The sequence below is a fragment of the Streptomyces sp. NPDC096013 genome, assembly GCF_044763565.1.
Lineage (GTDB): Bacteria > Actinomycetota > Actinomycetes > Streptomycetales > Streptomycetaceae > Streptomyces.
The window spans coordinates 228,444-285,121 of the sequence record NZ_JBIWGK010000011.1; the positions used below are offsets into that span (position 1 = coordinate 228,444).

52 protein-coding genes (2 of these 52 cut by a window edge) are annotated in these 56,678 nt (G+C 70.5%); 26 read left to right on the top strand and 26 right to left on the bottom strand.

The features are described 5' to 3' along the window. From ACIRB1_RS32520 to ACIRB1_RS32535, 4 genes are all read right to left on the bottom strand, one after another. Positions 1 to 285: the 5' portion of an AIPR family protein gene (locus tag ACIRB1_RS32520; protein WP_403467902.1), read on the bottom strand. Its footprint begins 1,725 nt before the window's first position; the window shows 285 of its 2,010 coding nt (coding positions 1-285); it begins with the start codon at positions 283 to 285; its stop codon lies beyond the left edge, outside the window. Then, a complete protein-coding gene (locus ACIRB1_RS32525) occupies positions 278 to 1,288 on the bottom strand; it encodes a PD-(D/E)XK motif protein (protein ID WP_403467903.1) in 1,011 nt (336 codons plus the stop codon). The genes ACIRB1_RS32520 and ACIRB1_RS32525 overlap by 8 nt, the downstream gene beginning before the upstream one ends. Next, positions 1,285 to 4,059, bottom strand: a complete 2,775-nt coding sequence (locus tag ACIRB1_RS32530; RefSeq protein WP_403467904.1) for a Z1 domain-containing protein — start codon at positions 4,057 to 4,059, stop codon at positions 1,285 to 1,287. The genes ACIRB1_RS32525 and ACIRB1_RS32530 overlap by 4 nt, the downstream gene beginning before the upstream one ends. 63 nt (positions 4,060 to 4,122) lie before the next feature. Continuing rightward, entirely contained in the window at positions 4,123 to 5,610 is a 1,488-nt protein-coding gene (locus ACIRB1_RS32535; RefSeq protein ID WP_403467905.1) for an ATP-binding protein, read from the bottom strand. Positions 5,611 to 6,529: 919 nt separating this feature from the next. Here ACIRB1_RS32535 and ACIRB1_RS32540 point away from each other — a divergent pair. The 3 genes from ACIRB1_RS32540 to ACIRB1_RS32550 all read left to right on the top strand — a co-directional run bounded on the left by ACIRB1_RS32540 (position 6,530) and on the right by ACIRB1_RS32550 (position 12,680). After that, positions 6,530 to 6,976: a DUF3052 domain-containing protein gene (locus tag ACIRB1_RS32540; protein WP_403467906.1), complete on the top strand. Its 447-nt coding sequence runs from the start codon at positions 6,530 to 6,532 to the stop codon at positions 6,974 to 6,976. Positions 6,977 to 7,082: 106 nt separating this feature from the next. Next, positions 7,083 to 7,976, top strand: coding sequence for a glycosyltransferase (locus ACIRB1_RS32545; RefSeq protein WP_352184012.1), 894 nt, complete (start codon positions 7,083 to 7,085; stop codon positions 7,974 to 7,976). 540 nt (positions 7,977 to 8,516) lie between these two features. Further along, positions 8,517 to 12,680, top strand: a complete 4,164-nt coding sequence (locus ACIRB1_RS32550; protein ID WP_403467907.1) for a BTAD domain-containing putative transcriptional regulator — start codon at positions 8,517 to 8,519, stop codon at positions 12,678 to 12,680. A gap of 4 nt (positions 12,681 to 12,684) precedes the next feature. Here ACIRB1_RS32550 and ACIRB1_RS32555 read toward each other — a convergent pair whose 3' ends face one another. Next, on the bottom strand, positions 12,685 to 14,373 hold the full coding sequence (locus tag ACIRB1_RS32555) for a bifunctional 3'-5' exonuclease/DNA polymerase (protein WP_403467908.1): 1,689 nt from the start codon (positions 14,371 to 14,373) through the stop codon (positions 12,685 to 12,687). Between the two features lie 394 nt (positions 14,374 to 14,767). Between ACIRB1_RS32555 and ACIRB1_RS32560 the strand changes: the two genes are divergently transcribed. Then, complete coding sequence (locus ACIRB1_RS32560; protein WP_403467909.1) at positions 14,768 to 15,892, top strand: DUF2786 domain-containing protein; 1,125 nt, start codon at positions 14,768 to 14,770, stop codon at positions 15,890 to 15,892. 46 nt (positions 15,893 to 15,938) lie between these two features. Here ACIRB1_RS32560 and ACIRB1_RS32565 read toward each other — a convergent pair whose 3' ends face one another. The 4 genes from ACIRB1_RS32565 to rpmB form a co-directional block, all read right to left on the bottom strand. Beyond that, positions 15,939 to 16,457: a DUF4232 domain-containing protein gene (locus tag ACIRB1_RS32565; RefSeq protein ID WP_352184016.1), complete on the bottom strand. Its 519-nt coding sequence runs from the start codon at positions 16,455 to 16,457 to the stop codon at positions 15,939 to 15,941. An 81-nt stretch (positions 16,458 to 16,538) separates the two neighbouring features. Next, entirely contained in the window at positions 16,539 to 17,045 is a 507-nt protein-coding gene (locus ACIRB1_RS32570; RefSeq protein ID WP_403467910.1) for a hypothetical protein, read from the bottom strand. 75 nt (positions 17,046 to 17,120) lie between these two features. Continuing rightward, a complete protein-coding gene (gene rpsN, locus ACIRB1_RS32575; protein WP_403467911.1) occupies positions 17,121 to 17,426 on the bottom strand; it encodes a 30S ribosomal protein S14 in 306 nt (101 codons plus the stop codon). Further along, on the bottom strand, positions 17,426 to 17,662 hold the full coding sequence (rpmB, locus tag ACIRB1_RS32580; protein WP_403467912.1) for a 50S ribosomal protein L28: 237 nt from the start codon (positions 17,660 to 17,662) through the stop codon (positions 17,426 to 17,428). The genes rpsN and rpmB overlap by 1 nt, the downstream gene beginning before the upstream one ends. Before the next feature lie 75 nt (positions 17,663 to 17,737). Between rpmB and rpmG the strand changes: the two genes are divergently transcribed. From rpmG to ACIRB1_RS32605, 5 genes are all read left to right on the top strand, one after another. Further along, positions 17,738 to 17,902 carry a 50S ribosomal protein L33 gene (gene rpmG / locus ACIRB1_RS32585; protein WP_403467913.1) on the top strand — a complete coding sequence of 55 codons (165 nt, stop codon included), beginning with the start codon at positions 17,738 to 17,740 and terminating at the stop codon, positions 17,900 to 17,902. A 5-nt stretch (positions 17,903 to 17,907) separates the two neighbouring features. Continuing rightward, on the top strand, positions 17,908 to 18,156 hold the full coding sequence (locus tag ACIRB1_RS32590) for a type B 50S ribosomal protein L31 (RefSeq protein ID WP_403467914.1): 249 nt from the start codon (positions 17,908 to 17,910) through the stop codon (positions 18,154 to 18,156). 2 nt (positions 18,157 to 18,158) lie between these two features. Then, complete coding sequence (locus ACIRB1_RS32595) at positions 18,159 to 19,481, top strand: GTP-binding protein (RefSeq protein WP_403467915.1); 1,323 nt, start codon at positions 18,159 to 18,161, stop codon at positions 19,479 to 19,481. A gap of 2 nt (positions 19,482 to 19,483) precedes the next feature. After that, entirely contained in the window at positions 19,484 to 19,717 is a 234-nt protein-coding gene (rpsR, locus tag ACIRB1_RS32600; protein ID WP_329554331.1) for a 30S ribosomal protein S18, read from the top strand. Positions 19,718 to 20,004: 287 nt separating this feature from the next. After that, the gene (locus tag ACIRB1_RS32605) at positions 20,005 to 20,223 is read left to right on the top strand and encodes a DUF397 domain-containing protein (protein ID WP_051105974.1); all 219 of its coding nucleotides are present in this window, start codon (positions 20,005 to 20,007) and stop codon (positions 20,221 to 20,223) included. A 66-nt stretch (positions 20,224 to 20,289) separates the two neighbouring features. Here ACIRB1_RS32605 and ACIRB1_RS32610 read toward each other — a convergent pair whose 3' ends face one another. Further along, the gene (locus ACIRB1_RS32610; protein WP_352184023.1) at positions 20,290 to 20,781 is read right to left on the bottom strand and encodes an ATP-binding protein; all 492 of its coding nucleotides are present in this window, start codon (positions 20,779 to 20,781) and stop codon (positions 20,290 to 20,292) included. A 374-nt stretch (positions 20,782 to 21,155) separates the two neighbouring features. On the opposite strand from ACIRB1_RS32610, the gene ACIRB1_RS32615 reads away from it, so the two are divergent. The 3 genes from ACIRB1_RS32615 to ACIRB1_RS32625 all read left to right on the top strand — a co-directional run bounded on the left by ACIRB1_RS32615 (position 21,156) and on the right by ACIRB1_RS32625 (position 24,292). After that, entirely contained in the window at positions 21,156 to 21,980 is an 825-nt protein-coding gene (locus tag ACIRB1_RS32615) for a helix-turn-helix transcriptional regulator (protein WP_352184089.1), read from the top strand. A 118-nt stretch (positions 21,981 to 22,098) separates the two neighbouring features. Further along, positions 22,099 to 23,559, top strand: coding sequence for an aldehyde dehydrogenase family protein (locus ACIRB1_RS32620; protein ID WP_403467916.1), 1,461 nt, complete (start codon positions 22,099 to 22,101; stop codon positions 23,557 to 23,559). 184 nt (positions 23,560 to 23,743) lie between these two features. After that, entirely contained in the window at positions 23,744 to 24,292 is a 549-nt protein-coding gene (locus ACIRB1_RS32625) for a DinB family protein (RefSeq protein ID WP_403467917.1), read from the top strand. Positions 24,293 to 24,599: 307 nt separating this feature from the next. Here ACIRB1_RS32625 and ACIRB1_RS32630 read toward each other — a convergent pair whose 3' ends face one another. Then, positions 24,600 to 26,006 (bottom strand): glutamate decarboxylase, encoded by a 1,407-nt coding sequence (locus tag ACIRB1_RS32630; RefSeq protein WP_403467918.1) that lies wholly within the window; start codon positions 26,004 to 26,006, stop codon positions 24,600 to 24,602. Between the two features lie 39 nt (positions 26,007 to 26,045). Next, on the bottom strand, positions 26,046 to 27,329 hold the full coding sequence (locus tag ACIRB1_RS32635; protein ID WP_403467919.1) for an ion channel protein: 1,284 nt from the start codon (positions 27,327 to 27,329) through the stop codon (positions 26,046 to 26,048). Between the two features lie 145 nt (positions 27,330 to 27,474). On the opposite strand from ACIRB1_RS32635, the gene ACIRB1_RS32640 reads away from it, so the two are divergent. Further along, a complete protein-coding gene (locus ACIRB1_RS32640) occupies positions 27,475 to 28,236 on the top strand; it encodes a MerR family transcriptional regulator (protein WP_352184028.1) in 762 nt (253 codons plus the stop codon). Between the two features lie 23 nt (positions 28,237 to 28,259). Here the strand turns inward: ACIRB1_RS32640 and ACIRB1_RS32645 are convergent, their stop codons facing one another. Further along, positions 28,260 to 28,625 carry a YbjQ family protein gene (locus ACIRB1_RS32645; protein WP_033286147.1) on the bottom strand — a complete coding sequence of 122 codons (366 nt, stop codon included), beginning with the start codon at positions 28,623 to 28,625 and terminating at the stop codon, positions 28,260 to 28,262. Between the two features lie 146 nt (positions 28,626 to 28,771). Between ACIRB1_RS32645 and ACIRB1_RS32650 the strand changes: the two genes are divergently transcribed. After that, on the top strand, positions 28,772 to 29,725 hold the full coding sequence (locus ACIRB1_RS32650; protein WP_403467950.1) for a DedA family protein: 954 nt from the start codon (positions 28,772 to 28,774) through the stop codon (positions 29,723 to 29,725). A gap of 93 nt (positions 29,726 to 29,818) precedes the next feature. Here ACIRB1_RS32650 and ACIRB1_RS32655 read toward each other — a convergent pair whose 3' ends face one another. Together ACIRB1_RS32655 and ACIRB1_RS32660 are read right to left on the bottom strand one after the other, a co-directional pair. Next, on the bottom strand, positions 29,819 to 31,471 hold the full coding sequence (locus ACIRB1_RS32655) for a threonine/serine exporter family protein (protein WP_352184030.1): 1,653 nt from the start codon (positions 31,469 to 31,471) through the stop codon (positions 29,819 to 29,821). Positions 31,472 to 31,574: 103 nt separating this feature from the next. Then, positions 31,575 to 32,066, bottom strand: coding sequence for an inorganic diphosphatase (locus ACIRB1_RS32660; RefSeq protein ID WP_019070224.1), 492 nt, complete (start codon positions 32,064 to 32,066; stop codon positions 31,575 to 31,577). A 79-nt stretch (positions 32,067 to 32,145) separates the two neighbouring features. Between ACIRB1_RS32660 and dacB the strand changes: the two genes are divergently transcribed. The 6 genes from dacB (at position 32,146) to folE (ending at position 39,914) form a co-directional block, all read left to right on the top strand. Beyond that, entirely contained in the window at positions 32,146 to 33,807 is a 1,662-nt protein-coding gene (gene dacB / locus ACIRB1_RS32665) for a D-alanyl-D-alanine carboxypeptidase/D-alanyl-D-alanine-endopeptidase (RefSeq protein WP_352184031.1), read from the top strand. A gap of 164 nt (positions 33,808 to 33,971) precedes the next feature. Beyond that, positions 33,972 to 35,096, top strand: a complete 1,125-nt coding sequence (locus ACIRB1_RS32670; RefSeq protein ID WP_352184032.1) for a zinc-dependent metalloprotease — start codon at positions 33,972 to 33,974, stop codon at positions 35,094 to 35,096. Between the two features lie 193 nt (positions 35,097 to 35,289). Continuing rightward, on the top strand, positions 35,290 to 36,330 hold the full coding sequence (tilS, locus tag ACIRB1_RS32675) for a tRNA lysidine(34) synthetase TilS (protein WP_352184033.1): 1,041 nt from the start codon (positions 35,290 to 35,292) through the stop codon (positions 36,328 to 36,330). A 65-nt stretch (positions 36,331 to 36,395) separates the two neighbouring features. Continuing rightward, positions 36,396 to 36,956, top strand: coding sequence for a hypoxanthine phosphoribosyltransferase (gene hpt, locus ACIRB1_RS32680; RefSeq protein WP_019064278.1), 561 nt, complete (start codon positions 36,396 to 36,398; stop codon positions 36,954 to 36,956). A gap of 186 nt (positions 36,957 to 37,142) precedes the next feature. Further along, a complete protein-coding gene (gene ftsH / locus ACIRB1_RS32685) occupies positions 37,143 to 39,176 on the top strand; it encodes an ATP-dependent zinc metalloprotease FtsH (protein ID WP_352184034.1) in 2,034 nt (677 codons plus the stop codon). A gap of 132 nt (positions 39,177 to 39,308) precedes the next feature. Further along, a complete protein-coding gene (folE, locus tag ACIRB1_RS32690; protein ID WP_352184035.1) occupies positions 39,309 to 39,914 on the top strand; it encodes a GTP cyclohydrolase I FolE in 606 nt (201 codons plus the stop codon). 118 nt (positions 39,915 to 40,032) lie between these two features. Here the strand turns inward: folE and ACIRB1_RS32695 are convergent, their stop codons facing one another. The 6 genes from ACIRB1_RS32695 to ACIRB1_RS32720 form a co-directional block, all read right to left on the bottom strand. Then, positions 40,033 to 40,521 (bottom strand): DUF3180 domain-containing protein, encoded by a 489-nt coding sequence (locus ACIRB1_RS32695; protein ID WP_352113363.1) that lies wholly within the window; start codon positions 40,519 to 40,521, stop codon positions 40,033 to 40,035. Between the two features lie 59 nt (positions 40,522 to 40,580). Beyond that, entirely contained in the window at positions 40,581 to 41,192 is a 612-nt protein-coding gene (gene folK / locus ACIRB1_RS32700) for a 2-amino-4-hydroxy-6-hydroxymethyldihydropteridine diphosphokinase (RefSeq protein WP_403467920.1), read from the bottom strand. Further along, positions 41,189 to 41,548, bottom strand: coding sequence for a dihydroneopterin aldolase (folB, locus tag ACIRB1_RS32705; RefSeq protein WP_033286136.1), 360 nt, complete (start codon positions 41,546 to 41,548; stop codon positions 41,189 to 41,191). Before folB ends, folK begins: the two co-directional genes overlap by 4 nt. 301 nt (positions 41,549 to 41,849) lie before the next feature. Further along, a complete protein-coding gene (locus tag ACIRB1_RS32710; protein WP_352184037.1) occupies positions 41,850 to 42,353 on the bottom strand; it encodes a nuclear transport factor 2 family protein in 504 nt (167 codons plus the stop codon). Further along, a complete protein-coding gene (gene folP / locus ACIRB1_RS32715; protein ID WP_352184038.1) occupies positions 42,350 to 43,258 on the bottom strand; it encodes a dihydropteroate synthase in 909 nt (302 codons plus the stop codon). The genes ACIRB1_RS32710 and folP overlap by 4 nt, the downstream gene beginning before the upstream one ends. A 150-nt stretch (positions 43,259 to 43,408) precedes the next feature. Beyond that, positions 43,409 to 45,220, bottom strand: a complete 1,812-nt coding sequence (locus tag ACIRB1_RS32720; protein ID WP_352184039.1) for a phosphatidylglycerol lysyltransferase domain-containing protein — start codon at positions 45,218 to 45,220, stop codon at positions 43,409 to 43,411. A 226-nt stretch (positions 45,221 to 45,446) separates the two neighbouring features. Here ACIRB1_RS32720 and ACIRB1_RS32725 point away from each other — a divergent pair, with 226 nt between their 5' ends. Next, positions 45,447 to 46,583 (top strand): alpha/beta hydrolase, encoded by a 1,137-nt coding sequence (locus tag ACIRB1_RS32725; RefSeq protein WP_403467921.1) that lies wholly within the window; start codon positions 45,447 to 45,449, stop codon positions 46,581 to 46,583. 88 nt (positions 46,584 to 46,671) lie between these two features. Continuing rightward, positions 46,672 to 48,081 carry a hypothetical protein gene (locus ACIRB1_RS32730; RefSeq protein WP_403467922.1) on the top strand — a complete coding sequence of 470 codons (1,410 nt, stop codon included), beginning with the start codon at positions 46,672 to 46,674 and terminating at the stop codon, positions 48,079 to 48,081. Between the two features lie 7 nt (positions 48,082 to 48,088). Here the strand turns inward: ACIRB1_RS32730 and ACIRB1_RS32735 are convergent, their stop codons facing one another. Continuing rightward, complete coding sequence (locus ACIRB1_RS32735; protein WP_403467923.1) at positions 48,089 to 49,444, bottom strand: PH domain-containing protein; 1,356 nt, start codon at positions 49,442 to 49,444, stop codon at positions 48,089 to 48,091. Then, positions 49,441 to 49,941, bottom strand: a complete 501-nt coding sequence (locus tag ACIRB1_RS32740) for a PH domain-containing protein (RefSeq protein ID WP_403467924.1) — start codon at positions 49,939 to 49,941, stop codon at positions 49,441 to 49,443. Before ACIRB1_RS32740 ends, ACIRB1_RS32735 begins: the two co-directional genes overlap by 4 nt. 31 nt (positions 49,942 to 49,972) lie before the next feature. On the opposite strand from ACIRB1_RS32740, the gene ACIRB1_RS32745 reads away from it, so the two are divergent. Next, the gene (locus ACIRB1_RS32745; protein WP_352184043.1) at positions 49,973 to 51,124 is read left to right on the top strand and encodes an NADH-quinone oxidoreductase subunit D; all 1,152 of its coding nucleotides are present in this window, start codon (positions 49,973 to 49,975) and stop codon (positions 51,122 to 51,124) included. Between the two features lie 7 nt (positions 51,125 to 51,131). Here the strand turns inward: ACIRB1_RS32745 and ACIRB1_RS32750 are convergent, their stop codons facing one another. Continuing rightward, complete coding sequence (locus ACIRB1_RS32750) at positions 51,132 to 52,157, bottom strand: SAM-dependent methyltransferase (RefSeq protein WP_403467925.1); 1,026 nt, start codon at positions 52,155 to 52,157, stop codon at positions 51,132 to 51,134. A gap of 118 nt (positions 52,158 to 52,275) precedes the next feature. Here ACIRB1_RS32750 and ACIRB1_RS32755 point away from each other — a divergent pair, with 118 nt between their 5' ends. Continuing rightward, entirely contained in the window at positions 52,276 to 53,481 is a 1,206-nt protein-coding gene (locus tag ACIRB1_RS32755; RefSeq protein WP_403467926.1) for a sensor histidine kinase, read from the top strand. Between the two features lie 135 nt (positions 53,482 to 53,616). Further along, the gene (locus ACIRB1_RS32760) at positions 53,617 to 54,288 is read left to right on the top strand and encodes a response regulator transcription factor (protein ID WP_328830739.1); all 672 of its coding nucleotides are present in this window, start codon (positions 53,617 to 53,619) and stop codon (positions 54,286 to 54,288) included. Positions 54,289 to 54,359: 71 nt separating this feature from the next. On the opposite strand, the gene ACIRB1_RS32765 is transcribed toward ACIRB1_RS32760, so the two are convergent. Continuing rightward, a complete protein-coding gene (locus tag ACIRB1_RS32765) occupies positions 54,360 to 55,472 on the bottom strand; it encodes a DUF5937 family protein (RefSeq protein ID WP_403467927.1) in 1,113 nt (370 codons plus the stop codon). Positions 55,473 to 55,570: 98 nt separating this feature from the next. Between ACIRB1_RS32765 and ACIRB1_RS32770 the strand changes: the two genes are divergently transcribed. After that, complete coding sequence (locus tag ACIRB1_RS32770; RefSeq protein ID WP_403467928.1) at positions 55,571 to 55,786, top strand: hypothetical protein; 216 nt, start codon at positions 55,571 to 55,573, stop codon at positions 55,784 to 55,786. Between the two features lie 140 nt (positions 55,787 to 55,926). On the opposite strand, the gene ACIRB1_RS32775 is transcribed toward ACIRB1_RS32770, so the two are convergent. Further along, on the bottom strand, positions 55,927 to 56,678 hold the 3' portion of the coding sequence (locus tag ACIRB1_RS32775; RefSeq protein ID WP_403467929.1) for a threonine aldolase family protein. The gene runs 457 nt beyond the window's last position; only the last 752 of its 1,209 coding nucleotides appear in the window; the start codon falls outside the window, past its right edge — the gene reads right to left on this strand; its stop codon occupies positions 55,927 to 55,929.

Genomic DNA, 56,678 nt, shown 5'->3' on the forward strand with positions numbered 1-56,678 from the left:
CTCCGTCTGCCCCTTGGTGAGTTTGGTATCCAGCGGAGTGAGCTGGAAGTCAGTCACGAACAGGTCCAGGGACTCGCCCGACTCACCGATGCCGTAGCCGTGCACTTCGTGACCATGTGCCTTGTGGAAGGCGGTGAAGGTGTTGGACACCACGCCTGCCTGCTCCAAGTCCTCGAAGACGCGCCGTGTGAACGTCTCCGGGGTGGTCGTCCCCTCGGCGTCGGCCGTCGCCTGGACGTCGGCCACCAGGCTTCTGGAGAACTCCGTGAGTTCGAGCTCAGCCATTTGATCCCCCGATCAGTTCCTTCACTTCGTCGACTTCGGCGCGGTACGCCCCCAGCGCCGACACATCCAGGTGGTACGAGCAGTCGCCGACCCCGTCGGGGAGGTCGGACTCGACCAGCCTCGGGAACTCGTCCCGCACGTGCCAGAACCTCAGGTCGCGAAGGGTGTAACGGGGTTCGTCGTACAGGTCTTGGTGCCCGGGCAGGTACCCAGCCTGGATCAGCAGGCCGTCGAACCGGGCACGCGCTGTGGGGTCGGTGAGCTGCTGACGCACGTGTTCCACCCGTCGGTTCAGGCTCTCGCCCGTGCCACCGCGCCGCTCGTCGAGCTGGACGAGGGTGAGCAGCAGTGCGGACGTGCCGGTTCCGTCGAGCTGTCGCTCGCTGGCGATCCGGATGCTCCGGGGGCGCTTCGCCGTGCTGGCCTTCGTCTCTATGGCCACGTCGGGGAGCTCGAAGTCCTGGTTGGTTCCCGTGGGGCCGGTCCACGCCTCGACGGCCTCGGGCTGGGACAGCTCGGCGAACAGGACGTCGCCCAGCATCAACAGCTCTCCGTAGAGGCCACGACGTGCCTCGACGCTCAGCCCGTCCCTGCTGACTGCACGGAGGAGGTCCTGCCACCTGCCGAACCGTTCCACGGCTGCGGACAGGGCCTCGGTGGCGTCAGGGGCAGCCTTTGCGACATCGGCGACGTCAGCGACGAGCGGGTTGAACACCTCGCTGAGGTCGTTGGCGGTCAGGATCACCTGGAGTTCGTATTCAAGGCGCGACACGGCACTCAGGTTCATCTCGATCCCGGCAGCCCTGGGCAGACGCCCGACGGAGCGCACGATCGGGTCCGCGGAGCGCGCATCAGCCCGAAGGACCAGCATGCGTTGCCGAGCGGGGTGGGAGACGGCGAGGAAGATGTCGAGCTGCGACTCCGGGTGCAAGCGGAGGCTGGACCGCCCTGGGACACCCTGCGGGCTCTCCAGCTTGTGCCACTCGTCCTCGGTGACGGTCACGCGTCGTCCTCCTCCTCGTCGATCGTGTAGATGTCCTCCTGGAACCAGACGGAGTTGGCGACGTACTCGGTCTTGGTCTGGTAGTCGGAGTGCGGGAAGCTCAGCTGGAAACCGACGAGGGGCGCCTTCGTACCTGCCTTGTCGGCGTCAGGGACCGCGAGGGGATAGATCAGCAGCAGTCCCTGGTCGGTGCGGCGCTGCCGCCGGATGTGAGGACCGGCCGGCGTCTTCGGCACAGACTGCTTGTCCTGGAGTTCCGCTGCCCGTGCTGCAGCCCTGTTCGCTGCCTTCAGTTGGTTGTCGTCGAGGCCGATCAGCTCGTCCGGCGGGCTGAGCACGCGCCGGATCGTGTACCGCCCCTCGTTCCTGAAGCGCTCGTTGAGAGCCTTGCGCTTCACCAGACCGACGGTGTGATCTCCGATCTTCTCCGGCTTCGTCGACGTCGTGCTGCCGACCAAGACGACCGTCCAGTTGCCGAGTTCGTCGACCTTTGCGCACTGCTCGATGTACTTGGCGATGAGCCGAGGACGTACACGCTGCGCCATGCGGTCGGCCTCGTAGGAGTTCAGGAACTCGGTCACCGCGTCAGCGGGCACGCTGTCCCATCGGACGTTGCCGTTCTCGATGGGCTGGGTAGCGTCGCTGCTCTCCTTTGCACGGCGGACAAGGGTTTCAAGTGCCCCGAAGTTGTGCTCAACGGCTTTGTCGGCGAGCTTGAAGATCACGGTCTCCGGCCCTTCACCGGAGTAGCTGAGCAGGATCTTCGTGCCCTGACGCATCTTGTTCGCCGCAGTCACGGTGAGACCCAGCGATGACGCCCGGACCTTCAGGCCGAACTCCGTCGGGGTGAGCCCGCGTGTGGCCATCTCCTCCACCTCCCGGCGTAGCTCGTCCGTGGCGGCGGTGACCTCCACGTACGCGTCCTCAAGGGCAGAGGTGGTGTACAGGCGGCACAGGTCCTCGTAACGGGGGCGGTAGCCGAACCACCGGCCCATCTGCAGGAGGGTGTCGTACGTCTTCGAGGTCCGCAGGTAGTAGCTGACCGTCAGTCCTTCGAGCGTGAGGCCGCGGGAGAGCTTCTGCCCGCCGATGGCGATCACGGAGAGCCCGTTCCTCCGGTTCTCGTAGTAGTCGAGGGCGTCCTTCGAGGTGCCGTTGACGGTCTTGACCTGGATCTTCCTGAGGGCGGGCAGGAGCTGCTCCGAGACCTGCTCCCAGGTCAGACGCTCGGCCTGGTCAGGAGTGAAACAGTCCGTGGTCGGCTCGAAGTCCCTTTCCCAGAGGGCCCGGAACTCCGCCCGCAGCTCGGGTGCCTTCCCGTACCGGTCCCGGATCATGTCGACGGCGAGTCGCAGATGGTCGTCGACCTGGTCGCGGACGAGGGTCTGAACCGAGGTGAAGCGGGTGACGTGTACCAACATCGAGTTGTGGACCTTCGTCTGTCCGCGGGCACGTCGAGCCGCACAGGAGAGCACGAACGAGAAGATCGCCTCGCGCAGAGACCCAGGGAGGGTGTTCGCTGGAACGTCGCTGGCCTTGTGCTTGGCAGGCAGCCAGGCATCTGCGTCGCTCACGTGCCGGACGAGAGGCAGGGGCTCCACATCGGCCTCGTCCTCGTCGTCCACCCGGAGCCCGAAGACCCTCTCAGGACCGAGGTAGTTCGTGGGCGAGGGAAGGCTGCGGATGAAGCTGGCGGGGAACAGGTCCTCGCCAGCTTCGGTGTGCTCGGCATCGGGGTCGATGTAGATGTTGGCAAAGGGAGTTGCCGTGTAACCGACGTAAGCGGACTTGTCGAAGCTCTTCATGAGCTTGCGGATCGCCGCGTTCGTCTTGGTCGGGTCCGCCTCGGGATCGCGAACCGTGTTGATCGAGGCGTTGTCGGCCTCGTCGTCGATGACGAACAGGGGAAGATCTTTGACGATCTTCTCGCCGTTCTCGTCCTCGGTCCCGTGGACGTCCAGCACCCACTTCCGGACGTACTCAAGGATCTTGTAGTGCTTCTTGACCACAAGGACGACGGGGAAACTGCCCAGGGGGAAATTGATCGCCTTGGCCGTGGCGAGCCCGAAGTCACCCTTTTCGCCGCTGTTGGTCGGTGAGGCGATCTTCAGCTTCTTGGCCAGTGGCATCTTGCCCACGCCTATGGCCCGGGAACGTCCGTCCTCGTCCGAGCGGCTCTGGTTCTGGGTGTCGAAACCCAGGAGTCCCTCGTCGATCCGGAGCTGCGTCTGGCTGCGAAGGTCGTTGTGGATACCTGCGAGAACCACGACGAACCGGTAGCCGGCGTCGACCGCCTTGGCGGCTAGGCCGATGTACTGGCCCGTCTTCCCGGACTGCACCTGACCGATCACAAGGCCCTTACGACGCCAGGGGCCGGACCGTCGAGGATCCTCCAGCTGGCTCAGCACGTCGTCCGAGGTCTGGTCCAGGCGACGCACCACCCACGGCGGCAGGCTCACCACGTCCTCGAGATACCTGCGGTACCGCTCCCAGAACTCCCAGTCGCGGTCGATCTTCGCCTCTGGAAGCCACGGCTCGTGTCCCTTGGCATCCGTGAGCGCGAGAGATCGCTCCTGGAAGACCGCAGTCATCGCCTCGATCTCCTTGACCAGCAGCTCACGGTCGAGGTCTTCGCCCTGCCCGGCCAGCAGACCGAAGATGGCGTTGACCGCGGTCTGGACCTCTTCCGCCTTCGGCTGCCGATCCTGTGGCAGGAAGCCGAGAACAAGACGCTTGGCCTTGGCCATCGAGTCGTCGGAAACGTCACTCACAGGAGACCTCCAGCTGGACACGGTCGGTTTGCGTGGAGCCTAGAGGTGACCACTGACGAGGGGTCACCTGCTCCAGAAACCCTGGAGCTGATCGAAGGGAGACATGGTTCGGAGGCGATCTCGGGCGGACGCCGGTGAACGTCCTCCTGAGACGAGCGACTCGAAGATTCGCTGTGCGACCTCGACCGCTGCGCTGTCGGCGACGCCCGGACCGCCGAACGGCTCGGGATCGTCGCTGCTGTCCGTCTCGTGCATCACTCGGAGGGCGGTGACCGGGATGGTCTCCTCAAGGAGAAGCAGCAGGGCGCGCACGTCCGCGGCGCTGTTTCCTCCGGGACGCAGTGCTGCCTGCACCAGCGGATGACTTCGGTTGATCTTGCAGACGACCCTGTCGTCGGGCCGACGTACGAGCCATGCGTACGCCAGTGGGTCGCCGTGGGTACGTGCGGCGATCTGGCCCCGGCGTTTAAGGACCTCCGCGGCGGTGGCCCGCGCATTGCGTGCGTGGCGGTTGAGGTGCGAGCGGAGGCTGACCGGAGGGACGACGCTCGACTTCCTCACGTCGACACCCCACTCGGCGTCCGTCTCGGTGGGGATGTCGATGGCGATGCGCGCCAGGTTGTACTTCTCCTCGCGCCGCATGCCACGTTGTCCGAGCCAGTCACCTGCGAGGATCAGCCGGTTGCGGCGGTAGACGTAGAAACCCTGCTGGTCGAGCCAGCCCTCCGGACCGGCGGCCTGGTCGTACTCCTCGGGAGTCAGCCTCTGGGCGCTGGGGAGGACGAACGCCTCGACCTTCACGAAGCTGCCGTTAAGGGGGAGTTCCTCGGAGGGCAGGCGCTGTACTGAGGGGTGGTTGCTCATGAACGGGTCCCAAGGCTCCACCAGGGTTCCCCGGACCTGCAGGTTGCGGCGGCGGGTTCCGGTGAGGAAGCGGGCGAAGACCATGCCGAGGTGCGATTCCGTGCGGGTTGCCTCGGCGTAGAACTGCTTCTGCGTGCCTTCGTCGTCCAGGCTGGCGCTGTCCGTGCGATAGCCGTTGAGTCGTCTCCAGAGCACGATGGTGCCGTGATCGGAAGAACCTCGGAGTCTGGCGAGCACGTCCATCGTGTCGTCATCGGCCCCGTGAAGCAGCCGCCACTGGCCGGAGCCCTCGACGACGTCGAGATCCCACGTCCGGGTGTGCCACTCGCCGTCCTTGGCCGTCGTGACCGTGAGCTGTCTGGCCTGGGAGAACGAGGCGGACTTGAGTCCGACACCGAAACGGCCCAGGTCGGTGGAGGAGCGTGCGGTCGCAGGTCCTCGGGCTGCCACGGTCATGGCCGTGACGAGCTCCTCGGCCGTCATGCCCCAGCCGTCGTCCACGACGGCGATCCACGAGTCGGCTCCAGCCCAGGTGAACTCGACATCGATGTTTTTGGCCTCGACGGAGATGCTGTTGTCCACGAGGTCTGCGACGGCCGCGGGGAGCGAGTAGCCAAGGGAGCTGAGCGAGGCCACCATGCCTGCCGGCTCGGGAGCTGCGATGTCGTATGCGATGGGTGTTTCCACTGCTTCCCCGTTACGGCCGCTTCTCGAAGTGGAGGCTGTCCCGGAGACGCACTGGAACGAAGCGGGCGAGCACCTCTCAACAGGGGGCAGCTCTCCGCAGATGTGAGTTCCCGCCCCAAAAACTGATGGTACGTGAGCGTTACCTGTTCGGACCGGCGTTCTGGGACTTTTCACGTGCAGTGGGCAATGAACTTCGGACCCGTTCGCGGAGTCGAGGGCCACTACGCTGATCCCCGGGCTCGCCGAAGTGGCCCTTGGCTCTGGTCGTCTTCATGGGGTGTTGCTTCCCGGCTGCACGTGACCATGCCAGCCGTGGCCTCGGCCTCCTTGCCGGTCGAGGTCTACCTCGGTCGGGTCTGAGCTTCGAACCACCGAGCGGGGTGCCGATGTGCGTGAGCGCTGCGTGAGCGGACTGGGCGGCACGAGGGCGGATCAGCAGTCACGCCGGTCGTGGTCACAAGTCCATGACCAGCTGAAACGTCATCCAGCGTCACGCCCCGGCACCACCCGTCACGATCATGCAGGCCCTCGTAATGCGTAGGTCTCGGGTTCGAATCCCGAAGGCGGCTCTGCCGAAGCCTCAGGACTCACTCGCCGTGACCTGGGGCTTTTGCTTTGCTCGGGGTCAGTCGGGGCGGGGGCCCGTACCCCGGGCCACCTTCCACCCGAGGTCGCCGACCGCGAGCGCGACGGGCCTCCGCGATGTCGACTCCGTCACCTGCAAGGCCGGCTCGGACGACTTCTCGTGCTGCACCTGCACCTGCACGCTCAAGGTCGCCCAGGTCGGGAGACGGGCGCCCGGGCTCTCCGTTACCGTCACCCCGGACGGACGGACGGAGGGCGGACGGCCGGTCGGACGGACGACAGGCCTGCCGTGGTAGGCCGTCGCGTTCCTGGCGCCTGACCGGAGGTCCACGGCATGGTCAACTCTCCTACGGCAGCCGGTGGTTACTCCGGCACCCCGCTCGCGAAGAAGATCGGCGTCAAGCCCGGTCACCGGGTGGGGCTGCGGCACGCCCCCGAGGGCTGGGCCATCCCCGGGCTTCCCGGCGGCTGTGAGGTCAGCGCCGGTGGGCCGCGTGGCGCGGATGTGACCGTGGCCTTCTACCGCGAACGGCGGCAACTCGACGCGGAGGGGCCGGAGCTGGTCCGCGAGCTCGCCGACACCGCCATGCTGTGGATCGCCTGGCCGCGCAAGGCCGCCGGGCATACGAGCGACCTCACCGAGAATCATCTGCGGGACCTCTTCCTCCCACTCGGTGTCGTCGACGTGAAGGTCGCCTCCCTGGGGGACGACTGGTCGGGGCTGAAGTTCGTGCGACGGAGGGAAAACCGGCAAAGCGACAACAAAGGTCCCGCAAAATGAACTTGAGTCGGAGCAACCGGTCGACCTGAGGCAACATCTTGGTGAACGGCGAGTGCTGCGCGGTCAGGGCGCGGGCATCGCCGGATGGCCGGATGGAGTGAGAGACGTGGTCGAGCCGAGGATCGCCGTCGCCGTGGTGACCATGGGAAACCGGCCCGCAGAGGTCGACGCGCTCCTCGAGTCCGTGGCCAAGCAGGACCTCCCGCCCACCCGCATCGTGATCGTCGGAAACGGCTGCCGGCTCCCCGAGTTCGCCGCCCGGCTCTCCCTGCCCGGCGAGGTCACCACCATCGACGTCGACGAGAACCTCGGCTGCCCCGGCGGCCGCAACGTGGCCCTGGCCCGGCTCCGCGCGTTCGGTGACGTGGACGTCGTAGTGGAACTCGACGACGACGGCCTCCTCGTCGACGCGGACGTGCTGCGCCGGGTGCGCGATCTGTACGCGGCCGAACCCCGCCTGGGCATCGTCGGGTTCAGGATCGCCGACGAGTACGGGGAGACCCAGCGGCGCCATGTGCCGCGGGTCGGCGCGGGCGATCCCATGCAGGGCGGCTACGTCACCGGGTTCCTCGGCGGTGGCCACGCGCTCAGCATGGCGATGCTCGCCGAGACGGGGGACTGGCCGGCCGAGTTCTTCTTCGCGCACGAGGAGACCGACCTCGCCTGGCGGGCCGCCGACGCCGGCTGGAGCATCCTCTACGCCCCCGAGCTGCTCCTCCAGCACCCCAAGACCTCACCTGCCCGGCACGCCATCTACTACCGGGTCACCGCCCGCAACCGCGTCTGGCTGGTCCGCCGCCGCCTCCCGCTCGCGCTGATCCCGGTCCACCTGGGCATCTGGATGCTGCTCACGCTCGTACGGACACGATCGGCCGCCGGGCTGCGGGCGTGGTTCGGCGGTTTTGTGGAGGGCGTGCGGGAAGGGGCGGGGGAGCGGCGGCCGATGCGGTGGCGGACGGTGTGGCGGCTGACGCGGCTGGGGCGACCGCCTGTTGTCTGACCCGAGCGGGCAGTAGTGCCCGTCGTGCGTCGGGGGCGCCCGGCCACCCCGCAACACCCTCACTAACCGCAACAACTGCACTGACCGCAACGACCGTAGAACCTCCGCACCTCAATACCCGTGGTGCTTCAGTGCTTCAGTGCCTCGAAGGTAAGGGACGAGGGCCCCGGTCGTTCACCTCCGACGACCGGGGCCCTCTCGCGTCCCCCGGACCCGGCCGCGACGGCGACACTCCCCCGAGCTGCGCGTCGTACGCGCGCGCCCTCGGGCCAGATCCGATGAAGTGATCACATCAGGTCGCACCAACGGATCGCTAACATGTGGCCAACGGTGCGCGGGATGCTCGCAAGCCGTGTGGCCTGAAGTCGCCTCACGGTCACGGGAGACGGCGGGTACGGTAGCGGATTCCGGCCTCCGGCGGCCGGTGCAAGGTGGCGGGAAACCGCTGTGGACGGGGCGGTTATCCGCCAGCGACGGCGGAACCTCCGCCGCGGAGCACGGCCGTGCGAGGCCGCGCGGAAAGGTGACGGGTTCGGTGTGATGCGGTGCGAGCTGCGGTTCGGACTGCTCGGCACGCCTGTCCTTTTCGACCCGGTCGACCACGGCCACGGCCATGACCGCGACGACGCCGTGCACCCCGTGGGCAGCCCCAAGGTGCGGACCCTGCTGGCCGCGCTGCTCCTCGAACCCGGCCGGGTGGTCTCCGTCGACGCCCTCAAGGACGCACTGTGGGGCGGTGCACCGCCGGCGTCCGCGCACGCGTCCCTCCACAACCACGTGACCCGCCTGCGCCGACTCCTCGACGACCCGGAACGGTTGCGCGCGGTACCGCCCGGCTACGTCCTCCGCGTCGACGACGGTGAACTGGACGTCCACGTCTTCGAGACCCACGTCGCTACGGCCCGTTCGGCGCACGCGGCGGGGGACTGGCCCGGCACTGTCCGCGCCTGCACGGCGGCCCTCGCCCTCTGGCGCGGCACCCCGCTCAGCGGCCTCCCCGCCGAACTCGGCGGCTACGCCCTCGCCCAACGCCTCACCGAGGCGCGACTCCTCGTCCTCGAATGGCGCTACGACGCGGAGTTGGCCCTCGGCGGCGAACGACTCGGCGTGCTCGTACCGGAGTTGGCCGCGCTGGTCGCCGACCATCCGCTCCGCGAGTCCTTCCACCGCCAACTGATGCTCGCCCTCCACCACACCGGCCGCCAGGCGGAGGCCCTCGCCGTCCACCGGGATCTGCGCAACCGGCTGCTTGACGAGCTGGGGATTGAGCCGGGGGCGGGGGTTCGGGGGGCGCACGCGGAGGTTCTGCGGGGGGAGGACCCGCGTGGGGCGGGTGTGCGGGATGCGCGCGCGGTGATGCCGCGGGGTACGGAGGGTGCGGGAGACGCGGGAGGCGTGGGAGGCGTGGGATCTCCCGCGCGGGGTGGCAGGGGAGCGGGGGCGGAAGGGGTGTTGGGCGCGGGGGGCGCCGGGCGAGCTGAGGACGCCGATCGTGCCGGGGGCGTCGAGGATGCCGAGGGCGGCGGGCGCGTCGAGGGTGCCGGGCGCGTCGAAGACGCTGAGGGTTCCGAGGGTGCTGAAGACATCGGGGGTGCTGGGGACGCCGGTCGCACTGGGCGCGCCGGGGCTTCGAGGCAGGGTCACACTGGTGCGGCTGGTGCGGCTGGTGCGGCTGGTGCGGCTGGTGCGGCTGGTGCGGCTGGAGCCGCCGGTGACGTCGCTGCGGACGAGCTGGTGGACGGGGCTCACTCGCCCGCGTCCGATTCCCCCGCGCCGCTCGCCCCCGGCGCCCGCGCCTACGCGCTCGACTCCTACCCGCGTGCGGTTGGCGCCCCGGATGTCCCCGCGCCCGACGCCCTCGTCCCGCACGCCTCCGCCACCCCCGCGCCCGGCTCCCACTCACCCAAGCCCAACGCCCCTGTCCCACCCGCCTCGGATGCCACCACCCCCAACACCCCCGTCCCCCCACTCACCCCCCACCCGCCGACACCCACCTCCTACATCCCCGCCACCCCCAACTCCCCCTCCCACAAACCCAGTTCCAACCCCACTGCCTCCGACCCCGACCTCGCCCCCGCCCCGCAGGACCACCCGACCCCCCACACCCCACCCCGCCTAGCCCAACTCCCACCCCCACCAGCCCACTTCACCGGCCGGGACGACACCCACCGCGCCCTGTACGAAACCCTCGCGCCCCGCTCGACCGACCCCCACTCCCACCCCCTCGCCGTAGTCACCGGCATGGCCGGCGTAGGCAAGAGCGCCCTCGCGTTGTACACGGCGCACGCGGTGAAGGATCGTTTCCCCAACGGGCAGTTGTATGTGAACCTGCACGGCGCGACCCCCGGAATGACCCCCCTCACCTCCGGCCAGGCACTCCACGCCCTGCTCCGTGACCTCGGTGTCGAACCCCGTCACATCCCCGAACACCCGGACGCGGCAACCGCGTTGCTCCGTTCGCTGCTCGCCCCGACCCGCACGCTGATGGTGTTGGACGACGCCGAGAACGCCGCTCAGGTACGCCCGTTGCTGCCGGCCGGCACCGGTTGCGCGGTGATCGTCACCAGCCGTTCGCCGCTGACCACGCTCGACGGTGCCCGCCGCTTCCCGCTGACACCCCTGTCCGGCGAGGACAGCGCGGCGCTGCTGCGTGCCGTATCCGGCCGGGACGGTCTCGACGCGGCCCACCCGCTCGTCGAACTCACCGGCCGTCTCCCGCTCGCCCTGCGTGTCGTCGCCGCCAGGCTCGCCGCCCGCCGGGCCCTCACCCCGGATTTCCTGGCCGGTCAACTGGCCGCCACGGAAAGCCGGTTGCACCATCTGGAGTACGACGACCTCAGCGTCCGCCGTTCGCTGGCCGTGGCCCACGACGCCCTCGCCGCCTCGCAGCGCCGGACCGACCGCGACGCGGCCCTCGCCCTGCGCCACATCGGCACCCTCGACCTCCCGTCGTACGGCGCCCCCCTGCTCGCCCGCCTCGCCGGCACCGATGAACGCCGTACCGAATCCGCCCTCGACCGCCTCGTGGACGTAGCCCTCCTGGAGGAGACGGCGTACGGCCGGTACACCCCCCACGACCTGGTCCGGGACTTCGCCCGCGAACTGGCCGCCACCGCCGGGCAGCGCAACACCGTCACGGACACCGGTCCGCCCATTCCCGCCGCAGACGCCGACCCAGGTATCCCAGGTACTCCGACCCGGGCGACGACACCACACAGCCCGTCCGCGAGCGCCGAACCCCGCACCCTCCCCGCGACAGCCACCCCGCACAGCCCACCCGCCAACGCCGACCCCCGCACCCCCGCCCCCGCCGCGACAGCCACCCCGCACAGCCCACCCGCCAACGCCGACCCCCGCACCCCCACCCCGGCAGCCAACCCGCACAGCACCCCCGCGAGAACCGAGCCGCCCCCTCCCTCCACCCCCGACCCCACCGACACCGCCCTGGCCTGGTACGCGGCCCGCGCCGAACACACCCTCACCGCGATCGTCGAACCCGGTCTCGATCGGGACGACCGGCGTCGGCCGACCGCCGCTCAACTGGCTGGGCATATCGACGAAGTTGCCGCCACCGACTCCTTCCCCCGTCCCGAAGACGCCTTCGCCTGGGGTGACTTGGAGCTGGAGAACGTCGTCGCGCTCGTGACCCGGTACCGCGACACCCCCGACCCCCGCCGTGCCGCCCACGTCTCGACCCTCGTCCGGCTGCTCTTCCCCTACGTCCTGCGCAGCGGCCGCGTCGCCGAGATGGAGGTGCTCGGCCGGGCCGCCCTCGACGCGGCGCGGCGGCTCGGGGACGCGGCGGCGGAGGCGTACGCGCTCGGAGACCTCGCCGGACTGCACTTCCTGACCGGTCGGCAGAGCGAGGCGCTCGGTCTCAACGACCAGGCCCTCGCGATCTGGTGGCGTCTGGACGCCCTCTCCTGGATCCGCCGCTGCCTCAACAATCGCGGCCTGCTCCTCGAAGGCCTGGGCCGTTACGCCGAGTCGGGCGTCGCCCTGCGCCAAAGCCTCGCCTACTCACGGCAGTTGAACGACCCGTACGGCGAGGCCGTGACCCACAGCCACCTCGGCAACCTGTACGAACACACCGACCCCCGCGCCGCCATCGAGCAGCACCGCCGTTCTCTCGCGATCGGCAACGAGATCGGCGCCGTCATCGTGCAGCACTCCGCGCACTGCAACATCGGCTACGCCCACCTCACCCTCGGCGAACCGGCCGCCGCCGTACCGCACTTCGAGGAGAGCCTCCGCATTCTCGGCGGCCACGGGGACTGGCACGGCGAGTCCCAGACCCGTCTCGGCCTGGTCCGCGCCCTCCGCCTCCTCGGTCACACCGACACCGACACCGACACCGACACCGACACCGAGCGCTCGTTCGCCGAAGGCTCCTACGCCGAACGCGCCGCCGCCGAAGACGCCCCCGTCACCTCCCTCAACACCACCCGCGCCCACACCACCCGCGCCCACACCGAATGCACCGAGCTCCTCCGCCGGGCCGACGCCCGCGCCGACCGCTACATGGGCGGCCTCGCCCGCCACCAACTCGGCCTGCTGCTGAGGGAACTGGGCCGCGAGAAGGAGGCCCACGACCAATGGCGCATCGCCCTCGACGCCCTCGACGGCACGGACGAGAAGGCCGTCGTCCAGGAACTCGGCGAGCTGTTGTCGCAGGGTGACGCGCGTCGACCGTCCCGGTCGTAGGGCCCTATTTCGCGTCGGCGTAGCACTGGACGACCGCCACCGTGAAGGGGAATCGGACCGGTGTCTCGCCGAACGTGAGCCGGCCGGCGAGGTCGGCCGCCTCGCGTATCGCGGTGGCCACCGTCTCGGCCTCCGCCTCGGGGCAGTGCACGATCACCTCGTCGTGCTGGAAGAAGACCAGCTCGGCCGCCAGCTCCGCGCAGGACCGGCGGAGCGCGGCGAGCATCAGCAGGGCCCAGTCGGCCGCGCTGCCCTGGACGACGAAGTTGCGGGCGAAACGGCCGCGGGCGCGGGAGTTGGTGGACGCGTAACCCGGCACCCAGCCCTGGTCGGCGGGGGCCGTGACCGGATCGTCCTGGGGGATGCCCGCCTCCTCCGCCGCGTCCTCGCCCCCGGCGACCGGCGGGCAGGTCCGCCCGAGCCAGGTCCGGACGAGCCGCCCCTCCTCGCCGGCCCGCGCGGCGTCGTCGACGTAGGCCACCGCCTTGGGGAAGCGGCGTCTGAGCGCGGCGAGGTTCTTGAGGCCGTCGCCGGAGGTCTGGCCGTAGACCGCGCCGAGCACGGCGATCTTGGCCTGGTCGCGGTCGCCGGAGAAGGCGCGCTCGGACACGGACTGGTAGAGGTCGGTCGCGCGGCCGGCGACCTCCATCAGCCCGGGGTCGCGGGAGATCGCGGCGAGGACGCGCGGCTCCATCTGGTCGGCGTCGGCGACGACGAGCCGCCAGCCGGGGTCGGCCACCACGGCACGCCGGATGACCTTGGGGATCTGGAGGCCGCCTCCGCCGTTGGTGACCCAGCGCCCGGTGACCGTCCCGCCCGCGAGGAACTCCGGCCGGAACCGCCCGTCCCGCACCCAGTCCTGGAGCCAGGACCAGCCGTGGGCGACCCAGATGCGGTACAGCTTCTTGTACTCCAGCAGCGGCTTCACTGCCGGGTGGTCGAGAGACTGGATCTCCCAGCGGCGGGTCGATCTGACCTTGATCCCGGCCTCGGCGAAGGCCTTGACCACATCGGCGGGCAGATCCGGCCGCACCCGTCTCCCGAAGGCGACGGACACCTCGTCGGCCAACTCGGCCAGCCGCCGTGGCTCACCGCCGCCCGCGTACCGGTCGCCCAGCAGTTCGTGCAGCATCTCCCGGTGCACCTCGGCGCTCCACGGCAGCCCCGCCCGGTTCATCTCGGCGGCGACCAGCATCCCCGCCGACTCGGACGCGGTGAGCAGGCGCATGCGGTCGGGGTAGGTGGTGGCGTCATGGCGGCGCTGCTGCTCGGCGTAGACCGTGAGCAGGTCGGTGAGGGGGAGGTGGACGCTCTGCGGTTCGAACAGGGAGGACTGCGCGCCCGGTTCGGCGGCGCGCTGCGGCGGGTCCGGCGGCACCGGCCCGCCCCGCGAACGGGCCAGCGCCGCGGCGGCCGACCGGGGTTCGCCGTGCCGCCCCTCGTGGCCCAGGAGGAGGGTCTCGGCGTCCTCCACGTCGTAGCACCGCTCCACCCGCACCCCCGCGGCGAGCAGTGACGGATACACCTCCGCCGTGGAGCGCCACACCCATCGGCTGACGTCCGGCCGCGCGCGCACGGCCTCGACCAGGTCCGGCTCGCGCAGCACCGGCCCCGCGGGCAGCCCGTCCGGACCGAGGGCGGCGACCTCCGCACCGCCACCCTCGGCCGGGGCGAGCGCCCAGCGATCGGTCATGTCAGCGAGTGTGGCACGCAGGTCTGACAACGCCCCCGACCTGCACGAACGGGCTCGCGGACGGAGTCGTTCACCGGGCACCCGAGCGAGGAAGCATCAGGCGCCCACACGGCCACCCGCAGCACCTCGCCCTCTGCCCAACGGCCGTAAATCCGCGAGGAGTTGCTTATCCACAGGGTGTGGACGACCCGCACCCACGACGGACGAGAACGACCACAGAGTCCCCGCTCCCCCTGAACCCACGCCCCCGATGCCCACCCAGGGGCGCGGGGAACTGCGCGACCAGCCCCCACGAACCACAACCCACGCCCGAACACCCCCCGCCCCAGAAACCCCCGAGCCCACCCCACCCCACCGCAACCCACCCCACTCCACCCCATGGCACGATCACCAGATGACCGGCACCACCCCCACCCCCATCGAGCGCGCCTTCGAAGCCGCCCTCTACAACGACACCCATGAAGCCCTGGACGCGGGCGCCTCGATCCTCGCCGCCGATCCCGCGTCGGACGCCGAACTCGCGCGCCGAGGGCGGGAGTTCGTCGCGGCGGCCTGGCGGCGTGGGTGGCAGCCCGCGGATGTCGTGCGGCTGGTGCGGCGGGAGTTGGAGGACGTCCACGTACGGCTCGTCTCGGCGCTGATCCGAGCCCAGGCGCCGGACGACCGGGCACGCGGCCCCCGCTGGGCGGCGCAGCTCGACGAACTGACCGCCGACGAACCGCCCCGCACGGACCGTTTCACGCACGCCACCACCGTGCTGGAGCTCTACCGCCTGCTGCTGCGCCTGCCGAGCCTCGAACCCCTGGAGGAACAGCGACCGCGGGAGAACCGCCGGCCCGCCTCCCGCATGCTCACCCGTATCCGCGCCCTGCTCGCGAAGGCGGAGGCGACCGGGTTCCCGGAGGAGGCGGAGGCGCTCAGTGCCAAGGCGCAGGAGCTGATGGCGCGGCACAGTATCGACGAGGCGCTGCTCGACGCGCAGGCCCCGGCGAAGGACGCGCCCGGCGCGTGCCGGATCGGGGTCGAGGCGCCGTACGAGCAGGCGAAGGCCGTGCTGCTGGACGCGGTCGCCGGCGCGAACCACTGCCGGGCCGTGTGGAACGAGGCCTTCGGGTTCTCGACCGTCGTCGGTTTCGAGGGCGACCTGGAGGTCGTCGAACTCCTCTACACGTCGCTGCTCGTGCAGGCCACCTCCGCGATGACCCGGGCAGAGGCGGCCCAGCGCGCGGGTGGCAGCCGACGGACGAAGACCTTCCGGCAGTCCTTCCTCGCCGCCTACGCCCACCGCATCGGCACCCGGCTGGCCGAGGCCGCCGAGACGCAGGTCACCGACGACCTCCTCCCCGTCCTGGCCACCCGCGAGGTCGCCGTCACCGACCGCGTCGACGCGATGTTCCCGGAGACGACCACGACCCGCCTGCGCGGGGTCACCGACGAGGCGGGCTGGACGGAGGGCGCCGAGGCGGCGGACCGGGCCCAGGTCAGGTCCCGGCCCCGACTCGGGGACCAGGGGCACTAGGGGTATTAGGGGTCCTAGGGGTACCGGTGGTTCCTGGGGGACGTCGTCAGTCGCCGGCCTGGGTGAAGGCGCTCACCGAGGCCTCCGCGTCGCTCACGTCGCCCTTGCCCTGGACGGGCCCGTACGACCACTTGTAGTCGGCGCTGTCGCTGCTGCCCGGCAGGGTGACGACGAGCTTCGTCGCGGCCAGGCTCAGCTTGTCGCCCGCCTTGCCGCGGACGTAGGTGATGGTGAAGGAGGCCGCGTCGCCCTTGGCGAGCCGCAGCTTCTGCGCCGTGGCGCCCTTCAGCGTGGGCAGGGCGACCTTGGTGCCGCCGGCCTCCAAGGTGGCGCCCGGGAAGCCGTTCAGGTCGCACGGCTTGCTCTGGTTGGTGAGCGAGACGGGCACCTCGCCCGTGTCACCGGCTGCCGGAGCGGTACTGGCGGGACCGACCTGGACGGAGACCCCGTCGAACGAGCAGGCCGAGCCGTTCTTGCCGTCGGACGAGCTGCCGCCGCCACTGTCGCAGGCGGTCAGGAGCAGAGCCGAGGCGAGTGCGGCGACGGCGAGGGGAATGGTGCGCATGAGGGGATCATCCCGCACCCGTCGCCCCTCCGCCGCCCGCCCCACCCCCGGGAGCCATGACGGGCCGACGCCCCCCGTCCCCTACGACCCCAGACTCGCCGTGGGCAGCCCGGACGGAAACTTCCCGCCCTCCGCCCGCGTGTACGCCTCCTTGCCGAGACTCCCCGACCAGGTGACCGCGAGCGCCGACTTGCTGACGGAGTCGACCATTCCGGTGGCGCGGGTCTTCGTGCCGTCCGTGCACTTGAGGTGGATCATCCGCATGCCCGCCTCCTCACCGGCCGTCCCGCTGCACACGCTGCCGCCGGTGGTGAACAGCGCGGCCTGCTTGCCGGTGATCACCAGGGCGACGGCCTTGCCGCCGGTCGTGGCGAGCCAGCTGCCCTGAAGCCCGTCGGACGCGGCCGACGGGCTGCTGCCGGAGCCACCGGAGTCCGCCGTCGCGGTGGACGTCGGGGACGCGCTCGGCGTGGACGACGAGTCGTCCGAGGAGCCACCGCTGCACCCGGTCAGGACGAGCGCGCCCACCAGTCCCGCGGCAGCCGCCGCTGTCCGTACCGTCGACACCGTCGAAATCGCCGTAGTCACTGGTAGCTCCCAAGCTGTAGCCGGACGGCCGCCCGGTCGGCCTTGGCCGGAACGACCGCAGCAAGTTACCAGGGGTCACCAGGAGGACTTGCGGACGCCGGGCAGGTATCCGCTGTGAGCTTGGCCGCGCAGGTTCACCCGGGACAGTCCGAAGGCGCGGAAGTAGCCGCGGGGCCGCCCGTCGATCTGGTCGCGGTTGCGCACACGCGTGGCGCTCGCATCCCTCGGCTGGCGCCCCAACTCCCGCTGCGCGGCGGCCCGTTCAGTTGCCGTCGAACCGGGCCGCCGGACGATCTCCTTCAGTTCGGCCCGCCGTGCCGCGTACCGCGCGACGGTCTCCCGCCGCCGCTCGTTCGCCGCGATCCTGCTCTTCTTTGCCATCAGATCCTCACCCCGCGCTCGCGGATCCGGGCCACGGCCGCCTCGACGCCGATCGCGTCGACGGTCTTGATCCCCTTCGCGCTCAGCCGCAGCCGTACGTACCGGCCCTCGCCGGGCAGCCAGTAGCGCTTGGACTGGATGTTCGGGTCGAAACGGCGCGAGGTGCGCCGGTGGGAGTGGGAGATGCGGTTGCCGAAGCTGGGCCGGGCGCCGGTCAGCATGCAGTGGGCCGACATGAGTGACGTACCTCTCCTCGATCGGGGTCGTAGCCAGTGATGCTAATGGAATTCATTTTCAGTAAGGTATCAGCCATGGCTCGCAACGAACTCCGCCCGGTCGTCAAGCTCCGGTCCACGGCCGGCACCGGCTACACCTACGTGACCCGCAAGAACCGCAGGAACGACCCCGACCGCCTGGTCCTGCGCAAGTACGACCCGGCCGCCGGCCGCCACGTCGACTTCCGAGAGGAGCGCTGACCCCGATGCGCGCGAACACCCACCCGCCCTACGGCCCCGTCGTCTTCCGGGACCGGGCCGCGGGTCACGCTTTCCTCACCCGCTCGACGATGACGAGCACGCGGACGATCGAGTGGGAGGACGCCCACACCTACCCCGTCGTGGACGTCGAGATCTCCAACGTCAGCCACCCCTTCTACACCGGCACGGCCCGCGTCCTGGACACGGCCGGCCGGGTGGAGCGCTTCGAGCGCCGGTACGGGAAGCAGGCCTGACGGTGTCCGACCTCTCCGTCGTGATCGTCGCCGGCCTGCACGCCGAGGCCCGCGGAGCGACCGTCGCCCGCCTCCTCCACGACGTCCCCGGCAGCGTCGTACTCCACCACGACCTCGCCACGGCGACCGCCGGCACGGTCGTCCGCACGGTCAGGGACGCCACCGGCATCCTCGACGCCGGTGAGACGCCCCTCGTCAACGACTGCGCGTGCTGCGCGCTCCGCGAGGACCTGGTGCCGGAACTGCGCCGACTGGCCGGGGCCGGTCAAGTCAGGCTCGCTGTCGTTGAGTTGTGGGACTCCGTCGAGCCCAAGGCGATGGCCGAGGTGATCACCTCCGGCGGCCTCACGATCACCGGCGTCATCACCGCCGTGGACCCGGCACTCCTCCTCCCGTACCTCGGCAACGGCGACGACCTCGCCACGGCCGGGCTCGCGGCGGCGGCCACGGACGAACGCACCATCGCGGACACCTTCGCCCGCCAACTGGAGTACGCCCCGATCCTCGCGGTCCTCGACTCGGACGAGACCGACGACGAAGACCGCGAGTTGCTGACGCAATTGCACCCGACGGCCCGCCAAGTCCCGCTGAGGGCGGACGACTTGAAGAGGAGCAACGACACCCCGGGCGACCACGAAGCCCCGACCCGCATTCCCACCCCGCCCACCCCCAACCCCTCAGGGGCGCGGGGAACTGCGCGACCAGCCACATCGCACCCGCACTCCGCACACAACCCCAACCACCCACCCCCGCACGACGCATCGACCTACCCAACCTCACTCCCACGCAGCGCCCTCGCCCACGCAGCCCTCGCCGGCTTCGACGTGGACGCCGCGGCCGCAGCCCAACACCCCGCCAGCGCCCTGCTCCCCGTGGACGCCGACGCCCACGGCGTGGCCACCCTCGTCTGGCACCGCCGCCGCCCCTTCCACCCGGAGCGCCTGTACGCCGCACTCGAGGACATCACCTGCGCCGCCGCCCGCAGCCGGGGCCGGTTTTGGCTCGCCGACAAGCCCGACTCGCTACTGCACTGGGACGCGGCCGGCGGCGCCCTGTGCGTGGAGAGCGCGGGCCCGTGGCTGGCCTCCTTGCCGGACGCGGCCTGGGAGTTGGTGCCGCCGGTGCGCCGCGCCGCCGCCGCGCTCGACTGGCACCCGGAGCACGGCGACTGCTGCCAGCACCTCGTCTTCACGTCCCCGGGGCTCGACCGCGACGGACTCGAACGGCTCCTGGAGTCCTGCCTGTTGACCGACGCCGAGTACGCCGCGGGCCGCGCCGCCTGGAAACGCCTCCCGCCCGCCTTCGACACCCTTCTGGAGATCTGACCGTGCCCCGCAAGCCCGAGCGCCGCCCCGCCAAGTCCCGCCGCAATCCCCTGGACGCGGCCGGCGTGACGTACATCGACTACAAGGACACCGCCCTGCTGCGGGCGTTCGTCTCCGACCGCGGCAAGATCCGCAGCCGTCGGGTCACCGGCGTATCCGCCCGGCAGCAGCGACAGTTGGCAATTGCGATCAAGAACGCGCGGGAGATGGCATTGTTGCCGTACTCGATCCGATAGGCGTTCGGAGGGAACACGAAGGCCCCCGTACGCGTCTTCCCCCGTACATGCCCTGCCCACTCCTGGGCAGACGCTGGAACGGCAACGGTAAAGCGGTCGTCAAAGCTGTAACCGGAGGACCACCCCGCGTGCACGTGCATCTGCCCATGCATCTGCACATGAACAGGGCTATGATCCGGAACAGTTGACCACTGCATCAATGGCCACACCAGCCAGTGCACAACCGGGAGCGACCTGTGGACCACCGCGTTGACAGCGTGTACTTGGGGTTCGACGTGTACAACGGCATGGCTGCCACGCAGCTGGACGGAGTGGCCTGGCAGAAGAGCCGGCACAGCAACTCGCAGGGTTCCTGCGTGGAGTTCGCGCGACTGCCCGGCGGCGACGTCGCGGTGCGCAACTCGCGCTTCCCCGACGGCCCGGCGCTCGTCTACACCCGTGCCGAGATCGAGGCGATGCTGCTCGGCATCAAGGACGGCGAGTTCGACCACCTGATCGCGGGATAGCGCGCCGACCCGCCAAGACCACGGCAACGCGCGTAGAACCGCGACCCCAAAAAGAGCCGCGGTTCCTCACGCGTTGTTCTGGGCCGGCTCGGCCTGGAGCCGGAACAGCGCCCAGACCACCTTGCCGCTGAGCGTGCCCGCCAGCGGGTGCCAGCCCCAGCCGTCGGCGAACGAGTCGACGAGGAACAGACCGCGGCCCGACTCCGCCGAGAAGTCGTCCGAGTCGCGGGCGACGGGACTGTCGTGACTGGGGTCGCGCACGGCGCACACGAGCCGCTCGGTCCACCGCATCAGGTGCAGCCGCACGGGCGGGTTCTGCTCCGGGACGCGCGGGGTGTTGGCGGGCAGCGCATGCCGCAGGGCGTTGGTGACCAACTCGGAGACGACCAGACAGACGTCGTCGAAGCGGTCGCCGATGTCCCACTGGTCGAGGGTGCGGCGGGTGAACTGCCGTGCCTCGCGCACCGCTTCGTAGCGGGCGGGCAGAGCACACGACGCGGCACTGGACACGGCCGAGGGGTCCAGCGGCGGAAGGCCCTGCCGTAACGGCTCGAGCATGGTCGATCCATTCGTCCCCATGCGAGGCACTCCCGGAATTCGCGGTCGTTGCGATGCAGCGGTGGCGCGAGACCATGGTTTCGGATGCGTACAGCAGATGCAAGGGCAGATGCACGTGCAGCTGACCGAATTGGACCCTCCCGTACCGCTTGTTGGCCATTTTTTCCGCCAACTTCACGCCGTTCTCGGGCTCCTGGCTTGCTTCTTCCTGACAACTTGCTGACGACTTCCTGTGGACAGCCGCCTCTTCTTTCCATATCTGTAATCGAACGAGTACTGCTCGAAGTGTTTTAGTGGCAGACTGCGGCCCCTGAAGACGGTTGGGGAGGCTGGCGAACGTGAGCGCGGGAGAGCCCGGATCGGTGGTGCGGCGGATGCTGCTCGGCTCGCAACTCAGGCGACTGCGGGAAGCACGTGGGATCACTCGCGAGGCCGCGGGGTACTCGATCCGCGCTTCCGAATCCAAGATCAGTCGCATGGAGCTGGGGCGAGTGAGCTTCAAGACGCGGGATGTCGAGGACCTGTTGACGTTGTACGGCATCACGGACGAGGCGGAGCGCATCTCACTCCTCTCCCTCGCGAAGGAGGCCAACGTAGCGGGCTGGTGGCACAGCTACTCCGACGTCCTGCCCAGTTGGTTCCCCACCTATGTGGGCCTGGAAGGCGCCGCCTCCCTCATCCGCGTCTACGAGGTCCAGTTCGTGCACGGGCTGCTACAGACGGAGGAGTACGCCCGCGCGGTCGTCCGGCGCGGCATGAAGGGCGCCAGCGAGGCCGACGTGGAGCGGCGGGTGGCGCTGCGCCTCGAGCGGCAGAAGTACCTGGTGAACGAGAACGCCCCGGACTTCCACATCGTCCTGGACGAGGCCGCCCTGCGCCGCCCCTACGGCGATCGCGAGGTGATGCGCGGGCAGTTGCAGCATCTGATCGAGGTCTCCGAGCACGCGAACGTCCGCCTTCAGGTGATGCCGTTCGGCTTCGGTGGCCACGCCGGTGAGTCCGGCGCCTTCACGATCCTGTCGTTCCCCGAGTCGGACCTCTCCGACGTCGTGTATCTGGAGCAGCTCACCAGTGCGCTGTACCTCGACAAGGCCGAGGACGTCTCCCAGTACGAGAAGGCGCTGAAGGAGCTCCAGCAGGACAGTCCGGGCCCGGACGAGAGCCGGGATCTTCTCCGGGGACTGCTCCAACTCTCTTGAAACACAAGTACGATGACGTGTGATCAGACCGTGATGATCGTGGGGGATAGCCCGGTCTGCTGTTGATCGTGTCTGCAACTGATCGTGTCTGCTGACGATTGAGCGATTGAGGGATCACATGTCGTCCTACTTCACCGACCTGGCTCAGCAGTACATCGACGGTGAGTGGCGCCCGGGCACCGGCTCCTGGGACATCATCGACTTCAACCCGTACGACGGCGAGAAGCTCGCGTCGATCACGATAGCCACGGTCGACGAGGTCGACGAGGCATACCGTGCCGCCGCCCGCGCGCAGAAGACGTGGGGCGCGACCAACCCCTATGCCCGGCGTGCCGTGTTCGAGAAGGCCCTGCGGCTCATCGAGGAGCGCGAGCAGGAGATCGCCGAGGTGATCATCGCCGAACTCGGCGGCACGCACCTGAAGGCCGGCTTCGAACTGCACCTCGCCAAGGAGTTCCTGCGCGAGGCGATCCACCTCGCGCTGCGCCCCCAGGGCCGGATCATCCCCTCGCCGGTCGACGGCAAGGAGAACCGCGTCTACAGCGTCCCGGTGGGCGTCGTCGGCGTGATCAGCCCCTTCAACTTCCCCTTCCTCCTCTCCCTCAAGTCGGTTGCCCCCGCACTGGCGTTGGGCAACGGCGTGGTCCTCAAGCCGCACCAGAACACCCCGATCGTCGGCGGTTCCCTGGTCGCGAAGATCTTCGAGGACGCGGGCCTGCCGGGCGGCCTCCTGAACGTCGTCATCACCGACATCGCGGAGATCGGCGACGCGTTCATCGAGCACCCGATCCCGAAGGTCATCTCCTTCACCGGCTCCGACAAGGTCGGCCGCCACGTCGCGACCGTCTGCGCCGCGCAGTTCAAGCGCACGGTGCTCGAACTCGGCGGCAACAGCGCCATCGTGGTCCTCGACGACGCCGACATCGACTACGCCGTCGACGCGGCGGTCTTCAGCCGCTACGTCCACCAGGGCCAGGTCTGCATGGCCGCGAACCGTGTCCTCGTCGACCGGTCGATCCGGGACGAGTTCACCGAGAAGTTCGTCGCCAAGGTCAAGTCCCTCAAGGTCGGCGACCCGAGCGACCCGCAGACGGTGATCGGACCGGTCATCAACTCCTCGCAGGCGGACGCCCTTTCGGGGGTCGTCGAGCAGGCGATCGCGGAGGGCGCGACGGCCCTGGTGCACGGCACGACCACCGACAACCTGGTCGCCCCCTCGGTCCTCACCGACGTCCCGGCCGGCTCGGACCTGCTCCGCCAGGAGGTCTTCGGCCCGGTCGCCTTCCTCATCCCGTTCGACGGCGAGGAGGAGGCGGTGGCCATCGTCAACGACACGCCGTACGGCCTGAGCGGTGCGGTCCACACCGGTGACATCGAGCGCGGTGTGAACTTCGCCAAGCAGATCGACACGGGCATGTTCCACGTCAACGACGGCACCGTCCACGACGAGCCGATCGTTCCCTTCGGCGGCGAGAAGGCCTCCGGCGTGGGGCGCCTCAACGGCGAGTCGATGCTGGAGGCCTTCACCAGCCTGAAGTGGATCTCCGTGCAGCACGGTCGGAGCGGGTTCCCGTTCTGATCGCGCGAGCGATGATCCCCTGAGCGTTGATCCCCTGAGCGGTCGGTCTTTCTGGACAGCCGATCTCTTTACGACGCCGTAGCCCGGGCCATTGAGGACAGAAACTGACCTCGATGGCCCGTAGCTTCATCGGTGTCGGGCAGGGTGACAGGCTTCCTGCCGGCACCGGCGAAAGGTGAAGGCCATGGTCACGCACGTACCCGCGGACGCACAGGGCGACGAGCGCGGGTCGCTGCTCACGTTCATCGAGGACCAGCGGGGCGGTATCCGCAGGGCGTTGCTCGGGCTGACCGAGGAACAGGCCGCGAGCACGCCGAGCGCGAGCGGGCTCTCCCTCTCCGGGTTGCTCAAGCATGTCGCCGACGTCGAGCAGGGCTGGATCGCGCGGGCGAAGCAGGAGCCGCCGGCGGTCCAGCGCGACCAGAGCAACTGGCACGAGTCGTTCCGGCTGGTCGACGGCGAGACCGTCGAGGGCCGGCTCGCGTACTGGGACAAGGTCGTCGCCGAGACCGAGGCCTACGTCCGCTCGGTGCCCAGCCTCGACGACACCTTCCCGGTTCCGAGCGAACCCTGGTTTCCGCCGGAGGGGCGGGTCTCCGTGCGCTGGCTCTGTCTGCACCTGATCCGCGAGACCGCCCGGCACGCCGGTCATGCCGACATCATCCGTGAGTCCATCGACGGCGCCACCGCCTATGAGCTGGTCATGAAGGAGCGGGGCGCGACCGGGGGCTGACCTCGCGGGTCGGGGTCGACCAGTGGGGGCCTCGGTTCTCGTTGTGGTTTGCCCGCGGTGCGTTGTGGGTTGCCTGCGGTGCGTTGTGGGTCGGCGCCGCGCCGGGGGGTCTCCGTCCTCGGGTCGGCGCGGGGGCGTTTCTTGAGAGTGCGGCTGTGTGAGCGCCGACCGCTGCGGGCGGACACCCCCCGACACGTCGCCTTCTCGCCGTGCGCGGGCCGCGGGTCGTACCTGCCGTTCGTGGGATGGGGATACGACCCACTGGGCTCCCTTGGGGAGGGGGTACGACCCGCTTGGCCGCTGTGAGTTAGTGGTGGAAGCCTGTTGCTGCTTGCTCGTCCTGGGTGAAGGGGTGGGGTTGGCTGCGTAGTTCGGGGAGGAGGCGGGTCAGGTCGTCCAGGAAGAGTTCGGCCAGGTCTGCTGAGAAGCCGTTGCGGCAGACGATGCGGAGGACGGAGAGGTCTTCGCGGTTGGCCGGGAAGGTGTAGGCGGGGACCAGCCAGCCGTGTTCTCTGAGGCGGCGGGAGATGTCGAAGGCGTTGTAGTTCTCCACGCCGGGGGCCGTGGTGAAGGCGAAGACCGGCAACTCGTCGCCCCGGGTGAGGAGGGTGAAGTCGCCGAGGGCCTCGATGCGGTCTGCCAGGCCGCGGGCCACGTCCCGGGTGGACTGCTGGACCGCGCGGTAGCCCTCTCGGCCCAGGCGGAGGAACGTGTAGTACTGGGCCACTACTTGGGCGCCGGGGCGGGAGAAGTTGAGGGCGAACGTGGGCATGTCGCCGCCCAAGTAGTTGACGCGGAAGACGAGTTCCTCGGGGAGGGCCTCCTTGTCGCGCCACAGGGCCCAGCCGACGCCTGGGTAGACCAGGCCGTACTTGTGGCCCGAGGTGTTGATCGAGGCCACGCGCGGGAGGCGGAAGTCCCAGATGAGGTCCGGGTCCAGGAAGGGGGCGACCATGGCGCCGGACGCGCCGTCCACGTGGACCGGGATGTCGAGGCCCGTGCGCTCCTGGAGGGCGTCCAGGGCGGCGCACAGGTCGGCGATCGGTTCGTAGGAGCCGTCGAAGGTGGAGCCCAGGATGCCGACGACGCCGATCGTGTTCTCGTCGCACAGCTCGGCTGCGGCCTGGGGGTCGAGGTGGAAGCGGTCGCCCTCCATGGGGACCTGGCGTGCCTCGACCTCCCAGAAGTTGCAGAACTTCTCCCAGCAGACCTGGACGTTGACCCCCATCACCAGGTTCGGGCGGGCGGCTGGATAGCGGTCCTTGTTGCGCTGCGTCCAGCGGCGCTTCAGGGCCATGCCGGCGAGCATGCAGGCCTCGCTGGAGCCCGTGGTCGAACACCCCACGGCCGATGAGGGGTCCGGTGCGTTCCACAAGTCCGCGAGCATGGCCACGCAGCGTCTTTCCAGCTCGGCCGTGCGGGGGTACTCGTCCTTGTCGATCATGTTCTTGTCGCGGCACTCCGCCATCAGGACGCCGGCTTCCGGCTCCATCCAGGTGGTGACGAAAGTCGCCAGGTTCAGGCGGGAGTTGCCGTCCAGCATCAGCTCGTCCTGCACGAGCTGGGCCGCCGTCATCGGGGGCAGCGGGGCGTCCGCAAGCCGGTGCTTGGGCGGGGCCTCGGACATGCCGCCGACCGGATTGGCCTCTCCGTAGAAGGGGTTCACGGAAAGGGGGCGCTCGGTGGACGGGTCGGGACCTTCGTGCAACGGCATGGGCTTGCCTCCGATAAGGATCAAAAGAACCAACGGGTACTAGCGAACCGGAGTTCCGTCCGCGCGCAACTGCATCTGCGGTCTCCCGGTCACCAGGAGCCAGGCCGGCAGCGAGGCGATGCACAGCAGGGCGAGGATCGCGGGGGAGGCGACCAGGATCGCGGCCGTGAAGAGGCTCACCCAGCCCTGGCGGGTGATCGCGAGGAGCACGCCCAGGACGCCCGCCGCGACCCCGAGCGCCGGATGGACCGCGGGCACGACCGCGTGGGCGAACAGGCCGAACGCGACGCCGATGAAGACGGAGGGGAAGATCCGGCCGCCCCGGAAGCCGCAGGACGCGGCGACCAGCATCGCCGCCAGTTTCACGACGGTCATCGTCGCGAACTGGCCCGCCGACCAGCCCTCGGGATCGGCCGCGAGCTCCCCGACCTCGTCCAGCCCCTTGAAGAGCGTCAGATGGCCGCCCAGCGCCGCCAGAAGGCCCAGGACCAGTCCACCGATCGGAAGCGTCAGCATGGGGTGCTTGAGCCGTGAGAAGGCGCCGTGGACGTACGGGAAGAGGTAGACGGCCGCCATGCCGAGCGCGGCTGCCAGCGGCGCCAGCACCAGGACCGTCAGGAGGTCGCCCCAGCCGGGCCTGCCGAACGCGGGCAGATGCAGGTCGAAGGTCGGATGGGCCACCAGGGTGGTCGTCAACGCGCCGGCCGCGGCGGCGGCGAGCGGTGCGAACACGTTGTCCCACAGCGCGCCCCTGGTCTGCCGCGCGGCCAGCGCCTCCGAGATGAGCAGCGCCGCCGCGACCGGCGTCCCGAACAGCGCCCCGATCGTCGCCGACTCGGCCAGCACCCCCCACACCCCGCCCGGCAGCCGCGGTGCCAGCCTGCGCCCCAGCCACAGCGCGAGAGCCACGTTCACGGCGATGATCGGGTTCTCCGGGCCGAGGCTCGGGCCGCCCGCGAGCATCAGCGCGGTCGCCAGGACGAGTCCCGGCAGCACTCCCGGGGGCAGCGCCACAGGCTCCAGGCCGGTGGTCGCCGGGTCGGGGCCGGCGTGCCCGGGCACTTTCCACACCACCAGCCCGACCGCGATGCCGGTGGCCGTCAGCATGATGAGCATCCACAGGACGGAGTAGCGGCCGATGCCCAGGGCATCGGGCAGGTTCTTCCAGAGGACGTGCTGGAGCTGCTCGGCCGCCTCGCTCACCCCGATGAAGAGCAGACTCGCGCCCACGCCCACGACGAGTGCGGGGATGATCATCGGCAGCAGAGTGCGCGCCGGGGTCGTCGGGGCTGCGGGTGCCTCTTGCGCGCTGTGCTGGGCCACGCGCTCACCATAAGCGGGCAAAACGGACCCAACATCTTGAAGAACATCCTGAAGGAGGCAGTTCCGTGCGCCGCGAGGCTTATGGGCTTGCACCTCACGTGGCGTGAGGTCCCACCGTGGAGCGCGGACAGAGGAAGGAGCGGAAGTGAGCTACTCCGTAGGACAGGTCGCCGGATTCGCCGGGGTCACCGTGCGCACGCTGCACCACTACGACGACATCGGCCTGCTCGTCCCGAGCGAGCGCAGCCACGCGGGTCACCGGCGCTACACCGACGTCGACCTCGACCGGTTGCAGCAGATCCTGTTCTACCGGGAGCTCGGCTTCCCGCTCGACGAGGTCGCGGCCCTGCTCGACGACCCGGAGACGGACCCGCGCGCTCACCTGCGCCGCCAGCACGAGCTGCTGACCGCCCGGATCGAGAAGCTCCAGAAGATGGCCGAGGCCGTGGAACACGCCATGGAGGCACGCACGATGGGCATCAACCTCACCCCCGAGGAACGCTTCGAGGTCTTCGGCGACAAGGACCCCGAACAGTACGCCGAAGAGGCCGAACAGCGCTGGGGCGGCACCGAGGCCTACGCCGAGTCCCAGCGCCGGGCCGCCCGCTACACGAAGGCCGACTGGAAACGCCTCCAGGCCGAGGTCGACGCCTGGAGCGAGCGCTACGCCACCCTGGTGACCGCGGGCGAACCCCCCACCGCCGACGCGGCGATGGACCTCGCCGAGGAACACCGCCTGCACATCGACCGCTGGTTCTATCCGTGTTCTTACGAGATGCACACCTGCCTCGCCGGGATGTACGTCTCCGACGAGCGCTTCAAGGCGTTCTACGACGCGATGGCCCCGGACCTGGCCGAGCACCTGAAGGACGCGATCCTGGCGAACGCGTCCCGGCACACCTCCTAGAGGCCCGGCCCGGGGGTACGCCCTTACTCCCGGGCCAGGACCACTGCCGTCCCGTAGGCGCACACCTCGGTGCCCACGTCCGCGGCCTCGGTCACGTCGAAGCGGAACGCCAGGACGCCGTTGGCGCCACGCGCGCGTGCCTGCTCGATCAGCCGCTCCATGGCCTGGTTGCGGGTCTGCACGAGGGTCTTGGTGAGCCCCTTCAGCTCACCGCCGACCATCGACTTCAGACCGGCGCCGATCTGGCTCCCGAGGTGCCGTGAACGGACGGTCAGCCCGAACACCTCACCGATCACCTGCTCGACCCGGTACCCCGGGACGTCGTTCGTCGTCACGACCAGCACATCGGCCTGCGGCCCCTGGCCGCCGCCGTACTCTTCGATACCCATGGCTCACAGCTTTGTCCTACGGGATGCACAGTGCATCCTGGAGTCACCGGTGGAACCTGGGACGGACACATCGCGTTGATAGCTTTGTGCGGCTGCACCTGGACGCCGACGCACCTCCCTCCACCCCTCAGGAGCCCGGAACCGTGATGACGCTCGCCCTCGGCCCGAGCTGGCTCGACCCGAACACCATGCTCGACCGGTTCGGGATCTGGGGCCTCCTGCTCGTGGTCTTCGCGGAGTCCGGCCTGCTCATCGGGTTCTTCCTGCCGGGTGACTCCCTGCTGTTCACCTGCGGCCTGCTGATCACCGCGGGCACCCTCGACTTCCCGCTGTGGGCGGCCATCGCGCTGATCTGCGTCGCCGCGGTCCTCGGCGACCAGGCGGGCTACCTCTTCGGCAAGAAGGTCGGCCCCTCGCTCTTCAGCCGCCCGGACTCACGCCTCTTCAAGCAGGAGAACGTGGTCAAGGCGCACGAGTTCTTCGAGAAGTACGGCCCCAAGTCCCTGGTCCTGGCCCGCTTCGTGCCGATCGTGCGCACCTTCACGCCGATCATCGCCGGCGTCAGCGGCATGAAGTACCGCTCCTTCATCACGTACAACGTCATCGGCGGCGTCCTGTGGGGCGCGGGCGTCACGCTGCTCGGCTCCTGGCTCGGCAACATCGACTTCGTCCACAAGAACATCGAAGCGATCCTGATCCTGATCGTCCTGGTCTCCGTGGTCCCGATCATCATCGAGTTCCTCCGCGCCCGCTCCAAGGCCAGGAAGAACCCCGTGGCCCCCCAGGAGCACCCCGGCGACCCGGCGGCGACCCAGCCCTTCCCCGTGATCATGGACGACTCGACGACCCAGCTCCGCCGCGTGGACAGGCCGCAGCAGCAGCCCCAGCCTCAGCAGCAGCCCCAGCCCCAGCACAACAACGGCTACGACCAGAACAGCGGCTACGACCAGTACTACGCCCAGCCCCAGCAACAGCCGTACCAGCAACAGCCCTACGGCAACGAGCAGTACGGCAACCAGCAGTACGGCAACCAGCAGTACCCCCCGTACGACAACCAGGGCCAGGGCTACTCCCAGAACGGCGGCTATCCCCAGTCCTAGCAGCGCGCCCCCAAGGGGCGCGGGGAACTGCGCGACACGCCACCACGGACCTGCACCCGCCCCGAAAAGCCAAGCCCCCGAGCCGCCGAGCGCTCAGAAACCCCGGGTCCGCTTGGCCGCCCGCCGGGCCCCGCTGGAAGCGCCCGGCAGCCGTAGGAACAACCGCGAGATCTCCGACCCCAGGTTGACCCCGATGGCGATGGCCATGGCAAGAGAAGCCGCCGTGGCCAGTGACACCAACCCCCGGTCGACCTCGTTCTGCGCGGTCGCCAACAGCCCGAAGTACGTGGCGGAGCCAGGGAGCAGAGGCCCGATCGCCGCGGTCGTGTAGGGCAACGCCGACGCGAACCGGTACCGCGACAGCAACTGCCCGAACAGCCCGACCAGCCCCGCCGCGACGGCCGTGGAGGCGACCGGCGAGATCTTGGCGACGTAGTGCATCGCCCCGTACACGGACCAGGCGACGCCTCCGTTGAGGGACACCAGGAGCACGGTGGATCGTTCCTGCTGGAGCAGTACGGCGAAGGTCAGCGACAGCAGCACGGACGCGGCGATCTGCCACAGGGGGCGGTGGGAGTTGCCGAGGGCCGCGTCCGGGTTGAGCTGCGCGCCGAGCTTCACGCCGAAGTACAGGACGATCAGGACGCCGGCCACGATGCCGACGAAGAAGTACATGACCTCCAGGAGCCGCGCCGCCGCGGTGATGTAAAAACCCGTCAGGCCGTCCTGCACGCCCGCCACCAGCGCCCGCCCGGGCAGCAGGGCGAACAGCCCACCGGTGATGACCGCGGAGGCCTTCACATCGACCTCCGCGACCGTCAGCGCGACCCCTATCGCGGCGGGCGGCATCGCGGCGACCGTGAACTGGTAGAACTCCGGCAGCCCGCGCCCCGCGCACAGCCATGCCAGCCGGTCTCCCAGCATCGCGCCGAGCGCGGCGGCGAAGAACACGATGATGTCACCGCCGACGAGCACGGAGGCGGCACCGGCGAGCAGCCCGCTGGCGGAGGTCAGCACCCAGCCGGGGTACGGGTGCCGGTTGCGCCGCATCTCCGCGAGCCGCCGGTAGGCGTCCTCCAAGGAGAGTGCCGTTTCCGGATCGCTGAGGTCCTGGACCAGCCGGAACACGGCCGCGAGCCGTGTGTAGTCGGTGCCCCGGCGGCGCACGGTCCGGGACGCGGTCACCGGATCGTCCACCAGGGAGGGCTGATAGGAGATCGACAACAAGGTGAACGTGACGGTCGGCTCGCAGCGGTCGAGGCCGTAGGAGCGGCAAACCGCGAACATCGCCGCCTCGACGTCCTCGGCGCCCTCGCCGCCCGCGAGCAGCAACTCCCCGATGCGGAGCGTCAGATCGAGCACACGGGGCACGGCGGGGCCGCTGTCGTCCGGCTTCTGCACCGGCTCCGGCGCGGGCCGCTCGGCCACCGGCATGCGCAGCATCGTGCGCATCCGGTCCTGCCAGGGCACGTCCTTGGTGAGGCTGACGGCGGGAATCCCGGTCGGGGGAGTGAAGGCGGGCGGCGCCTTGCGCGCGCTGTAGAGACTGGGCGGGCTGAACGCCGAGCCCTCGGAGTCCTCGACGGCCGGCGCGGGCGTCACGCCGAGCCCGCTCGGCACGGCGAACTCGGACGTCGTAGAAGACTCGCCGTCGATCGACACGGGTGCCGCCTCGACGCCCGCCGGAGCGGTGAAGGCGCTCCTGGCCTCGTCGGACTGCGGCTTTCGGTCCTCGGCTTCCGTCACTCCGCGGCACTCCCTGTACGACACTTCGGTGATCTTCAGTATGCGCACAGGCATGGAAACGGGCCGCACGCGTGCGCGTGCGGCCCGTCAGTGCGCAGGGGGCTCAGTGGCCGCCCTGCTCCTTGAGTCGCTTGTAGGAGCGCTCGATCTCCGCCTCGGCGTCCGTACGGCCCACCCAGTTGGCGCCCTCGACCGACTTGCCGGGCTCCAGGTCCTTGTAGACCTCGAAGAAGTGCTGGATCTCCAGGCGGTCGAACTCCGACACGTGGTGGATGTCACGCAGGTGCTCCACACGCGGGTCGGACGCCGGGACGCACAGCAGCTTGTCGTCGCCGCCGGCCTCGTCGGTCATCCGGAACATGCCGATCGCACGGCACTTGATGAGGCAGCCGGGGAAAGTCGGCTCCTCCAGGATGACCAGCGCGTCCAGCGGGTCACCGTCCTCGCCGAGCGTGTTCTCGACAAAGCCGTAGTCGGCCGGGTAACTGGTCGAGGTGAAGAGTCGACGGTCCAGGCGGATCCGACCGGTCTCGTGGTCCACCTCGTACTTGTTCCGCGAACCCTTCGGGATCTCGATCGTGACGTCGAACTCCACCGGTGGCTCCTCCATGATCAGCACATAGTTCTGGTGGTTAAGTGTCCCTCACGCAGGTGTGTGATCGCGAAAGGGGCTGGTGGTCGTGCCGGAGCTGAGGCCTTGGCGGGCCGCGAGACCGCAGGCGGCGCGGATCGCGAGAGCCGTCCGGCCCCGTCTGGAACGGGCCGCGAAGTCCGTGAAACCGCAGGTCACACGGCTCGATCAAGCCGTACGACCGCGGGTCGCGCGGCTCACTCAAGCCGTGTCGCCGAAGGTCGCCCGACTCGTCGCATCCATGTCACCGCAGGTCGCTAAGGTGCCGCGGCCCGACAGGACCTGGCAGTTCACCGCCGTCGCCGCCACCGCCGGAATGGCGCTGACGGCGGTCGTGGTGACCGCCGCGGGTCCCTGGGACTCCTCGGGTCAGCGTACGGCCGAGCGGGACCGCGCCGTCGCACTCGAACAGTCAGGTGGCGTAGATCACGGCCGTAATTCCGATACGTCCGCCAAGGCGCCCCGCCCCGCCCCGAGCGCGGCGTCCGTCCTGGTCGGCCTCGGCGGTTCCGCGAACGCCGTGAAGTCGGCCCCGACCGGCACGGCCCTCTCGGACGTCCTCACGCCCCTCCTGGGCGACGCGGCGCTCGGCACCCGCCACACGGCCGCCGTGGTGGACGTCTCCACCGGAAAGCGCCTCTACGGTGTCGGCGCCGACGACGCGTTGACCCCGGCCTCGACGACGAAGATCGCCACCGCGGTGGCCGCCCTCTCCGCGATGGGCCCCGACCACCGCCTCACCACCCGCGCCGCCCTGGAACCCGACACCAAGGAACTCGTCCTGGTCGGCGGCGGCGACCCGACCCTGACGGCCCACCAGGACGCCGAAGGCTGGGCCAGCCTGCGCACCCTCGCCGACAAGACGGCGGCGGCCCTGAAGAAGCGCGGCATGACCGACGTGACGCTGTCGTACGACACGACCCTGTACGCCGGGCCCGAACTCCACCCGATCGGGGTCAACGACAACCTCGCCCCGGTCAGCGCCCTGATGGCCGACGAGGGCCGCACGGACGACTCGTCCAGCGGGCAGGTGCTGCGCGTGCCGGACCCGGCGGCGGACGCGGCCGGGACATTCGCGGGCTTCCTGAAGAAGCACGGCATCACGACGACGTCCCCGGGTCCCTCCAAGGCGACCGGACGCGCCGACACCCTCGCCACGGTCACCTCGCCGCCGCTCTCCGACATCGTCGAGCGGATGCTGACCAACAGCGACAACGACATCGCGGAGGCCCTGGCCCGCCAGACCGCCGTGGCCACGGGCAAGCAGGCCGACTTCCACGGCGGTGCCGCCGCGATCGCCGCCCAGCTGACGAAACTTCACCTCCCGCTCAAGGGCGCCGCGTTCAACGACGGCAGCGGCCTCAACCGCGACGACCGCCTCACCGCCGACCTCCTGACCGCCCTCCTGGTCAAGGCCGGCGACCCGGCCCACCCGGAACTCCGCCCGGTCCTCACCGGACTCCCCGTCGCGGCCTTCACCGGCACCCTGACGACCCGCTACACCGACGCCACGGGCGCCGCGGGCGTGGTCCGCGCCAAGACCGGCACCCTCACGGGCGTCAACACCCTGGCGGGCACGGTCGTCGACAAGGACGGCCAACTCCTCGCCTTCGCCTTCATGGCCTCCGACACCACGAACACCCTGGAGGCCCAGGCGGCCCTGGACCACACGGCAACCGCACTGGCGGCCTGCGGCTGCAGTTAGACCCCGGACGGCCCACAACTGCCGTACGAACCGCTGTGGGCAGGCGTTCCGCGAGGTGGAACGGGTGGGCACGGCCGCCGACGCCGGGCGCCGCCGCGGCCGACGCTCACCTGACCGACGCTCGCGGCCTGCCCCAAGCGGGAGCGACCACGTACGGTTGACGCATGACGAGCATCGGTGGTGCCGAGATGGTCGACTGGAATCTCGCGGTGGCGACCGCGACCCGACTCGTGCGGCCGGGCCCCGAGGTGAGCCGCGACGAGGCCCGGGCCGTCGTCGCGGAGCTGCGCCGGCATGCGAAGGCCTCGGAGCAGCACGTCCGGGGCTTCACCCGGATGGGCACGGACGACATCCATGACACCCCGATCCTGGTCGTCGACCGCCCCGGCTGGGTGCGGGCGAACGTCGCCGGGTTCCGGGAGGTCCTCAAGCCGCTCCTCGACAAGATGCAGGAGCGGCGCGGCAACACCCCCGGGGGCGCCGTCTTCGGCGCGGTCGGCGGCAAGGTGACCGGCGTGGAGCTGGGCATGCTGCTGTCGTTCCTGTCCTCGCGCGTGCTCGGGCAGTACGAGACGTTCGCCCCGGCCTCCCGCGAGCTGCCGGCGGGGGCGAAGGGCGGCCGGCTGCTGCTGGTCGCGCCGAACATCGTGCACGTGGAGCGCGAACTCGACGTACAGCCCCACGACTTCCGCCTGTGGGTGTGTCTGCACGAGGAGACGCACCGCACGCAGTTCACGGCGGTGCCCTGGTTGCGTGACCACCTGGAGGGCGAGATCCAGTCGTTCTTGGGGGAGACCGAGGTCGACCCCATGACGGTCCTGGAGCGCATCCGGGAGGCCGCCCAGTCGCTGGCCGGGGGCCGGCCCGAGGGCGAGGAGGACGACAGCGATGGCCGCTCCCTGGTGGAGATCGTGCAGACGCCCGCGCAGCGGGAGATCCTCGGCCGCCTCACCGCCGTGATGTCCCTCCTGGAGGGGCATGCCGACTTCGTGATGGACGGCGTCGGTCCCGACGTCGTGCCGAGCGTCGCGGAGATCCGCGAGAAGTTCCAGCAGCGTCGCGCGAAGGGCGCCTCGCGACTGGACTCGGCGCTGCGCAAGCTGCTGGGCCTCGACGCCAAGCTGCGGCAGTACCGGGACGGCGAGCGGTTCGTCCGCGCGGTCGTCGACCAGGTCGGCATGGACGGCTTCAACCGTGTGTGGACCTCCCCGAACACGCTGCCGACCAAGTCGGAGATCGCCAAACCGGCGGACTGGGTCGCGCGGGTGCATCGCAAGGCCGAGTCGTGAACGTGCCGTGGGCGGGGTGAAACGAATCCGGCCTACGGCAGGCGAACGCCCCTGCAATCACCCGTCCGAGGGACCGTGAGCGATGGGTAGGCGTGCAATGCTCGGGGAACGCCCCGGTTCTGTCACCATCTACACACTCTGAGTGACCGAATCTCGGGCCAACCCCCCGAAAACTTCATGAAGGGAACCGGACATGGGTCCCCATCCTGCGGTCGCGGCGATACGCCTGGCGGTCCGCCGCGTACTCCACGACATCCTCACCGACCACGAGGCCCTCCAGACCGCCGGCGCCTCCCGGCACCCCTCGCACGAGCGCCCGCCCTCGCCGCTCGTGCTCGTCGCATGCTCCGGCGGCGCCGACTCCATGGCCCTCGCCTCCGCCCTCGCCTTCGAGGCCCCCAAGCTGGGCATCAGGGCCGGCGGCATCACCGTCGACCACGGCCTCCAGGCCGGCTCCGACCTGCGCGCCGACGAGGTCGTCCTGCGCCTGCGCGAGCTGGGCCTGGACCCCGTCGAGGCCACCAGCGTGACCGTGGGCCGCGAGGGCGGCCCCGAGGCAGCAGCCCGGGACGCCCGTTACGCCGCCCTCGACGCCTGCGCCGCCCGGCACGGCGCCGCCGCCGTCCTGCTCGGCCACACCCGCGACGACCAGGCCGAAACCGTCCTGCTGGGCCTGGCCCGCGGCTCCGGCATCCGCTCCCTGTCCGGGATGGCCGCGGTCTCGGGGGCCGACGGCCGTTACCGCCGCCCCTTCCTCCAGCTCGACCGGCAGACCGCCCGCAAGGCCTGCATGGTCCAGTCGCTGCCCGTCTGGGACGACCCGCACAACACCGACCCGGCGTACACACGTTCCCGGCTCCGCCACGAAGGCCTCCCCGCCCTGGAGAAGGCGCTCGGCAAAGGGGTCGTGGAAGCACTCGCCCGCACGGCGCAGCTGTCCCGGGACGACGCCGACGCCCTCGACACCTGGGCCAGCCAGGCAGAGGCCTCCGTACGCGACGCCACCGGGCTCCTGGAGTGCGCCAAGCTCTACGCCCTGCCGCCCGCCGTGCGCCGCCGCGTGCTGCGCCGGGCGGCCATCCAGGCCGGTGCCCCGGCCGGTTCGCTGTTCGCCCGTCACATCGAGGAAGTCGACCGCCTGATCACCGGCTGGCGCGGCCAGGGAGCCATCAATCTCCCGGGCAAAGTCGTCGCCCGGCGCCAGGGTGGCAGACTGGTGATTCGGCAAGGCTGAATCGACACCCCCTCCGGGCCTCCGGGGGCGGGGCCAGGTAGTGGCCGGTTGGACGACCGAAAGTGATGCGGGTGGACGCGAAAGACATGGGTGACGACCTCCAGTCGGTGCTCATCACCAAGGAAGAGATCGACGCGAAGCTCGTGGAGCTCGCCGCGAAGATCGACGCGGAGTACGCGGGCAAGGACCTGCTGATCGTCGGCGTCCTCAAGGGCGCGGTGATGGTCATGGCGGACCTCGCCCGGGCGCTGTCCACCCCCGTCACCATGGACTGGATGGCCGTGTCGTCGTACGGCGCGGGCACCCAGTCCTCCGGTGTGGTGCGGATCCTCAAGGACCTCGACACCGACATCAAGGGCAAGCACGTCCTCATCGTCGAGGACATCATCGACTCCGGGCTGACGCTGTCCTGGCTGATCTCCAACCTCGGCTCGCGCGAGCCCGACTCGCTGAAGATCTGCACCCTGCTCCGCAAGCCGGAGGCGGCCAAGGTCGCCATCGACGTGGAGTGGGTCGGCTTCGACATCCCGAACGAGTTCGTCGTCGGCTACGGCCTCGACTACGCCGAGAAGTACCGCAACCTCCCGTTCGTCGGTACGCTCGCGCCGCACGTCTACGGCGGTTAGAGCCACTCGGCCCAAGCCCGGTAAGACGATCGGGAACCCCAGCGGGTTTCGCGCCGTTGGAGCATGCAGACGCGTCTCCCAGCGGTCCTGTGCGGCTTTGGCCCACCATGCTGGGGTACCGTCAGAAGAACTGTCTTTATCAAACTCACTATGGCAGGAGGGACGGAGCGAATTCGCTCCGTATGGATGGACGTGAAGCGATACTTCCGTGGGCCGGTCATGTGGATCGTGCTGGCCGTCCTTGCCGTGGTCGTGTTGATGCAGGTCGTCGGCTCGTCCGGCGGCTACAAGACGGTGGACACCGGCCAGATCGTCCAGGCGATCAATGACAACAAGGTCCAGTCGGCCAAGATCACCACCGGTGACGAGCAGACCGTCAAGGCCACGCTCAAGGACGGCGTAAAGGTCGAGGGCAGCTCGAAGATCCAGGCGAGCTACATCGGCGACCAAGGCGTGAACCTCGCGGCCACGCTGCAGACCAAGTACCAGGACAAGCAGATTCCGGACGGCTACACGGTGTCGCCGACGAAGCAGAACGCTTTCGTCGGGATCCTGTTGTCGCTGCTCCCCTTCGTCCTCATCGTGGTCGTCTTCCTGTTCCTGATGAACCAGATGCAGGGCGGCGGCTCCCGAGTCATGAACTTCGGGAAGTCCAAGGCCAAGCTCATCACCAAGGACACCCCGAAGACGACGTTCGCGGACGTCGCGGGCTCCGACGAGGCCGTCGAGGAACTGCACGAGATCAAGGAGTTCCTCCAGGAGCCGGCGAAGTTCCAGGCCGTCGGCGCCAAGATCCCCAAGGGCGTACTCCTGTACGGCCCCCCCGGCACCGGCAAGACCCTGCTGGCGCGCGCCGTCGCGGGCGAGGCCGGGGTGCCCTTCTACTCGATCTCCGGTTCCGACTTCGTCGAGATGTTCGTCGGTGTCGGTGCCTCCCGAGTCCGTGACCTCTTCGAGCAGGCCAAGGCGAACGCCCCGGCGATCGTCTTCGTCGACGAGATCGACGCGGTCGGCCGCCATCGCGGCGCCGGCCTCGGCGGTGGTCACGACGAGCGCGAGCAGACGCTGAATCAGCTGCTCGTGGAGATGGACGGCTTCGACGTCAAGGGCGGCGTGATCCTCATCGCCGCGACGAACCGGCCCGACATCCTCGACCCGGCCCTCCTGCGCCCCGGCCGCTTCGACCGCCAGATCGCGGTCGACCGCCCGGACATGCAGGGCCGTCTGGAGATCCTCAAGGTCCACCAGAAGGGCAAGCCGGTCGCTCCGGACGTCGATCTGTCGGCCGTCGCGCGCCGTACGCCGGGCTTCACCGGCGCGGACCTGAGCAACGTCCTCAACGAGGCCGCCCTGCTCACCGCCCGAGGCAACCGCAAGCTGATCGACAACGCCATGCTGGACGAGGCGATCGACCGTGTGGTCGCGGGCCCGCAGAAGCGGACCCGGATCATGTCGGACAAGGAGAAGAAGATCACCGCGTACCACGAGGGCGGACACGCCCTGGTCGCGGCGGCTTCCCCCAACTCCGACCCGGTGCACAAGATCACGATCCTCTCCCGAGGCCGTGCTCTGGGCTACACGATGGTCCTGCCGGAAGAGGACAAGTACTCGACCACGCGCAACGAGATGCTCGACCAGCTGGCCTACATGCTGGGTGGCCGCGCGGCCGAGGAACTGGTCTTCCACGACCCGACCACGGGCGCCGCGAACGACATCGAGAAGGCCACCGCGACGGCCCGCGCGATGGTCACGCAGTACGGCATGACCGAGCGCCTCGGCGCGATCAAGTTCGGCGGCGACAACACCGAGCCCTTCCTGGGCCGAGAGATGTCGCACCCGCGCGACTACTCGGAAGAGGTCGCCGCGCTCGTCGACGAAGAGGTCAAGAAGCTCATCGAGAACGCGCACAACGAGGCCTGGGAGATCCTGGTCGAGAACCGTGACGTGCTCGACGCGCTCGTGCTCCAGCTGCTGGAGAAGGAGACGCTGAACAAGGAGCAGATCGCCGAGATCTTCGCTCCCATCGTCCGGCGTCCGGCCCGTCCCTCCTGGACCGGCTCCTCCCGCCGTACGCCGTCCACCCGCCCGCCGGTGCTCTCCCCCAAGGAGCTGTCACTGACGAACGGGACGAACGGCGCGGGACCCGCGATCACCGCCGGTGCGACCACCGAGTCCTCTCCCACGCTGGAGAAGGCCCCGGAGGACCGCCCCGACAACTGAAGCGCGTCTCACACGGCCTGAAATGGATGCCGCGCCCCCCGGGATTTAGCCTGGGGGGCGCGGCTTTTCCATTTGCCCGCAACTGAGGCGTGTGTCCCGCACACGCGTGACCCGCACAGGAACGAGGCAGACATGACCGACCCCGTGACGCTGGACGGCGAGGGATCGATCGGCGTCTTCGACGAGAAGCGCGCCGAGAACGCCGTACGCGAGCTGTTGATCGCGGTTGGTGAGGACCCGGAGCGTGAGGGGCTCAGGGAGACGCCGGCGCGGGTGGCGCGCGCGTACAAGGAGATATTCGCGGGGTTGTGGCAGCGGCCCGAGGACGTGCTGACGACGACGTTCGATCTGGGGCACGACGAGATGGTCCTGGTGAAGGACATCGAGGTGCTCAGCTCGTGTGAACACCACCTGGTGCCATTCGTCGGGGTGGCGCATGTCGGGTACATCCCGTCGGCCGACGGGAAGATCACGGGGTTGTCGAAGCTGGCCCGGCTGGTCGATGTCTACGCTCGGCGGCCTCAGGTGCAGGAGCGGTTGACCACGCAGGTCGCCGACTCGCTGATGTCGATCCTGGAGCCGCGCGGGGTGATCGTCGTGGTCGAGTGCGAGCACATGTGCATGTCGATGCGCGGGGTGCGGAAGCCGGGGGCCAAGACCATCACGTCCGCCGTGCGGGGGCAGTTGCGGGACCCGGCCACGCGTAACGAGGCGATGAGCCTGATCATGGCTCGTTGACGCGTCGCTTCGCCGGCCAGGGCGGAGCGGTTCGTCGTGTGGGTGCGGGCCCGGTGGGGGCTGGGCGGGCGGTTCCCCGCGCCCCTTTCGGGGCGCTCAAGCGAGGGGCGCTGTCCCATCAGGTGACGGGCGTCGCTCCTGCCGCGTTGTTGTCGTCGTCCTCCGGGAGCTTGCAGATGCGCTCCAGGAAGATGGCCGCCGCTATGACCGCGATGCCCGCCACCACCGAGAAGCCGGCGTAGATGGCCTGGTCGCGGCGGGCCGGGATGTCGAGGGACTCCAGGAGGTAGGCGCCCGTGCCGCCGTACATGCCGGCGACGAGGGCGGCCACCAGGGCACTGGCCTGGCCGAAGACGACCGCGCGGGCGGCCATCAGGGGGTCGACGCCCTTGGCGCCGGGGCGGCGCTCTCGCTGCGCCTTGAGGCGGGCGCGCAGGGAGAGCGCCGTGGCCAGCAGGACCACGGCGATCACGGCGAGGACGATGGGGGCGGCCAGTGGCACGCTCGGCAGGGTGCCCACGGCGCTCCACAGCCGGGCCCCCGCCCAGGACAGCACTCCGGCGATCACGAACACGCCGGCCAGCACCCTGATCCGCAGCTCTCTCACGGTGTCCCTTCAGCTCCCCGTGCCCTGTCCGGGCGTAGTGGTCGTCTCGACCTTAACGACTACTCGGGCAGCCGGAGTTCCAGATCCTTGCGGGGCGCGACGCCCTCACGGGTGACGGCGTCGAGGAGGGCGGCGACCGCACCGCGTCCCGGCAACTGCGCCTCGGGCTCCACGTCGTGCCACGGCGCGAGCACGAAGGCCCGCTCGTGGGCGCGCGGGTGGGGGAGCGTCAGGACCGGGTCGTCCGAGACGACGTCGGCGTACGCGACGATGTCGACGTCGATCGTGCGCGCGCCCCAGTGCTCCTCGCGGACCCGGTGGAAGGCCTCCTCGACCGCGTGCGCCCGCTCCAGCAGGGAGGACGGGGGCAGGGTGGTCTTGAGGACGACGACCGCGTTGAAGTACGACGGCTGGCTGTCGGGATCGACGCCCCACGGGACCGTCTCGTAGACGGGTGACACGGCCTTGATGCGGACGCCGGGGGTGTCCTCCAGGGCGTCGATGGCGCCCTGGAGGGTCTCCAGGCGGTTGCCCAGGTTCGCGCCGATGGAGATCACGGCGCGCATCGGGTTGCTGAGCGTGGTGTCGGCGGCGTCCACCTGCTGCACCACGGAGGCGGGCACCGGCTGGACGGTCGGGTCGCTGTGACCCTCGGTGAACGAGAAGGTCATACTCGGCTCCGGGTGATGGTGACGGTCACGTCGTCGAAGGGGACGGTGATCGGGGCGTCCGGCTTGTGGACGCGGACCTCGACCTCCTCGACCCCTTCGTGCTTCAGGCAGGTCTGCGCGATGCGCTCGGCGAGGGTCTCGATGAGGTTGACGGGCTCGCCCTGGACGACGGCCACGACCTCCTCGGCCACGATGCCGTAGTGCACGGTCTTCGCCAGGTCGTCGTCGGCGGCGGCCGGCCGGGTGTCCAGGCCCAGGACGAGGTCCACGATGAAGGTCTGGCCCTCTTCGCGCTCCTTCGGGAACACGCCGTGGTGCCCGCGGGCCTTCAGGCCGCTCAGCGCGACACGGTCCACGCGAATCACTCCTGCAATCGTCGGTGGTGGCCGGTTCGTACCGTGTGCGGGCGGTACTCCGGCCTCGAACGAATCTACCTGCGGGCACTGACAATGCCGGGCCGCGGGGGCGGGGGCACTGTCCGGGGCCAGAGGGTTCATCGAGCGTTTCCCCTGGGGAACCCGGTGGCTCATGGGTCGGTAGCCGCCCCTACCCGCACGTTCGTGATTCCAACCACTTCTTGGTCCCGACGGGTTTCCGATGCGCTCGGACAAACCCGGTCGGGGTCCCGGCGGGTCTTCAGAAGGGGCGCCTACCCACTCAGGTGGGGGTGTCCTCGTCCTCGTCCTCGTTGTTTTCGGCCATAACCGGGGACGCGTGGTGCGACCACAGTTTCCAGCCGTCGGGTGTGCGCCGGAACACGTTCGTGGCGACCACGAGCTGGCCCACCAGGGGGCCCAGTTCGTCGCTGTCGTCGGGGGACGGTCCGCCGCTGAGGATGTTCTCCGTGCAGGTCACCAGCGCGGTGTCGCCGGTCACCGAGACATGCACGTCGGTCAGGAAGAACTGGATGTACTCGGTGTTCGCCATGATCAGCGCGTACGACCGGAGGACCTCGCCGCGCCCGGTCAGCACCGGCCAGCCTGGGTGCACGCAGGAGATCACGCCGCTGTCCGCCGGGTCGTGGTACTCCTCGTCGACGCCGAGGTCGGCCGGGGTGAGCCAGAGGGAGGACAGCTCGTCGAAGTCGCCGCGTTCGAGGGTCTCGTAGAACGCGGTGTTGGCGAGTTCCACCTGCTCGACGTCGGTGTGCGGGGCGGTCACCGGGCGGCCTCGGAGTTGGTGTGCGGGGCCGGGTGGGCGCCGGGGGCGCGCGCTCCTTCGACGGCGCGTGCGACCCGTACCGCGTCGGCGGTGGCGCGGACCTCGTGGACGCGCACCGCCCATGCGCCGGCGTGCGCCGCGAGCGCGGAGACGGCGGCCGTGGCGGCGTCGCGCTCGCGTGCGGGCGGGGGCGCGCCCTCGGGGCCGGCGAGGACGCGGCCGAGGAAGCGTTTGCGGGAGGCGGCGACCAGGAGGGGGTGGCCGAGGGCGAGCAGGCGGTCGAGGTGGGCCAGGAGGACGAGGTCGTGCTCGGCGTCCTTGGAGAAGCCGAGTCCCGGGTCGACGACGATCCGGTCGGGGGTGACACCGCCGGCCAGAACGGCCTCCACGCGTGCGTGCAGTTCGTCGACGACCTCGGTGACGACGTCGTCGTAGACCCCCTTGACGTTGCCGCCCTCCAGGAAGCCGCGCCAGTGCATGACGACGAAGGGGGCGCCCGAGGCGGCGACGACCGGGATCATCGCGGGGTCGGCGAGACCGCCGCTGACGTCGTTGACCAGGACGGCGCCCGCGGCGAGGGCCTGCTCGGCGACCGAGGCGCGCATGGTGTCGACGGAGACGGTGACGCCCTCGGAGGCGAGGCCGCGCACCACGGGGATGACGCGCTTGAGTTCCTCGGCCTCGTCCACGCGGGCGGCGCCCGGGCGGGTGGACTCGCCGCCGACGTCGACCAGGTCGGCGCCCTCGGTGACCAGGTGGAGGCCGCGCTTGACGGCCGCCGTGGTGTCGAAGAAGCGGCCGCCGTCGGAGAAGGAGTCCGGGGTGACGTTCACGACTCCCATGACCGCGCACCGGTCCCACTCCGGAAGGCCCGTGACGCGCCCGCGTCCGCTCTGCTTGCTCATACGGCCAGCGTAGGCCCAGAGGGAGGGCGCACGGCCCTGCGGGCCGGGTGGAAGCGGCCTGGTCCGGCGGGGGACCGCGGGCCGCTGGACCAGGCCCGGGCGGGCCCGCCCGGGGGGAGGCGGGGTGCCCGCTCGGGCCGGGCCGGTCGTTCAGGCCGCCCGGACATCCCGTTCCGCCAGCCCGTGGGCGCATGCCGGGGCCGCGGCCGTACGGCGGCGCAGGAAGCGCGGAAGCGGGAGGGCGAGGTTGACGAAGCCCTCGGCCTGCATCGCGGCGAAGCCGATGCGGGGGAGGTCGCCGGAGGCGCGGTAGACGACGAACCGGGGTTCCCAGCGGGGCTGGAACTTCGCGTTGAACTTGTACAGGGACTCGATCTGGAACCAGCGGGACAGGAAGACCAGCAGTCCGCGCCAGGCGCGCAGCACCGGGCCCGCGCCGATCTTCTCGCCCCGCGCGAGCGCCGCCCGGAACATCGCGAAGTTGAGCGACACGCGCGTGATGCCGAGTTTCGGCGCCGCCTGGAGGGAGGCGACGATCAGCAGTTCGTTCATCCCCGGGTCGGCCGCGCGGTCACGGCGCATCAGGTCGAGCGACATGCCGTCGGTGCCCCAGGGCACGAAGTGCAGGATCGCCTTCAAGTCGCCGTACTCGCCCGGCTGTTCGTCCGCCTTGTGGGCGGTCGCGATGAAGCAGTCGCCGTCGGCCGGGTCGCCGATGCGGCCGAGCGCCATGGAGAAACCGCGCTCGGTGTCGGTGCCCCGCCAGGCCTCCGCGGCGAGCCGGATGCGCTCCAACTCGCCCTCGCCGAGGTCACGTACACGCCGTACCCGGGTTTCGTAGCCGGCCCGCTCGATGCGCTTCACCATTTGGCGTACGTTGCGCATCGCGCGCCCGGCGAGCGAGAAATCCGCCACGTCGACCACCGCCTCGTCACCCAGTTCGAGGGCGTCGAGTCCGGTCTCACGGGTCCACACCTCGCCGCCCGTCTCCGAGCAGCCCATGACGGCGGGCGTCCAGGAGTGGGCCTTCGCCTCGTCCATGAACCGCTCGATGGCGCCCGGCCAGGCCTCCACGTCGCCGATGGGGTCACCGCTGGCGAGCATCACCCCGGAGACGACGCGGTACGTCACCGCCGCCTTGCCGCTGGGCGAGAAGACGACGGCCTTGTCGCGCCGGAGCGCGAAGTGGCCGAGCGAGTCGCGGCGGCCGTGCTTCTCCAGGAGGGCACGCAGATGCGTCTCGTCCTCCGGGGTGAGCCGCGCGGCCGGGTGTTCGGGCCGGAACGCGAGGTAGATCGTCGTCACGGCCGTGAGCAGTCCCAGGGCGCCCAGGGAGAAGGCCACCGTCCAGGAGGTGCTGCCCTCGTAGTCGACGGGTCCCTCGAAGCCGAACAGGCCGTACAGGACGTGGGTGATGCGGTCGGCCAGGCTCGGGTCGCCGACCATGCGCTTGGAGTGGACGCTGACGATGACCAGTCCGAGGACGAGGGAACCGGCGCCCATGAGCACGAAGTTGGCGAGCGCACGCCAGCGGCTGCGCGGGTCGGGCAGTGCCCGGAACTCGTCCCGGTGCATCAGCAGCGGGGCGAGCAGCGCGGCCGAGATGACGACTCCTATAAGGGAGTGCCGGTAGGCGAACTGCGCCACGGCACCCGCCGGGAGCAGCGCGACGGCGGCCCGCCAGGCGCGGCGCTTGCGCCGCCTGAGCCCGTGCGCGAGCAGCAGCAACAGCACACCGGCGCTGAGCGAGAGCGCCGCCGCGAAGGGGCCGAGCGCGCCCGGCAGCACCTCCGCCATGGTGTGCATCCGGCTGTGCCGGAAGCGCGGGAACACCCCTGCGGCGATGTCCAGCAGGCCGACGAGGGCACAGGCCCTGGCGACGAGCGTGGGAACGACCTCGGGGCGCGGACCACGGACTATGCGCCGGACCCGGCTTGTTCGGCTAGGAACCTCAACCGACATTTCCCCATCTATCCTGACAGACATCGCATCCCATAGTTCTGCGAGAGACCTTGGATCCGGGCCCGATTCGGGCATCCGGCGACATTGCGCCCTCTAGGACGGTGTCTAGGGGAAGGAGGTTCCTTCCCCACCGGAAAGCCGGTTCAAAGGCAGAGGAAAGCCCGGGGCAAACGCTCGCGAAACTTGCGTGCGCGCGGCGGGCGGAAAGCGCAGGCGGGGACAGCTCATGGGACTCACGAGCAGGAAAGTGCTGGTACTGGCGGTCGCGTGCGCCGTGCTGCTGTTCATCGGCACAGTGTGGCTGTGGCCCCGCCTGGCCAGGCGGAACTGGCGGGCCGTCAGCGGCCGCGTCGGCCTGCTCCTGGCCACCCAGTTGGTGCTGTTCGCCTCGGTCGGCCTCGGTGTCAACCAGTCCTTCGGCTTCTACGCCAGCTGGGCCGACCTGTTCGGCAAGGAGACCGACCAGGGAGTGGTCGTCGACCACTCGGCGCTCCAGGACACGGGCGGTCCGCTCCAAGTGGTCGACACCCGGCGGGTGGACGCACCGGGCGGCTCCGCACGGCCGCGGCACGTGGGCCAGGTGCAGCGGGTCGACATAGTCGGTCGTACGACCCACATCGCCACCCCCGCGTACGTGTACCTGCCGCCGGAGTACTTCCAGCCGCAGTACCGCACGCGCTCGTTCCCGGCGACGGTCGTCCTCACGGGGTACCCGGGCACCGCACAGGCGCTCGTCGACAAGCTGAACTACCCGCGCACCGCCCTGGAGTTGGCCAGGGCGGGCCGGATGCAGCCGATGATCCTGGTGATGATGCGGCCCACGGTGGCGCCGCCGCGCGACACGGAGTGCGTGGACGTCCCGGGCGGACCGCAGACCGAGTCGTTCTTCGCCAATGACCTTCCCGAGGCCGTGGTGAGCCACTACAGGGTGAGCAAGAAGCCCGGGAGCTGGGGCATCATCGGCGATTCCACGGGCGGTTACTGCGCCCTGAAACTCGCGATGCACCACCCGGGGACGTATGTCGCGGGGGCCGGCCTGTCGCCGTACTACAAGGCGCCGAAGGACCCCACCACGGGAGACCTCTTCCAGGGGGACGGGACGCTGCGGAACGAGGCCAACCTGTCCTGGTACATCAAGCACCGTCCCGCGCCCGACACCTCACTGCTCGTCACCAGCAGCAGGGTCGGGGAACACAACTACAACGACACCCTGAAATTCATCGCCCAGGTGAAGGCCAGGAACTCCACCCGTATCTCGTCGATCATCCTGGACAGCGGCGGCCACAACTTCAACACCTGGCGACGGGAGATCCCGCCGGCCCTCCAGTGGATCAGCGGGCGGCTCACCGACTGGTGGAAGTGACCACGGGACCCGTGTGAGGGAACAGGGGTGGCTGTGTTTTTACCGGGCGGGGCACCATGATTCGCCTACGCGCGGTAAGTTTCTGGCCATGCCACGTGGACGTCATCGCCATTCCCCGCCGTTGCACCGGTTGTTGCCCCCCTCGGCGATCGCGGGCGTGTCGCTCGTCTGCGCCTTCGGGCCCTGGGTCTTCTCGCAGCCGGCGGCGCTCCGCATCGTGGCGGCCGTCGCCGCCGCGACCGCGCTCGTCGGGGCGGCGTTCATGCGCCGCTGGGACACACAGGCGGGCAAACAGGTCGCCGACCTGATACGCGCGCGTACGAGCGACGAGTGGCGTTACGAGGAGCGGCTCGCCGAACTCGAGTCCGACCTCGACGAGTCGCGTGAACTCCGCGTCAAGCTGGAGCACAAGCTGCGCGCCAAGCGCACCGAACTCGCGGGCCTGCGCAACGAACACGCGGCGCTGCTGCGCCGGTACGCCACGGCGGAGACCGAGCGCGCGAGCGCCCTGGAGGGCCGTCGGCTGCTGGAGATAGAGGCCGCGGAGCCCACGCGCGCGTTGCCGCCCGTTCCGGGGCAGGGCGAGGACGTCGTGGCGGACGTGGAGCCGGAGTCGCAGGACGACCTTCCCGAGACCGACGACACCGAGGCTGTGGCTGCTTCGGTCGACGCCGAGGACGGGACGGACGCGGAAGACGAGATCGACACCGAGGACGACGAGCCGGAGGCGGGCGAGGTAGCCGCCGCTGCGGAGAAGCCCGCGGCGGCCACGGTGTTCTCCCCGGAGGGTTCCAAGCTCTTCCTGCGGGCCAAGGCGGCTCTGGGGCGGCAGGAGGGCGACGGCGAGACGCCCGGGCCCGAGGACCCCGCTCCCAAGGACCCCGCGTCGAAGGACGCCGGGCCAGAGGAGTCGGCTCCGAAGGGCTCCGGGCCGAAGGACTCCGCGTCCAAGGCCCCGGTGTCGAAGGCCCCGCTGGCGAAGGACTTCGCCCCGAAGGCCGAGGAGTCCCGGGGCGCCGAACCCGCCCCGGTGCGCGCCGACAGCGGCGGTTCCGAGTCGGAGGCCGCTCAGGAGGACGAGGCGGAGGGGAAGCCCGAGGCGGTCGACGGGCATGAGCACGCGGCCGCCGTTCCCCCGGCCGCGCAGTCCGTCCAGCACACCCAGTCCGCGCAGCCGTCGGGGCACTTCACCGTGCCGACCGCGGTGGCGGTCGTGCCGGCGGCTCCCGTACGGCGCCCGATGGTCGAGGGCGGCTTCGACTTCTTCGGGATGCAGAAGGGCGCGACGCCCGCCGCGATGGACGCCGTACAGAACGAGGACCTGGCCGACGTCGTCGGCGAGGAGGCCCTGGCCGTGCACAAGGCGGAGGCCGAGGCGCAGTTCAAGCCGGCCGACGACCGCTCGCGCGATGTCGGCGTCCGCCAGGTCATCGACCTGACGGCACACGACGAGACCGAGCAGATCAACCTCCACGGGCTGCGCAGCGCGGCCTCCTGACCCGCCGTCAGGCCATCCAGCGGTCCGGGCGGGCGTCCCTGCGCCCCGTCCGTGACCGCTCGGCCTGGCCGCGCAGCAGCTCCGCGGCCTCCTCGGCGTCCCGCAGACGGGCTGTGACGGTCTTGTTGGCCCCCGTGTCCACGTGGACCTCCGCGAGCCGCCAGAGGCGCTGCCAGGGCCCCTGAGCCAGCCGTACGCTCTGCACCTTCGCGTGCGGCACCAACGCCGTGCTCCGGCGGAGCAGGCCGTGCCGGGCCACGAACACCGTGTCGGTGACCGCGAGGCCGTAGCCGCGCCACCACAGCGGCATGCACCGGCCCGCCCGGCGCGGGGGACGGGACAGCGCCTCGCGCGGCGGCACGGTCACGCCGGGCAGCACCCGCGCGACGACCGACTCGGCGATCTCGCGCGGGGCGACCGGCACCAGAACCGAGTTGGACGAACCGGCCACGTCCAGCTCGACCCGCACCCAGCCGCGCCGCCGCCACAGCAGCGGCTCCACGATCCGTACCGTCTGCACGCGCCCCGGGGGCACCGTCTCGTGCGTGCGGTCCAGCAGCCCGTGGTCGATGCGCAGCCCGTCCGGGGACTCGCCCACCGTCCAGTCGTACTCCCCGACGAACCGTCCCACGCTGCTCGCGCCCGCCGCGCCCAGCAGCGGCAGCGCGGTCGCGAGGACCGTCCACACGCTCTCGGTGGCCAGCCACAGAAGGGGCGGTACGACGAGGGCGGCGGCCAGCGATCCCCAGGTGGCGCCGGTCAGCACCAGGGACTTGGCGAGGACGCCGCCCGGCACGTGCAGCAGTTGCCGCGCGGGCGCCTCGCCGACCTCGTGCGCGGTCTCCGGCGCGAAACCGGCCGCCCGCGCGAGGAGTTCGGCCCGCAGCGCCCGCGCCTCGCCCTCGCCGAGGAACGCGAGTTCGTCCTTCTTGTCGGTCCCTACGACGTCCAGCTTCAGCTTGGCGACGCCCGCCACGCGCGCGAGGAGGGGCTGTGTGACGTCGACGGCCTGGATGCGTTCCAGCCGGATGTGCGCGGTGCGCCGGAACACCAGGCCGGTACGGATGCGCAGTTCGGTGTCGGTCACCGCGAAGTGCGTGAACCACCAGGTCAGGAAGCCGTAGAGGCCGGCCGCCGGCACGATCACGGCCACCGCGATCAGCAGGGTGATGGTGGTCAGCTTCGTCAGCTGTTCCTGCGCCTGGTTCGGGTCGTGCACCGCCCACCCGATGACGACGGCGACCGGCGCCCACGCCCGCCGCAACGGCGTCACCGGATGCAACCGCCGCTCCACCACGGGTACGTGCTCCCGTATGGTCCCGGCGCCCCCGGGTACGTCCTTCTCGGCGCCCGGCGTCGTCACAGCCCCGCCGATCGGGCCTCGCCCAGCTCGGTCAGCCGGTCGCGCAGCCGCTCGGCCTCGGCCGGCACGAGCCCCGGGATCGTCGCGTCGGTCGCCGCGGCGGCCGTGTGCAACTGCACGCTGGCCAGCCCGAAGTGCCGCTCCACGGGCCCCGAGGTGACCTCCACGAGCTGCATCCGCCCGTACGGCACGATCGTCTCGTGGTGCCAGAGCACGCCCCTGGTGATCAGCAGGTCGTCGACGCGCTCGGCGTACCTCCAGGAGCGCCAGTTGCGGCCCAGCACCACCCAGCCCCACGCCATCAGGGCGAGCGGCAGCAGCGCGAACGCGGCCCACCCCGGGCCGACGAACAGCCCCAGCGGCACACCCAGGGCCGCCGCCAGCAGCCCCAGCCACACCACCAGCAACAGGCGTCGCATCTTCAGCAGCCCCGGCGGCAGCCCGGTCCACACCGGCTCGCTCGCCGCGCCGTCCTGGGCGGCAGTCCCCGTTTCCATGCCGCAAGCGTACGTACGAGAGACTGTGTCCATGACTCCCACGACGGAGACCATGGTCGGGATCGGCGGCGCCGCGGAGAGCACCGACATGGTGCTCAACATCGGCCCCCAGCACCCCTCCACGCACGGTGTGCTGCGCCTTCGGCTCGTCCTTGACGGCGAGCGCATCCAGCACGCGGAGCCGGTGATCGGCTACATGCACCGCGGCGCCGAGAAGCTCTTCGAGGCGCGCGACTACCGCCAGATCATCATGCTCGCCAACCGCCACGACTGGCTGTCGGCCTTCTCGAACGAGCTGGGCGTCGTCCTCGCGGTGGAGCGCATGCTCGGCATGGAGGTGCCCCCGCGCGCGGTGTGGACACGCACCCTGCTCGCCGAGCTGAACCGGGTCCTCAACCACCTGATGTTCCTGGGGTCCTACCCCCTCGAACTCGGCGGCATCACCCCGGTGTTCTACGCGTTCCGGGAGCGCGAGGTGCTCCAGAACGTCATGGAGGAGGTCTCCGGCGGGCGCATGCACTACATGTTCAACCGCGTCGGCGGCCTCAAGGAGGACGTCCCCGCGGGCTGGACGGCACGCGCGCGGGAGGCCGTCGCCGCGGTGCGCTCCCGGATGGACCGCTTCGACGACCTGGTGCTCGGCAACGAGATCTTCCGGGGCCGTACCCGCGGAGTGGGCGCGCTGTCGGCGGAGGCCGTGCACGCGTACGGCGTGAGCGGGCCCATCGCGCGCGCCTCGGGCGTCGACTTCGACCTGCGGCGCGACGAGCCGTACCTCGCGTACGGCGAGCTCCAGGACACCCTGAAGGTCGCCACCCGCCAGGAGGGCGACTGCCTCGCCCGCTTCGAAGTACTCCTGGAGCAGACCCACAACGCCCTCGACCTCGCGGACGCCTGCCTCGACCGGCTCGCCGAGCTGGAGCCCGGCCCGATCAACCAGCGGCTCCCGAAGGTCCTGAAGGCGCCCGAGGGGCACACGTACGCGTGGACCGAGAACCCGCTCGGCATCAACGGCTACTACCTCGTCAGCAAGGGCGAGAAGACCCCGTACCGGCTGAAGCTGCGCTCGGCGTCGTACAACAACATCCAGGCGCTCGCGGTGCTGCTGCCGGGGACGCTGGTGGCGGACATGGTGGCGATCCTGGGGTCGCTGTTCTTCGTGGTCGGGGACATCGACAAGTAAGGGCTGTTCAGGGCTGGTCGAGCGGGTTCGGGATGCCGACCGGCTGCACGAGCCAGCCGAAGTCGCCGAGGCCGCCCGGTGCGGTGAGCTCGGCCGCCTCACCGGCGCTCGCGAGGGCGCGGACGTACGCCGTCGGGTCGGCCGAGGCCAGCGTGAGCGGGGGGCGCGCGCCCGTGACGCCGAGGGCGCGCAGGGCGGCGCGCTGGGTGAGCAGGCGTGCGCCGGGGAGTGCGGCCGTCGGCGCGGCGGCCGTCGCGCTCGCGCAGGCGTCCAGGGCGACGTGGGCGGTGATGTCGCACGAGCCGTCCGGTACGGGAGCGGTCTCACGGCCCTCGCGGAAGCCGGTGAGCGTGCCGAAGAGGGGGCGGGTGTCCCGGGTGTGCGCGTAGTCGACGGCGATCGCGAGCCCCTGGTCGACGGCGGCGACGGCGGACGCCCAGGCGGTGTCCCTGGGGAGGCCGATCTCGGCGCGCAGCCCCTCCTCGGGCGCCTGCGGCCACCACCGGGCGAGCCACGCGGCCTCCGCGCCGGAGACGGGCTCCCCGAGCCGCTCGGTGCCGTCCTCCCGTACGAGGACGAGCCGCGGGACGCCTCCCGGGTCCACCTCGGCCACCTCCACGGGCACGTTGTCCAGCCACTCGTTGGCGAACAGCAGCCCGGTGATCCCCTTCGGGGGCTCGGCCGTCCACCCGACGCGGGGATCGAGCCCTGCGGGACGGTCGGCGAGCTCGACGCCGTGGGCACGCACGCGTGCGGCCACGGCCGCGGGGAGCGCGCCGAGGACTCCGGTCACCAGCTCGCCGCGGCCCGCGCCGAGGTCCACGAAGTCCAGGGCGGCCGGACCGCCCAGCGCCTCGTCCACCCGGCACAGCAGCCGTGCCACGGCAGCCGCGAAGAGCGCCGACGCGTGCACCGACGTACGGAAGTGTCCGGCGGGTCCCTCCGGCCTGCGGTAGAAGCCCCCGGGCCCGTACAGCGCTTCCTGGGACGCCGTCCGCCAGCCGCGCCACCGGCCCGTGGTGTCTTCCGTCACGTGGTCAGACTAAGTGCACAGGACAACGGGGCCTCCACCTTGGGGAGTACGCGGGGCGTATACGGATCGATCCTCCGGTTGACCCCCGCACACGGCACGCGTCCCTACGCTGGGTTACGTGCAGCGCCTCTATGACTTCCTCCGCAGACACCCGACATGGGTCGACACCTTCTGGGCTGTCTTCCTGCTGGGGCTGAGTGGCGTGAGCATCGCGAGTACCAGCTACGCGTCGGGCCGGCATGGGACGGTGCCCGGGGCGATCGCCGCGTCCGTCGTGATGTGTGTGGCGATCGCGCTGCGCCGACGCTGGCCGGAGAAGATGCTCCTCCTGGCCGCCGCCACGGGCCTCGCGCAACTGGTCTTCGGCATCGAGCCCGTGGGGGCCGACTTCGCCATGCTGGTGATCGTCTACACGGTCGCCGCGATCGGTGCCCGCTGGGCCTCCCGCTTCGCCCTGGCCTCCGGTCTGTCCGCGGCGACCCTCGCGCAGATCCGCTGGCCGCAGGAGGGGACCAGCTCCGCCGGGCTGGTTGCGCTGGCGGTCTTCCAGACGGTGCCGTTCGCGCTGGCCTGGGTGCTCGGCGACTCGATGCGCACCCGGCGCGCGTACTTCGCGCAGCTGGAGGAGCGCGCCGCCCGGCTGGAGAAGGAGCGCGAGGCGCAGGCGAAGGTCGCGGTCGCCGCCGAGCGCGCCCGGATCGCCCGCGAGCTGCACGACGTGGTCGCCCACAACGTGTCGGTGATGGTGGTCCAGGCCGACGGCGCCGCCTATGTCCTCGACTCCGCGCCGGACCAGGCGAAGAAGGCCCTGGAGACGATCTCCTCCACCGGCCGCCAGGCCCTCGCCGAGATGCGCCGTCTGCTGGGCGTGCTGCGCACCGGCGAGCACAAGGAGGCCGGCGAGTACGTGCCGCAGCCGGACGTCGAGCAGATCGACGACCTGGTCGAGCAGTGCCGGACGTCCGGGCTGCCCGTCGACTTCAAGGTCGAGGGCACCCCGCGCCCGCTGCCGAGCGGCGTCGAGCTGACGGCGTACCGCATCGTCCAGGAGGCGCTCACCAACACCCGCAAGCACGGCGGCCCGAACACCGGCGCCAGTGTGCGGCTGGTCTACTTCGACGACGGTCTCGGGCTGCTGGTCGAGGACGACGGCAAGGGCGCCCCGCACGAGCTGTACGAGGAGGGCGGCGCCGACGGGCAGGGGCATGGTCTGATCGGTATGCGCGAGCGGGTCGGCATGGTCGGCGGCACGCTGGACGCGGGTCCGCGGCCGGGCGGCGGATTCCGCATCAGCGCGCTGCTTCCGCTCAAACCGGCGCACTGACATTCCGTGTGCCGGGCAGTGACACCTGTAACGCCTTGTTGAACGATCCGCTGGACCGATGACCGACCTGTTGCACCGGTTCACGGCGTGTAGAAGCAATTGTTGAACGATCCTGACGGAACGGAAGAGGACCCGATGACGATCCGCGTGATGCTCGTCGACGACCAGGTGCTGCTGCGCACCGGGTTCCGGATGGTGCTCGCCGCCCAGCCGGACATGGAGGTCGTCGCCGAGGCGGGCGACGGCGTCGAGGCCCTTCAGGTGCTGGCCGCGACCGCGGTCGACGTGGTGCTGATGGACGTCCGCATGCCGAAGCTGGACGGGGTGGAGACCACCCGCCGCATCTGCCAGGGCGAGAACCCGCCGAAGGTGCTGATCCTGACCACCTTCGACCTCGACGAGTACGCCTTCTCGGGGCTGAAGGCCGGTGCGTCCGGCTTCATGCTCAAGGACGTGCCGCCCGGCGAACTCCTCACCGCGATCCGCTCCGTGCACAGCGGGGACGCCGTGGTGGCGCCCTCGACGACCCGGCGCCTCCTGGACCGCTTCGCCCCGATGCTGCCCGCCTCCGGCAAGGAGCCCCAGCACAAGGAGCTGGAGCGGCTCACCGAGCGCGAGCGCGAGGTCATGATCCTCGTCGCCCAGGGTCTGTCCAACGGCGAGATCGCGGCCCGCCTGGTGCTCTCCGAGGCGACCGTGAAGACCCACGTCGGCCGCATCCTGACGAAGCTCGGCCTGCGGGACCGGGTGCAGGTCGTCGTCCTGGCGTACGAGACGGGGCTGGTGCGGGCGGGCGGGCACGGCTGACTCCTGGCACCCGGGGCGATGACCGCCGCCCTCCAGGGGCGATTACCGCGGGATGCCCGTGCCCGGGGCGGTCACCGGAGGATGCCCTCCAGGAAGTCGCTGCCCAGCCGGGCCACCATCGTGACGTCCAGCTGGTGCAGGACGTAGCGGCCGCGGCGGCGGGTGGTGATCAGGCCGGCCTTCTTCAGGACGCCGAGATGGCGGGATATCTCGGGGGCGGTCATGCCGTGCACCTGGGTCAGCTCGCTGGTGGTGAACGCGCTCCGGGCCAGGCTGCGGCACAGGCGCATGCGCACCGGGTGGGACAGGGCGGTCATCCGCAGGGTCAGCTGCTCCAGGGAGGTCGGCGCGGCGATCTTCGGGGTGTTGTGCACGGGGTAGTGCACGACGGGCTGCCAGCCGAACCGGTACAGGACCGTCAGGTGCGGCCAGCCCAGGGCCGTGGGCACCAGGAGGAGGCCGCCGTCCTGGGTCGCCGTACGGCCGGTGCCGAGCTTGTCGACCGTGATGCGCGTGGCGCTCTCGTCGAGGGTCACGGCGCTCGACATCGACGTCAGTGCTTCGGCGAGGCCCTTGTGGCGCAGCAGGTCCGTCTTGTGGCGGGCGTCGGCCACGAGTTGATGGTGCGTCCGGGACCAGGTCTCCGCGAAGAACGCCTCGTCACAGTCCTCCAGGAACTGCCGCAGCCAGGCCCTGGTCCGCGGCGGGTCGGCCAACAGGCGCTCGGTGAAAGCCAGTTGATGCGGACCCCGCGCGGCGGCCTGCTCCAGGGCGCGGCGCCGGATCCCGGCGTCGGTGAGCGGGCCCGGCCCGCCCGTGCTGTACGAGACCGCGCAGGTGGTGAACTCCATCGCGGCGTCCACGAACTGCTCGTCCGTCAGCTTGTCCAGCAGGTCCAGCTCCTCGGCGAGCGTGGCCCCGGGGAGCGTGCTCCGGCCCGGGATGCCCGCGTACGGCAGGAACAGGTCGGAGAACGTCGACCGCCACAGGAAGTCCGCCTCGCACATCCGGTCGGCCAGATGCGGGTCGAGCCGCGCGGTGACACCGGTGACCCAGCCCTGGAGTCCGGGGTGGTGCCCCGGCTCGGACATCGCGTGCAGCGCCATGCACAGCTCGCCCAGGGGGGAGGGCACGAAGGTGATCCGCTCCTGCCGCAGCCCGGTGATGTCGATGTGCACGCTCATGTCCCCATCGTGCACCCCGCCACTGACAGCGCTCCCCTCGTTTGACGCCGCCCGTCAATCGACGCGACAGCCACGGGGGAGCGGCGCAGCCTGAGGACATGAGCATCACCCAGCAGCACGCCCTCGACACCTACCGCGCCCAGCACCTCGGCGAGATCCCGCCGCCCGCGCCCGGCACCTACGACCGGCAGACCACCCGCGAGCTGCGCGGCCGCCTGGAGTTCCGCGCGGTCCTCACCGGACGCCCGGCCCGTGGTCGGCTACGGCGGGCACTGGGCCGACTCGTGCGGCCACGCCCGCGGTCCGCCTGCTGACGACGACGGGCAACACCAGAGGCCGTGTTCCGCGTTCCGCCGCTGACCGCGCGGCCGTCGCCTTCCAGGGGCGTACCCACCGCGCGGCCGTCGCCTTCCAGGAGGCGTTCCAGAAGACCGCCCCCCCCGGCAGCTCCCTCTCAGCTGCCCTTCAGATCCTCCTCCAGCCGGACCACGAAGTCCGCGACCGCCGTCTTCACGTCGTCGGCGGTCCACTCCAGGCCGGCGGCCCGTACGGAGACCTCCGTCACCGACAGGCCCGGGCCCCTCGCGCCCCAGGGATTGCCGAAGAGGGCGGTCTTCGTCTCCTCGGTGTGCCGGATCGCCGCCTCCATGACGACGTCGGGGTCGTACGGCAGCCAGAGCTGGAACTCGTTCGTGTGCGGTCGCTCGGGGTGGACGCGCACCCAGGGCACCCCGGCCGCCGCGAACCCCTCGCGCAGCGCGTCGGCGATCACGCGCGCGTGGGCCACGTACGAGGGCAGCCGGGGAAGCTCCCGGTCCAGGCCCGCGAGGGCGGTCAGCGCGGTGGGGAACTGCTGGAAGACCATGCCTCCGTAGCGGTGCCGCCAGGTCTTCGCCTCGTCGACGAGGGTCTTCGGGCCGGCGACCGCGGCGCCGCCGAGGCCGTCGAGGGACTTGTAGAACGACACGTAGACGCTGTCCGCGAGGTCGGCGATCTCGTCGAGCGGGCGGCCGAAGTGGGCGGCGGACTCCCACAGGCGGGCGCCGTCGAAGTGGACCACGGCGTCGCGTTCGCGCGCGGCCTCGGCGAGGGCGGAGAGCTCCTCCCAGGAGGGCAGCAGGAAACCGGCGTCCCGGAGGGGCAGTTCGAGCATCAGCGTCCCGAAGGGCTCCGGGACGTCGCGTACCTCGTCGGCGGTGGGCTGCC

Coding starts and splice junctions, on each gene's coding strand:
- ACIRB1_RS32540 (WP_403467906.1), top strand. CDS start 6,530: ATGGTCAACTCTCCTACGGCAGCCGGTGGTTACTCCGGCACCCCGCTC.
- ACIRB1_RS32550 (WP_403467907.1), top strand. CDS start 8,517: ATGCGGTGCGAGCTGCGGTTCGGACTGCTCGGCACGCCTGTCCTTTTC.
- ACIRB1_RS32555 (WP_403467908.1), bottom strand. CDS start 14,373: ATGACCGATCGCTGGGCGCTCGCCCCGGCCGAGGGTGGCGGTGCGGAG.
- ACIRB1_RS32560 (WP_403467909.1), top strand. CDS start 14,768: ATGACCGGCACCACCCCCACCCCCATCGAGCGCGCCTTCGAAGCCGCC.
- ACIRB1_RS32565 (WP_352184016.1), bottom strand. CDS start 16,457: ATGCGCACCATTCCCCTCGCCGTCGCCGCACTCGCCTCGGCTCTGCTC.
- rpsN (WP_403467911.1), bottom strand. CDS start 17,426: ATGGCAAAGAAGAGCAGGATCGCGGCGAACGAGCGGCGGCGGGAGACC.
- rpmB (WP_403467912.1), bottom strand. CDS start 17,662: ATGTCGGCCCACTGCATGCTGACCGGCGCCCGGCCCAGCTTCGGCAAC.
- rpmG (WP_403467913.1), top strand. CDS start 17,738: ATGGCTCGCAACGAACTCCGCCCGGTCGTCAAGCTCCGGTCCACGGCC.
- ACIRB1_RS32590 (WP_403467914.1), top strand. CDS start 17,908: ATGCGCGCGAACACCCACCCGCCCTACGGCCCCGTCGTCTTCCGGGAC.
- ACIRB1_RS32605 (WP_051105974.1), top strand. CDS start 20,005: ATGGCTGCCACGCAGCTGGACGGAGTGGCCTGGCAGAAGAGCCGGCAC.
- ACIRB1_RS32610 (WP_352184023.1), bottom strand. CDS start 20,781: ATGCTCGAGCCGTTACGGCAGGGCCTTCCGCCGCTGGACCCCTCGGCC.
- ACIRB1_RS32615 (WP_352184089.1), top strand. CDS start 21,156: ATGCTGCTCGGCTCGCAACTCAGGCGACTGCGGGAAGCACGTGGGATC.
- ACIRB1_RS32620 (WP_403467916.1), top strand. CDS start 22,099: ATGTCGTCCTACTTCACCGACCTGGCTCAGCAGTACATCGACGGTGAG.
- ACIRB1_RS32625 (WP_403467917.1), top strand. CDS start 23,744: ATGGTCACGCACGTACCCGCGGACGCACAGGGCGACGAGCGCGGGTCG.
- ACIRB1_RS32630 (WP_403467918.1), bottom strand. CDS start 26,006: ATGCCGTTGCACGAAGGTCCCGACCCGTCCACCGAGCGCCCCCTTTCC.
- ACIRB1_RS32645 (WP_033286147.1), bottom strand. CDS start 28,625: ATGGGTATCGAAGAGTACGGCGGCGGCCAGGGGCCGCAGGCCGATGTG.
- ACIRB1_RS32650 (WP_403467950.1), top strand. CDS start 28,772: ATGACGCTCGCCCTCGGCCCGAGCTGGCTCGACCCGAACACCATGCTC.
- ACIRB1_RS32670 (WP_352184032.1), top strand. CDS start 33,972: ATGACGAGCATCGGTGGTGCCGAGATGGTCGACTGGAATCTCGCGGTG.
- tilS (WP_352184033.1), top strand. CDS start 35,290: ATGGGTCCCCATCCTGCGGTCGCGGCGATACGCCTGGCGGTCCGCCGC.
- hpt (WP_019064278.1), top strand. CDS start 36,396: ATGCGGGTGGACGCGAAAGACATGGGTGACGACCTCCAGTCGGTGCTC.
- ftsH (WP_352184034.1), top strand. CDS start 37,143: ATGGACGTGAAGCGATACTTCCGTGGGCCGGTCATGTGGATCGTGCTG.
- folE (WP_352184035.1), top strand. CDS start 39,309: ATGACCGACCCCGTGACGCTGGACGGCGAGGGATCGATCGGCGTCTTC.
- folK (WP_403467920.1), bottom strand. CDS start 41,192: ATGACCTTCTCGTTCACCGAGGGTCACAGCGACCCGACCGTCCAGCCG.
- folP (WP_352184038.1), bottom strand. CDS start 43,258: ATGAGCAAGCAGAGCGGACGCGGGCGCGTCACGGGCCTTCCGGAGTGG.
- ACIRB1_RS32720 (WP_352184039.1), bottom strand. CDS start 45,220: ATGTCGGTTGAGGTTCCTAGCCGAACAAGCCGGGTCCGGCGCATAGTC.
- ACIRB1_RS32725 (WP_403467921.1), top strand. CDS start 45,447: ATGGGACTCACGAGCAGGAAAGTGCTGGTACTGGCGGTCGCGTGCGCC.
- ACIRB1_RS32730 (WP_403467922.1), top strand. CDS start 46,672: ATGCCACGTGGACGTCATCGCCATTCCCCGCCGTTGCACCGGTTGTTG.
- ACIRB1_RS32740 (WP_403467924.1), bottom strand. CDS start 49,941: ATGGAAACGGGGACTGCCGCCCAGGACGGCGCGGCGAGCGAGCCGGTG.
- ACIRB1_RS32745 (WP_352184043.1), top strand. CDS start 49,973: ATGACTCCCACGACGGAGACCATGGTCGGGATCGGCGGCGCCGCGGAG.
- ACIRB1_RS32760 (WP_328830739.1), top strand. CDS start 53,617: ATGACGATCCGCGTGATGCTCGTCGACGACCAGGTGCTGCTGCGCACC.
- ACIRB1_RS32765 (WP_403467927.1), bottom strand. CDS start 55,472: ATGAGCGTGCACATCGACATCACCGGGCTGCGGCAGGAGCGGATCACC.
- ACIRB1_RS32770 (WP_403467928.1), top strand. CDS start 55,571: ATGAGCATCACCCAGCAGCACGCCCTCGACACCTACCGCGCCCAGCAC.